The 47,263-nt window shown below is 72.7% G+C and carries 24 protein-coding genes; 18 read left to right on the forward strand and 6 right to left on the reverse strand.

Annotation, left to right across the window (positions count from 1 at the left end):
• Positions 1-101: 101 nt before the first annotated feature.
• Positions 102-764: a peptide-methionine (S)-S-oxide reductase MsrA gene (msrA, locus tag AB0B48_RS06385; RefSeq protein WP_357196751.1), complete on the reverse strand. Its 663-nt coding sequence runs from the start codon at positions 762-764 to the stop codon at positions 102-104.
• A 76-nt stretch (positions 765-840) separates the two neighbouring features.
• Complete coding sequence (locus tag AB0B48_RS06390) at positions 841-1,263, reverse strand: HIT family protein (RefSeq protein WP_357196754.1); 423 nt, start codon at positions 1,261-1,263, stop codon at positions 841-843.
• 141 nt (positions 1,264-1,404) lie between these two features.
• Between AB0B48_RS06390 and AB0B48_RS06395 the strand changes: the two genes are divergently transcribed.
• The 4 genes from AB0B48_RS06395 to ilvA all read left to right on the forward strand — a co-directional run bounded on the left by AB0B48_RS06395 (position 1,405) and on the right by ilvA (position 6,413).
• The gene (locus AB0B48_RS06395; protein ID WP_357196757.1) at positions 1,405-2,448 is read left to right on the forward strand and encodes a hypothetical protein; all 1,044 of its coding nucleotides are present in this window, start codon (positions 1,405-1,407) and stop codon (positions 2,446-2,448) included.
• 110 nt (positions 2,449-2,558) lie between these two features.
• A complete protein-coding gene (locus tag AB0B48_RS06400) occupies positions 2,559-3,701 on the forward strand; it encodes a cystathionine gamma-synthase (protein WP_355005630.1) in 1,143 nt (380 codons plus the stop codon).
• Positions 3,702-3,714: 13 nt separating this feature from the next.
• Positions 3,715-5,124, forward strand: coding sequence for an amidase family protein (locus AB0B48_RS06405; protein WP_357196760.1), 1,410 nt, complete (start codon positions 3,715-3,717; stop codon positions 5,122-5,124).
• Positions 5,125-5,192: 68 nt separating this feature from the next.
• Positions 5,193-6,413: a threonine ammonia-lyase gene (gene ilvA / locus AB0B48_RS06410; RefSeq protein ID WP_357196763.1), complete on the forward strand. Its 1,221-nt coding sequence runs from the start codon at positions 5,193-5,195 to the stop codon at positions 6,411-6,413.
• Between the two features lie 97 nt (positions 6,414-6,510).
• Here ilvA and greA read toward each other — a convergent pair whose 3' ends face one another.
• Entirely contained in the window at positions 6,511-7,008 is a 498-nt protein-coding gene (greA, locus tag AB0B48_RS06415) for a transcription elongation factor GreA (protein ID WP_357196766.1), read from the reverse strand.
• Positions 7,009-7,164: 156 nt separating this feature from the next.
• Entirely contained in the window at positions 7,165-7,605 is a 441-nt protein-coding gene (locus tag AB0B48_RS06420) for a DUF4307 domain-containing protein (protein WP_357196770.1), read from the reverse strand.
• A gap of 203 nt (positions 7,606-7,808) precedes the next feature.
• Between AB0B48_RS06420 and mca the strand changes: the two genes are divergently transcribed.
• The 6 genes from mca (at position 7,809) to purE (ending at position 15,710) form a co-directional block, all read left to right on the forward strand.
• Positions 7,809-8,690, forward strand: a complete 882-nt coding sequence (gene mca, locus AB0B48_RS06425; RefSeq protein ID WP_203126352.1) for a mycothiol conjugate amidase Mca — start codon at positions 7,809-7,811, stop codon at positions 8,688-8,690.
• Between the two features lie 48 nt (positions 8,691-8,738).
• Positions 8,739-9,032 carry a hypothetical protein gene (locus AB0B48_RS06430; RefSeq protein WP_357196773.1) on the forward strand — a complete coding sequence of 98 codons (294 nt, stop codon included), beginning with the start codon at positions 8,739-8,741 and terminating at the stop codon, positions 9,030-9,032.
• A 179-nt stretch (positions 9,033-9,211) separates the two neighbouring features.
• Positions 9,212-11,743 carry a bifunctional diguanylate cyclase/phosphodiesterase gene (locus AB0B48_RS06435; protein ID WP_357196776.1) on the forward strand — a complete coding sequence of 844 codons (2,532 nt, stop codon included), beginning with the start codon at positions 9,212-9,214 and terminating at the stop codon, positions 11,741-11,743.
• A 52-nt stretch (positions 11,744-11,795) separates the two neighbouring features.
• Entirely contained in the window at positions 11,796-13,832 is a 2,037-nt protein-coding gene (locus tag AB0B48_RS06440) for a thioredoxin domain-containing protein (protein ID WP_357196779.1), read from the forward strand.
• A 121-nt stretch (positions 13,833-13,953) separates the two neighbouring features.
• Complete coding sequence (locus AB0B48_RS06445) at positions 13,954-15,129, forward strand: 5-(carboxyamino)imidazole ribonucleotide synthase (protein ID WP_357196782.1); 1,176 nt, start codon at positions 13,954-13,956, stop codon at positions 15,127-15,129.
• A gap of 83 nt (positions 15,130-15,212) precedes the next feature.
• Positions 15,213-15,710 (forward strand): 5-(carboxyamino)imidazole ribonucleotide mutase, encoded by a 498-nt coding sequence (purE, locus tag AB0B48_RS06450; RefSeq protein ID WP_357196785.1) that lies wholly within the window; start codon positions 15,213-15,215, stop codon positions 15,708-15,710.
• Between the two features lie 442 nt (positions 15,711-16,152).
• Here purE and AB0B48_RS06455 read toward each other — a convergent pair whose 3' ends face one another.
• Together AB0B48_RS06455 and AB0B48_RS06460 are read right to left on the reverse strand one after the other, a co-directional pair.
• Entirely contained in the window at positions 16,153-21,048 is a 4,896-nt protein-coding gene (locus AB0B48_RS06455; RefSeq protein ID WP_357196787.1) for a permease, read from the reverse strand.
• A gap of 151 nt (positions 21,049-21,199) precedes the next feature.
• The gene (locus tag AB0B48_RS06460) at positions 21,200-22,627 is read right to left on the reverse strand and encodes a UDP-glucose/GDP-mannose dehydrogenase family protein (RefSeq protein ID WP_355005619.1); all 1,428 of its coding nucleotides are present in this window, start codon (positions 22,625-22,627) and stop codon (positions 21,200-21,202) included.
• A gap of 250 nt (positions 22,628-22,877) precedes the next feature.
• Here AB0B48_RS06460 and AB0B48_RS06465 point away from each other — a divergent pair, with 250 nt between their 5' ends.
• The 8 genes from AB0B48_RS06465 to AB0B48_RS06500 form a co-directional block, all read left to right on the forward strand.
• Entirely contained in the window at positions 22,878-24,041 is a 1,164-nt protein-coding gene (locus AB0B48_RS06465; RefSeq protein ID WP_357196790.1) for an acyl-CoA dehydrogenase family protein, read from the forward strand.
• A gap of 1,244 nt (positions 24,042-25,285) precedes the next feature.
• On the forward strand, positions 25,286-25,567 hold the full coding sequence (locus tag AB0B48_RS06470) for an MbtH family NRPS accessory protein (protein WP_357196794.1): 282 nt from the start codon (positions 25,286-25,288) through the stop codon (positions 25,565-25,567).
• A complete protein-coding gene (locus AB0B48_RS06475) occupies positions 25,567-33,612 on the forward strand; it encodes an amino acid adenylation domain-containing protein (RefSeq protein ID WP_357196797.1) in 8,046 nt (2,681 codons plus the stop codon). Before AB0B48_RS06470 ends, AB0B48_RS06475 begins: the two co-directional genes overlap by 1 nt.
• A 39-nt stretch (positions 33,613-33,651) precedes the next feature.
• Positions 33,652-34,623, forward strand: a complete 972-nt coding sequence (locus AB0B48_RS06480; protein WP_357196800.1) for a TauD/TfdA family dioxygenase — start codon at positions 33,652-33,654, stop codon at positions 34,621-34,623.
• Entirely contained in the window at positions 34,620-35,174 is a 555-nt protein-coding gene (locus tag AB0B48_RS06485) for a DUF6817 domain-containing protein (protein WP_357196803.1), read from the forward strand. The genes AB0B48_RS06480 and AB0B48_RS06485 overlap by 4 nt, the downstream gene beginning before the upstream one ends.
• Before the next feature lie 7 nt (positions 35,175-35,181).
• The gene (locus AB0B48_RS06490; protein ID WP_357196806.1) at positions 35,182-38,877 is read left to right on the forward strand and encodes an ATP-binding cassette domain-containing protein; all 3,696 of its coding nucleotides are present in this window, start codon (positions 35,182-35,184) and stop codon (positions 38,875-38,877) included.
• Positions 38,874-44,612 carry an amino acid adenylation domain-containing protein gene (locus AB0B48_RS06495; protein ID WP_357196809.1) on the forward strand — a complete coding sequence of 1,913 codons (5,739 nt, stop codon included), beginning with the start codon at positions 38,874-38,876 and terminating at the stop codon, positions 44,610-44,612. The genes AB0B48_RS06490 and AB0B48_RS06495 overlap by 4 nt, the downstream gene beginning before the upstream one ends.
• Positions 44,612-47,263, forward strand: a 2,652-nt coding sequence (locus AB0B48_RS06500; RefSeq protein WP_357196812.1) for a type I polyketide synthase, incomplete at its 3' end; no start/stop codon positions are given. The genes AB0B48_RS06495 and AB0B48_RS06500, both read left to right, overlap by 1 nt.

The raw sequence follows: 47,263 nt of genomic DNA on the forward strand, positions 1-47,263 counted from the left end.
AACAAACAGTCCTTGGCCTTGGGGTCCGCATGGGTTTGGCGCCCCCCCGCGGGGGGGGGGGGGCGAGCGCCGCGCCCCGACGACAGGGTGGTGCGTCGTGGTCAGCCGCCGACTCGGGCCACGCCGACCGGGCAGCTCAGCCCGTTCGGGCCGTGGTTGCAGTACCCGTTCGGGTTCTTGGTCGGCGCGAGGTACTGCTGGTGGTAGTCCTCGGCGAAGTAGTAGCTGCCGAGCGGGGCGATCTCAGTGGTGATCGCACCCTTGCCGGCCCGCGTCACGATCGGCTGGAACGCGTCGCGGGACGACTCCGCGATGGTCCGCTGTCCGTCGGTGGTCGTGTAGATCGCCGAGCGGTACTGCGTGCCCACGTCGTTGCCCTGGCGCATGCCCTGGGTCGGGTCGTGGTTCTCCCAGAAGACCTTCAGCAGATCCTCGTAGTTGATCTTGCTGGGGTCGTACACCACCTGGACGACCTCGGCGTGCCCGGTCCGGCCGGAACACGTCTCCTCGTACGTCGGGTTCTTGGTGATGCCACCCGCGTAGCCGGCGGAGGTGGTGTAGACGCCGGGAAGCGTCCAGAACAGCCGTTCGGCACCCCAGAAACAGCCCATGCCGAAGACCGCGACCTGGAGGCCCTCAGGGAACGGGCCCTGCAACGGGGTGCCCAGCACCTCGTGGCGGTCGGCGACCGGCATGGCGATCGGACGGCCCGGCAGGGCTTGGTCGGGCGAGACCATATCGGCGTTCATACGGCGCAAAAACACGGTGGGGATCTCCTCTCGTACCTCTCCCAGCGTGTAACACCGGAGGGTCCAGCTTCCTTACCCGCGTGACCGTCAGTCAGGCCCCGCCGGGCAGTGCTGCCGCGATCCGGTCCGCGTACGTCTGGGCCTCGGTGTCGTCGTCGTACCTCGTGCGCGGCCAGAAGAAGCCCCGCAACCCGTCGCCCTTGGTGCGCGGGACCACGTGGGTGTGCAGGTGGGGCACCGATTGGGACACCTTGTTGTTCATCGCCACGAACGTCCCACCGGCGCCGAGGGCGGTCTCCACCGCCACCGCCAGCCGCTGAACCATGGCGAAGTAGGCGGGCAGCAGGTCGGCCGGCAACTCCGCCAGGGTCACCAGGTGCGGCCGGGGCACCACCAGAACATGCCCCTTGAACACCGGCCGGGTGTCCAGGAACGCCACCCCGTCCGGGGTGTCGGCCACCCGGAACGCCGGCACCTCGCCCGTCACGATCCCGCAGAACACGCAACCGCTCATCGGGCCAGGTTATGCCGGCGGCCTCGCGGGTCACGGCGCCCCCCGCGCCTGAACCGGCTGTGGTAGTCATCTACGTGAATGAATGAGCGCGGGACGATCCCGGCCGTCGGCGTCCGCGTCGATGCTCTGAGAGGACGAAGCTTGCAGATCAGAAGAGGTCTCACCCTGGTGCTGGCGGCGCTGACCGCCGGGCTGCTCACCGGCGCGGCCCCGGGCCACGCCCAGGCGGCCGCCGCGCAGACCGCCACCCCACTGCCGCTGAACACGGTGGCCGACGTGGTGTCGGCCGGTGACCGGGTCTTCGTCAGCGGTGGCAGGTCCGCCACCGATGTCGTGGTGACCAGCGCGACAGGCACTGTGGTCGGCACGCTGTCGGGCCTGCCCGGCCCCACCGACCTGCTGCTCAGCGCCGACCGGCGGACCCTCTACGTGGCGCTGCCGACCGCCAACGCCATCGCCGCCTTCGACACCGGCTCGCTGGTCGAGTCGGCCCGGTACGACACCGGCGCGGGCGAGTGCCCGTCGTCGCTGGCGTTGACCGGCCGGTACCTGTGGTTCGGCTACGGCTGTGACCAGTGGGGCGGCAACATCGGCCAGATCGACCTGGGGCGCCAGCCGGCCCGGGTGACGACGGGGATGGCCACCACCCAGGACTTCTACGGCGCTCCGCTGCTGGCCGCCGCCAGTCAGAACCGATCGGTGCTGCTGGCCGGGCAGGTGTCGTTGAGCCCGGCGTCGGTCTACGCGTACGCGCTCGGAGCCGGGGGAGCGCTCACCCTGCTGCGGGTCAACGAGTGGACGGTGATCGGCAGCAACCTGCAGGACATCGCCCTCGACCCGACCGGCACCACCCTCTACACCGCGGCCGGCGCCCCGTACGTGGTGCAGGCGTTTCCGTTCGCCGACATCACCACCCCCTCGGCGATCTTCCCCACCGGCGCCTACCCGACCGCCGTCGAGCCGTCCCGCGACGGCACCAGGATCGCCGCCGCGGCGGACACCTCGTACCTGTTCGTCTATCAGCCTGACGGAACCGAACTGACCCGCTTCGTGCTGGGAGGCGGTGAGCTGACCCCGGGTGGGCTGGCCTGGTCGCCGAACGGTGCACGGCTCTACGCGCTCTCCTACGACTGGACCGGGCGGAACCAGGCCACCCTGCACGTCCTGCCCGTACCGGCCGGCTGACCGACCGTCGGCCCCTGGCTGGCACGTGGGGGCCGGGCCGGAAGGTCCGGCCCCCACCGGGAGCGCGGGTTCCGTTCCAGCCCTCGGGACGGGGCACTAGCCTCACCAGAATGAGTCACGGCTTCGAGACGCTCGCCATCCACGCCGGTCAGGACCCCGAGGCCCGCACCGGCGCGGTGATACCACCGATCTACCAGACCAGCACGTACGCCCAGGACGCCGTCGGCGCACCTCGCCTCGGCTACGAGTACAGCCGCTCCGGCAACCCGACCCGTGACGCGCTCCAGGAGTGCCTGGCGGCGTTGGAGGGCGGGCCGGTCGGTCTCGCCTTCGCCAGTGGCCTCGCGGCGGAGGACACCCTGCTGCGGGCCGTGTGCCAGCCCGGTGACCACGTGGTGATCCCGGACGACGCGTACGGCGGCACGTACCGGCTCTTCGCCCGGGTCGCGCAGCGCTGGGGCCTGGAGTTCAGCCCGGCCAAGGTCTCCGACCCGGACGCGGTCCGGGCGGCGGTGCAGCCCGGCCGCACGAAGATCGTCTGGGTGGAGACGCCGACCAATCCGCTGCTCGGCATCGCCGACATCGCCGCCCTGGCCGCCGTGGCACATGACGCGGGCGCCCTGCTGGTGGTGGACAACACCTTCGCCTCGCCGTACCTCCAGCAGCCGATCGCCTTCGGCGCGGACGTGGTGGTGCACTCGACCACCAAGTACGTCGGCGGGCACTCCGACGTGGTCGGTGGCGCCCTCGTCGTCGCCGACGCCGGACTCGGCGAGGAGTTGCGCTACCACCAGAACGCCATGGGCGCGATCAACGGGCCGTTCGACGCCTGGCTCACCCTGCGCGGCATCAAGACCCTCGGGGTACGCATGGATCGGCACTGCGACAACGCCGAGCGGCTCGCCGCGTACCTCGACGGTCACGCCAAGGTCGCCCAGGTGCTCTATCCGGGGCTGCCCTCGCACCCCGGTCACGAGGTCGCCGCCAAGCAGATGCGCCGGTTCGGCGGCATGATCTCGTTCCGCGCCGCCGGTGGTGAGGACCACGCCGTCGAGATCTGCAACCGGGCCAAGCTCTTCGTGCTCGCCGAGTCGCTGGGTGGTGTGGAATCCCTGATCGAGCACCCGGGTCGGATGACACACGCAAGTGCTGCCGGCTCGCCGCTTGAAGTTCCCGGCGATCTCGTGCGACTGTCTGTCGGCATCGAGACGGTCGACGACCTACTCGCCGATCTGGAGCAGGCGCTGGGCTGACCGCTGGGGAAGGATGGCCGTGCAGGACATCATGGCGACCTGGGTCGGAGCGACCGCCAAGCAGATCGCCCGGGGCGTACGTCGAGGTGACGTCTCGGCGACCCAGGTCGTCGCCGACCACCTCGAGTACATCTCCCGAGCCGACCGTGAGCTGGCCGCGTTCCGCGCCGTTCGCGGCGGTGAGGCGATCACCGAGGCGGAGAAGGTCGACGAGCAGGAGGACCTGGCCAACCTGCCGCTGGCCGGGGTTCCGGTGGCGGTCAAGGAGAACACACCGGTCGCCGGCCTGCCCACCTGGAACGGGTCGGCCGCCGCCCGCACCGACGTGTCGGAGGCCGACCACGAGGTGGTGCGTCGGCTGCGCGGCGCCGGCGCGGTGATCCTCGGCGTGACCCGAATGCCGGAGCTGGGGCTGTGGGCGCTCACCGACGACGACAGCGCGGTGACCCGTAACCCGTGGGACAGCACGCGTACCCCCGGTGGGTCCTCCGGTGGTGCCGCCGCAGCGGTCGCGGCCGGACTGGTGCCGATTGCGCACGCGAACGACGGTCTCGGCTCGATCCGGATTCCGGCGGCCTGCTGCGGCCTCGTCGGGCTCAAGCCGGGTCGGGGCGTGGTCCCCTGCCAGCTCGGGGCGGACGACTGGTTCGGCCTCACCGAGCACGGCATGTTGACCAGCACGGTCGCCGACGCGGCTGTCGGCTTCTCGGTGCTCGCCGGCCGGCGTCCCGAGAAGCTGGTCCCCCCGCAGCGGCTGCGGGTGGGTGTCTCGCTGCGCTCCCCGGTGCGTGGTGTCGCACCGGACGCGCCCAACCGCGACGCGGTCGCCGCCGCCGGTCGGCTCCTCGCCGCCGCCGGGCACGACACCGTGCCCGCCGATCCGGTCTACCCGACCGCTCTCGGCCTCCAGGGCATCGCCACCTGGTTCGCCGCTGCCGCAACCGACGTCCGGGCCTCCGGTCTGGACCGGCGTGGGCTGCAACGGCGTACCCGGCGACACGTCGCACTCGGCGAGTGGGCGCAGCGTCGCGGCTACGTGCGGGAGGCGGACCGGGCCGCCTGGCGGCAACGGTCGGTCGACTTCTTCACCGACCACTCGGTCGACCTGCTCCTCACCCCGGCGCTGGCCAGCGCGCCACCGGAGGCGGCCCGCTGGTCGGAGCGGTCCTGGCGGGCGAACATGACAGCCAACATCCGGTACGCCCCGTACGCCGCACCCTGGAACATCGCCGGCCTGCCGGCGGTCGTCGTGCCGGTCGGACGCCGCCCCGACGGTCTGCCGGTCGCCGTGCAGCTGGTCGGTCCGCCCGGCTCGGAGCTGCTGCTGCTCGGTGTGGCCGGGCAGTTCGAGATGGCCGCCCCGTGGACGCGCCACGCCCCCGGTTATCCCCGCGTCGAGACGGGGTCGACGGCCACCGCGTGATCGTCTCCGGCACGCCTCGCACCGGTGTCGCCGCAGGGTGCCCCGGGGGCGAATGGCACGATCGGGGCATGACGGAACTGGTCGGTCTCGACGACGTGCGGGCCGCACGGGAGTTGCTCGCTGGCGTCACCCGCACCACCCCGCTGGAGCCCTCCCGGCCGCTCAGCGCGGCTCTGGGCGGGCCGACGTGGCTCAAGTGCGAGAACGTGCAGCGCGCCGGCTCGTACAAGGTGCGGGGCGCGTACGTGCGGATCTCCCGGTTGTCGGCCGCGGAGCGGGAGCGTGGGGTGGTCGCGGCGAGCGCGGGCAACCACGCGCAGGGCGTGGCTCTCGCCGCCGGCCTGGTCGGCACGCACGCCACCGTCTTCATGCCGGTCAACGCGCCGCTGCCGAAGGTGGCCGCCACGAAGGGGTACGGCGCGCAGGTCGAGTTGGCCGGGAACACGGTCGACGAGTCGCTGGTCGCGGCGCACACGTACGCCGAGCGCACCGGAGCGGTGCTGATCCACCCGTTCGACCACCCTGATGTGATCGCCGGGCAGGGCACTGTGGCGCTGGAGATCCTCGAACAGTGCCCGGAGGTAAAGACGATCATCACCGGGGTGGGTGGCGGCGGTCTGATCTCGGGCATGGCGGTGGCCGCCAAGGCGTTGCGCCCGGACGTCCGGATCATCGGCGTGCAGGCGGCCGGAGCGGCGGCGTTCCCGCCCTCACTGGTGGCCGGGGAACCGGTCCGGCTGCCCATCTTCTCCACCATCGCCGACGGCATCGCGGTCGGCCGGCCGGGCGAGATCACCTTCAACCACGTGCGCAAGCTGGTCGACGAGATCGTCACGGTCTCCGAGGAGGACATCTCCCGGGCTCTGCTGATGCTGCTGGAGCGGGGAAAGCAGGTGGTCGAGCCGGCCGGTGCGGTCGGTGTGGCCGCGCTGCTGGCCGGTGTGGTCGAGGTGGAGACGCCGGTGGTCGCGGTGCTCTCCGGCGGCAACATCGACCCGCTGCTGATGATGCGGGTGATCGAGCACGGGTTGGCCGCGGCGGGCCGCTACCTGCGGGTGACCGTGCGCTGTTCGGACCGGCCGGGGCAGCTCGCGTCGCTGCTCAGCCAGATCGCCGAGCACCGGGCCAACGTGGTGGACGTGGAACACCAGCGGGCCAACCCGCACCTCAGCCTCGGCGAGGTGGAGGTGGCGCTGTCGGTGGAAACCCGTGGTGTCGAGCACTCGGACACCCTGATCAGCGCCCTGCGGGCCAGCGGCTACCAGGTGGTCTTCGCGGCCGAGGCGTGACACCTGTGGGTGCCACGCCTCGGATGCGCAGTGTGTCGGCAGCGGGGTGCCGGCGTCGGTCGACCCGGTCGGAAGCGGGTGACGCGATCGGCGACGGTCAGCCGGAGAACGGCTCGAAGCTGACCACTGTCACCTTGATGTCGGCGCCGCTGGGGGCCGTGTAGGTGCAGGTCTGCCCGGCGCGGCCGCCCAGGATCGCCTTGCCCAGCGCGGACTCGGGGCTGTAGACGGTCAGGTCGGTGGTGGCGGCGATCTCCCGGGAACCGAGCAGGAAGGTCTCGGTGTCGTTCGTGTCGTCGTCGAAGTAGATCGTCACCACCATGCCGGGCGACACCGCGTCCGCCGTCGGCGCCGCGCCGACCTTCGCGGTGCGCAGCAGCTCCTGGAGGTAGCGGATGCGGCCCTCGGCCTTGCCCTGCTCCTCGCGGGCGGCGTGGTAGCCGCCGTTCTCCTTCAGGTCGCCCTCCTCGCGCCGAGCGTTGATCTCGGCTGCGATCACCGGGCGGTTGGCGATGTGCTCGTCGAGCTCGGCCTGGAGGCGGTCGTACGCGTCCTGGGACAGCCAGGTGGCGGGCGCCTCGTTGCCAGTGGACACAGGCGTTCTCCTCAGTTGTGCGTGGCTGGCTGACAGGTGAACTACCAAGTTACCAGTGCGGTACGACACAGCGTGTCGGCCATCACCGCCGGTGTCCGGATCACACACCGGGGGTGAACGCCCCGTCAGCCCCAATTCTGGTGCTGTTTGGGCAGCTCAGGAGGGTGCTCGGCAGCGCAGTACCTCACCGATGAACGGCCGCGCGGTGGTCGTCAGACGGTGCCGGGTCGTGACGTGCCGATCCCCGGGGTCGGCGGTGACGGTGACCTCTTCGCGGCCGACCTCGGCGCCGGCACGGTCCCGGGCACGCAGCACGCAGACCGCTGACCCACCGGACGGGACCGTCACCCGAAAGTCGACAAGCACCTGCTTGTCCGTGATGTCGGTGTAGGTGATCACCTGGGCGTCGTAGACCGGGTCGCCGTACTGGCGGTAGAGCCGGACCGAGATCACGGTCAGCGTCGCGACGAGCGCGAACAGCGCCAGCGCGGCCATCAGCGTACGGCGGCGCTTTCCGCCCGGTGCCCGACGGCGGCCGTAGCGTCCGGCCGGGAATACCGGCGCGCCTGGTGAAATTGTGGCGTGCGTCTCGGTCACCGGCGGGTATCTCCTGGCGTTGTTGTCGGCGGCATCGGCAAGAATGACAGAGCCCCATCCTCCCACCCGGTCCAGCGGCAGGAATGGCAGGTCATGCCCGGCGCTGGTGGCCGGTGACAGGGTGCGGTGAGGAAAGACCCCGGCAGGTCAGCCGGTCGAGCCCGGTCGGGTCCACCGTCCGGCACAGACGAGGAGCGCCGAAGTTGGCAGAGCAACTGCGTCTCATGGCCGTGCACGCGCACCCGGACGACGAGTCGAGCAAGGGCGCGGCGACGACGGCGAAATATGTCGCTCAGGGGGTGGACGTCCTGGTCGTGACGTGCACCGGTGGCGAGCGCGGGAGCGTGCTCAACCCCAAGCTCGACCGACCCGACGTGTGGGCGAACATCGGCGAGATCCGGCGTGCCGAGATGGACGCCGCGCGGGCGATCCTCGGCGTCGACCAGGCCTGGCTGGGCTTCGTCGACTCGGGTCTGCCCGAGGGCGATCCGCTGCCGCCGCTGCCCGAGGGCTGTTTCGCCCTCCAGGACGTCGAGGTCGCTGCGGGCCCGCTGGTGCGGTTGATGCGCGAGTTCCGTCCGCACGTGGTGACCACGTACGACGAGGAGGGTGGCTACCCGCACCCGGACCACATCATGTGCCACAAGGTGAGCGTGGCCGCGTTCGAGGCCGCCGGTGACCCGGAGCGCTACCCGGAGCTGGGCGCGCCCTGGCAGCCACTGAAGCTCTACTACGACATCGGCTTCTCCAAGGGCAAGATCATGGCCTTGCACGAGGGCATGCTGGCCGCCGGTCTGGAGTCGCCCTACGAGGAGTGGCTCAAGCGGTGGGAGGACCGCCCCGACAAGGGCCCGCGGATCACCACCCGGGTCGAGTGCGCCGAATACTTCCCGGTCCGCGATGACGCGCTGCGCGCCCACGCCACCCAGGTCGACCCGGACGGCTTCTGGTTCCACGTGCCGATGGAGCTTCAGCGGCGCGCCTGGCCGACCGAGGATTACGAGCTGGCGCGCTCGATGGTCGACAGCCCGCTGCCAGAGTCCGACCTCTTCGCCGGGGTGCGGGAGACGGCGCACGCGCGCTGATTCCCGGCAGGGCTACCCTGGTTACCAACCGCACATCGGAGGAACGCCATGCTGACCGCTGCCCAGGTGCTCGCGGAGAACAACTTCGGGGACACCCGCACGGGTGGTCTGGCCGGGCCGATGGGCCTCTTCCTCATCCTGCTGCTGGCCACCGCGACCATTCTGCTGATCCGCAACATGAACGCTCGGCTGCGCCGTCTGCCGGACCGTTTCCCCACGCAGTCCGGGCCGACCGACCCCAGCAGGGCCGATGCGGCAGTCGCCGATCCGACAGACGGGACCGGGGGGCGTGATTCATCCACGCCCGCTCCCAACGGGCACCAGCAGCACCTGAACGGGTAGTCCGCGCGTGAATCACGCCGAACCGGGTGGTCGCCCCCTGTTGCGACCACCCGGTTTGGCTTAGCCTTCCGCCGGGGGGACCAAAAGTCTCCGAGCCGTGTGCGGGAGGGGGCGCCGATGACCAGCACAGCACCGGCCGCCCACCGCGACGTCGGTCGGTCGGCTGACGGGGGAGGTCGATGACCTCCGGTCCGGCCGACGACCCGTTCGATCGGCTCGGGGTGCGTGGCACACCGGGCCGGGTGCTCGTGCTCACCGCCGCCGTCACGCTGACCGCCCTGGCCGCCGCCGCGGTCGGGCTGACCCTCCCGGTCCGGCTGCCGGCCGACGACCCCCTCGGCGGTCCGGCCCGTTTCGGCATCGCCGTTGCCGTCCTGGCCCTCGCCCAGCTCGCCCGGCTGCGATTCCGCTCGGCCGCCGGCATGGTCAGCATCACCTGGGGCGAGGCGGCCCTGATCGTCTGCCTCTACCTGACTCCAGCCGGCTGGCTCCCGTCCGCCACGCTGCTCGGCACCGGGCTGGCCTGGACGCTGCTGTCACTGCACAGCGACCGCCGTCCGGCCCTGGAGATCGTCCGGATCGCCGCTTCGCTGGCCGCCGCGTCCGCACTGGCCGTCTCCGTGACCACCGCGCTCGGGCGGCCCCTGCTCTCGCCACCCACCCCGATCCTGGCGCTGGCCGTGATCGCCGGTTCGGTGACGTACCTCCTGGTGACCGCCTGGCTGGGCGGCGTGACGCTGGGTCTGCGGCACGGGCTGCCGATCGGGCCGCCGCTGCTCGCCGCACTGCGTGGCAAGCTGCTGATGTTCGTCGGCAACGTGGCGGTCGGCCTCGTGGTGGTCGCCCTTCTGGAACTCGACCCGCGCTGGTTGCTGTTGCTACCGCCGCTGCTGTGGCTGTTGCAGCAGACCTACCGTTACCGGCTGCGCTCCGATCAGGAGCGGCGCACCTGGCGTGCCTTCGCCGAGGCCACCGCGGCCCTCAACCAGCTCGACGAGCGGGGCGTGGCCAGCGCGGCGGTCACCGGGGCGCTGACCCTGTTCAACGCCGAGCTGGTGGACGTCGACGTGGCCCGGGCCGACGGCCGGTGGCACCGCTACCGGGGCGACGCCGGCGGTCAACTGGTCGACCGGGAGACCAGCCCGCCGGACCAGTCGGAGCCGGACGAGCACGAGCTGAGCCGGGCGCTGTCGGTCGGCGCCACGCCGGTCGGTCGGCTGCGGGTGCGGTTCCCCCGCTCGGCCCCACCCACGGCCCGGGAACGTGACGCGGTGGCCGCGTTCGGCGACGCCCTCGCCGCCGCTCTGCACGACGCCGCTACCCACCACGAGCTGCGGCTGGTGACAGCCCGTTCGTCGTACGAGGCGGTGCACGACCCGCTCACCGGGCTCGCCAACCGGGCGGCGATGCTGAGCAAGGGCGACCAGTCGCTGCGACAGCTCGGCCACGACCACCCGGTGGCGCTGTTGCTGCTGGACATCAACCAGTTCAAGGAAGTCAACGACACCCTCGGTCACGCGGCGGGTGACCAACTGCTGCGACTGACCGCGAACCGGCTCAACGCGCTGGTCCGCGCCGGTGACCTGCTCGGTCGACTCGGCGGCGACGAGTTCGCCCTGCTGCTCACGGCGGTGCCGGTGCTCGGCGATCGGGCCGCCCCGATGGCCCACGCGTTGCGTCAGGCCCGCGAGATCGCCGAACGGCTGGCCGCACCGACCGAGGTGGCCGGCGTACGGATGTCCATCGAGGTCTCGGTCGGGGTGGTGGTGGCCGCCGCGGGCACCGCGGACCTGACCGAGCTGCTGCGTCGGGCCGACATCGCGATGTACCAGGCCAAGGAGGGCGGCGGCAACGTCGCCGCGTACGACGGCGCACGCGACGCGGCCAGCACCGACCAGCTCGCCCTGCTGGCCGAGCTGCGTGAGGCGTTGACTGTCGACGATCAGCTGGTGCTGGCGTTGCAGCCGGCTGTCGACCTGGCCACGGGTGCGCCCACCGGGGTGGAGGCGCTGATCCGTTGGCAGCACCCCAGGCGTGGGTGGCTGAACCCGGCCGACTTCATCCGGCCGGTGGAGAACAGCGAGCAGCTCGGCGCCTTCACCCGCTACGTGCTGAACAAGGCGCTCAGCGTGGCCGCCGGCTGGGCCCGGGACGGGCTGGAAGTGCCGATCTCGGTCAACCTTTCGGCGCGCAGCCTGCTCGACCCCCGGTTGCCGGCGGAGATCGCCGAGGCGTTGCGCCGCCACCAGGTGCCGCCGCACCGGCTCGTTCTGGAGATCACCGAGACGGTGGTGATGAGCGAGCTGGAGGTCATCGACGAGGTGCTGGCGACGCTCCGGTCGATGGGCGTGCAACTCGCCGTTGACGACTTCGGCACCGGATTCTCGTCACTGACCTTCCTCACCCGGATCGCTGTGGACGAGTTGAAGGTGGACCGTTCCTTCGTCATCCGGATGGCCGACTCGCCGGAGGCCGCGGCGATCGTCCGGACGACAGTCGGCCTCGCTCACGAGTTGGGGTTGCGGGTGGTCGCCGAAGGGGTGGAGACCGCCGAGCAGCGAATGGCCCTGGCCGAGTTGGGCTGCACCTCCGCGCAGGGCTACCACTTCTTCAAGCCCATGCCGGCGGACAAGATCGGCGCGGTGCTGGGGTCGCTGCGCGACTCGGCGGAGTCGAACGTGTTCCGGCTCCGCGCCGACGGCGCGTCCTGACCGTCCGGGTGGAGCCCGCGCGGTCCGCGCCGGGGCTGGCTATGGTCGTCAGGTGAACCGACTCGCCGAGGCCACCAGTCCGTACCTGCTCCAGCACGCCGACAACCCGGTCGACTGGTGGCCCTGGTCGGACGAGGCGTTCGCCGAGGCGAAGCGGCGGGACGTTCCGGTGCTCATCTCGGTGGGCTACGCGGCCTGCCACTGGTGCCACGTCATGGCGCACGAGTCGTTCGAGAACGAGCAGGTCGGTGCCCTGATGAACGACAACTTCGTGTCGATCAAGGTGGATCGTGAGGAACGCCCGGACGTGGACGCGGTCTACATGACCGCCACCCAGGCGATGACCGGCCAGGGCGGTTGGCCGATGACCGTCTTCGCCACCCCGGACGGCACCCCGTTCTTCTGCGGCACCTACTTCCCCCGACCCAACTTCGTCCAGTTGCTCCAGTCGGTCGCCACCGCCTGGCGGGAGCAGCGCGAGGCGGTGCTGGGCCAGGGTGCCGCCGTGGTCGAGGCGATCGGCGGCGCGCAGGCCGTGGGCGGCCCCACCGCGCCGCTGGACGCCCCGCTGCTCGACGCGGCGGCCGCGAAGCTGGCCAGCGAGTACGACGCCACGAACGGCGGGTTCGGTGGCGCCCCGAAGTTTCCGCCGCACATGAACCTGCTCTTCCTGCTGCGCCACCACCAGCGCACCGGCGACCCGGGCAGCCTGGAGATCACCCGGCACACGGCCGAGGCGATGGCCCGGGGTGGCCTCTACGACCAGCTCGCGGGCGGCTTCGCCAGGTACTCGGTGGACGCGCACTGGACGGTGCCGCACTTCGAGAAGATGCTCTACGACAACGCGCTGCTGCTGCGGCTCTACACCCAGCTGTGGCGACTCACCGGCGACCCGCTGGCCCGCCGGGTGGCCCGCGACACCGCCCGGTTCCTCGCCGACGAGCTGCACCGGCCCGGGCAGGGGTTCGCGTCCGCACTGGACGCCGACACCGAGGGCGTCGAGGGGCTCACCTACGCCTGGACGCCCGCGCAGCTCGTGGAGGCGTTGGGCGAGGAGGACGGCCGGTTCGCCGCCGACCTGTTCACCGTCACCGACGACGGCACCTTTGAGAATGGCATGAGCGTGCTGCGGCTCGCCCGGGACGTGGACGACGCCGCGCCCGAGGTGCGCGCCCGCTGGCAGCAGGTGGTCGGGCGACTCCTCGCCGCCCGGGACACCCGCCCCCAGCCGGCCCTCGACGACAAGGTGGTGGCCGCCTGGAACGGTCTGGCGATCACCGCCATCGCCGAGTTCCAGCAGGTCGCCGCCGTGTACGCGTCCCCGCAGGATGAGGACGCCAACCTGATGGACGGCGTCACCATCGTCGCCGACGGGGCGATGCGCCAGGCCGCCGAGCACCTGGCCGCCGTACACCTGGTGGACGGCCGGCTGCGCCGGGTCTCCCGGGACGGCAAGGTCGGCGAGCCGGCCGGTGTCCTGGAGGACTACGGCTGTGTTGCCGAGGCCTTCTGCGCGCTGCACCAACTCACCGGCGAGGGCCGCTGGCTGACCCTGGCCGGCGAGCTGCTGGACACCGCCCTGGCGCACTTCGCCGCGCCCGGTGGCGCCTTCTACGACACCGCCGACGACGCGGAGCGGCTGGTCGCCCGCCCGGCCGACCCGACCGACAACGCCACGCCGTCCGGCCGGTCGGCGTTGATCGCCGGGCTGGTGGCGTACTCGGCGCTGACCGGGGAGACGCGCTACCGGGAGGCCGCCGAAGCGGCCCTCGGCACTGTCGCGCCGATCGTCGGTAAGCACCCCCGGTTCACCGGGTACGCGGCAACCGTCGGCGAGGCGTTGCTCTCCGGGCCGTACGAGATCGCCGTGGTCACCGACGACCCGGCCGGCGACCCCCTGGTGGCCGCCGCCCGCCGGCACGCGCCGCCCGGAGCGGTGGTCGTCGCCGGGCGTCCGGACCAGCCGGGTGTTCCGCTGCTCGCCGACCGTCCGCTGGTCGAGGGGCGGTCTGCCGCGTACGTCTGCCGGGGTTTCGTCTGCCAGCGGCCGGTTACCTCGGTCGAGGAGCTGGTAGCCGAGCTCGGCTGAGCGCACGGCCACGCCCGGTAGTCGCCCGCCCCGCCCGCCGGGTGGTCCCGCCAGCGCTTCCGAGGCGGGTCGCCAGCCCTCCCGGTGGGCCCGTCGACGGCCCGGATAGGCTGGCCGCGCTATGGATTCCCGTACCGGTCTGCCAGTTGTCGGCATGGTGGGTGGCGGTCAGTTGGCCCGAATGACCCACCAGGCCGCGATCGCCCTCGGCCAGTCACTGCGTGTGCTCGCGACCGCCCCTGACGACGGCGCGGCGCTGGTCGCCGCCGACGTCCAGTACGGCGACCACACCGACCTGGCCGCGCTGCGCACCTTCGCCAAGGGCTGCGACGTCGTCACCTTCGACCACGAGCACGTACCTTCCGAGCACATCCGCACGCTGGCGGCGGAAGGGGTGCCCCTATACCCGCCGGCGGACGCGCTGCTGCACGCCCAGGACAAGCAGGTCATGCGGGAACGCCTGACCGAGCTGGGTGCGCCCAACCCGGCCTGGCGGTCGGTCGCGGAGCCCGCCGACCTCGTCGGCTTCGGCGAGCAGGTCGGCTGGCCGGTGGTCCTCAAGGCGGCTCGGGGTGGGTACGACGGCCGGGGCGTCTGGATGGTCGACGACGCCGCCCAGGCCACCGAGTTGGCGACCACGCTGCTCGCTGGCGGCACCCGGCTGATCGTCGAGGAGCGGGTGCCGCTGCGGCGGGAGCTGGCCGTGCAGGTGGCCCGTTCGCCGTTCGGTCAGGTGGCTGCGTACCCCGTGGTCGAGACCGTGCAGCGCGACGGCATCAACGTGGAGGTCCTCGCCCCGGCCCCCGACCTGGACGAGGAGCTGGCGGTCTCCGCTCAGCAGCTCGCCATCGACCTGGCCACCGCGCTCGGTGTGATCGGCCTGCTGGCCGTGGAGTTGTTCGAGGTGCGCGACGACGCCGGCCGGCCTGCGATCGTGGTCAACGAGCTGGCGATGCGACCGCACAACTCCGGGCACTGGACCATCGAGGGTGCCCGGACTTCGCAGTTCGAGCAGCACCTGCGGGCCGTGCTGGACTACCCGATGGGTGACACCGCGCTGACCGCCCCGGTGGTGGTGTCGGCGAACGTGCTCGGCGGTGAGCCGGGCGGGATGTCGATCGACGAGCGGTTGCACCACCTCTTCGCCGCAGAGCCGGGCGCCAAGGTGCACCTGTACGGCAAGCAGGTGCGACCTGGCCGCAAGATCGGGCACGTCACAGTGCTCGGTGACGACCTGGACGACCTGCGGGCGCGGGCCGCACGCGCCGCGCGCTGGCTGCGCGAGGGCCACGAGTGAGCCACGGGTTCGAATGAACCACGGGTTCGGGTGAGCCAGGGTTTCGGGTGAACCACGGTTTTGGGAACGAGGAGAGGGCCGTAGTGAGCACTGTTGGCTTGATCATGGGCAGCGACTCGGACTGGCCGACCATGCGGGCCGCGGCCGAGGTGTTGGACGACTTCGGCGTGGCGTACGAGGTCCGGGTGATCTCGGCGCACCGGACTCCGGTCGCGATGATCGAGTACGGGCGCGACGCTGCCGACCGGGGCCTCAAGGTGATCATCGCGGGGGCCGGGGGTGCCGCCGCGCTGCCTGGCATGGTGGCCTCGGTGACGCCACTGCCGGTGATCGGCGTGCCGGTGCCGCTGAAGCACCTCGACGGCATGGACTCGCTGCTGTCCATCGTGCAGATGCCGGCCGGGGTCCCGGTCGCCACCGTGTCGATCGGCAACGCCCGCAACGCCGGCCTGCTCGCCGTGCGGATCCTCGGTGCCGTAGACGAGGGCCTGCGCGCCAAGATGGCGACCTACCAGCAGGACCTGGAGAAGCTGGTAGCAACAAAGGAAGCCGCCCTCCAAGCAACCCTGCCCCAGTCCTAACCCCCCAAAGGCCCGCCCTAGCTCTCGCGAGCCCCGCCCCGCCCTGCCCCTCGCGAGCCCCGCCCCGCCTTCGCGCCGCGAACCCCGCCCCGCCCCCGCGATCTTGCACTTTCGGTCGTTGTTCTGCGGCTATCGCGCCTTATGCCGCAACAGAAAGTGCAAGATCGCGCAAGGCCCACCGGCGAACCCGGCCCGCCCCGCGCCAGCCCTCGCAACCCCGGACCCCGACGGGTCGATCATGGAGTTATGGTGCCCGAAGAGAGGGCATTTACGGGTTTTGTCCCCCACCACAACTCCATGATCGGCGCCAGTGCGGGCGGGGGCGGGGGCGCGAGTGCGAGTGCGGGCGAGGGCGCGCGTGCGGGGCGGTCGCGGCCCGCGCTGTTCACGGGCCGCGTCTACTCACCCTGGCTGTCACTCACCCTGCTGTGACGCTTCGGTTTTATCTCATGCCACGCAGGGCGGTCTGTAGGCGTTCCTGGGCGCGGCGGCGGCGCTCGTTGCTTGCGCCGAGCACCAGCAGCAGGATGCCCACCGGGATCAGCGCCAACCACGGTCCCAGGCTGAACAGGGCGTGGATCGCCGTGATCGCGGTGACCGACGCGCCGACGATCACGGGGGCCTGCTGCCGGCTGGACGAGCCGAAGATAAGCACCGCGACCGCGCCGAGCAGCAGGAGCATCTGCCGCACTGTGCTGGTCTCAGTGGCCAGCACGATCGTCAGCGTCGGCACGAAGGCCGCTACCAGCGCCGGGCCGTACGCCACCCAACTGCTCATGTCGGGCCGGTGGCGCAGCTCCAGGACGCCGACGAGGAGGGCCAGCACGGCGAACGGCAGGGTGTACGCCTCGGGCAGCGCCACGTCGGCGACTCGCATCAGGATCCACCACGCGGTGATCTCACAGACCACCACCGCCCAGAACAGGATCCGGCGTTCCACTGGCCGGCGACCGGGTCGGGTCGCCGCCACCCCGAGGACAGCGCCCCAGGCGGCCAGCAGGGCGGCGATGTGACGGGGCGAGTCGAAGGCGAGGGCCAACGCGATCAGCGCGGCAGCGTACCCGGTCCACTCCACTGTGGAGGCCTCTCGCTGCGCCTCAGGGCGGCGCAGCCGGGGCACTGTCGCGGCGAGCACCTGTAGGACCGCGCCGACGGCCAGCACTCCGAACGCCGACCAGACCGCCGCCAGCCCGGCGACCAGGCCGACGGTGAGCACGAAGAGCTGCGCCATGAGTGAGGCGAAGAGCCAGCCGAGGATGCGCGCCCGCTGGGTGGTGCCGAACAGCGCCGCCACCGCGCCCACCCCGACAGCGCTGCCCAGGGTGAACAGGGTCATCTGCCGGTCGGCCAGGCTGCCGGCGAGCCCGGCGCTGCCACCGGCCAGACCGATGGCGAACACCAGCACCCGGGCCAGCCGCAGCGAGCGGGCCCGCTCGACCAGCGCCGGCGGTGGGGTCAGTGCGAGACCGAGCATCGCGATGGTGAAGACGGAGAGCGCGGCGACGGTGCTGGCGGGCCACCCCTGGCCCAGCGCGATGGGTGCGATCAGCAGCGTGACGGCCGCCCCGGGCAGCACCACCGGCACGGCCCGGGAACGCCGCCCGCCGCTGAACCCGGTGGCGGCCAGCGCGGCGGTCGCGGTGAGCAGCAACGCCGTCAGTACGTGGGTCGGATTGACCACGTCCGGTGGAGGGGTGAGCAGCTCCGGCGGCGGGCCCTGCCAGATCCGGGTGAGTGTGCGGTGCGGCTCGACCAGGGCGGTGACCAGCGCGGGTGCTATCGAGGCGAGCGCCAGGGCGGTCGGCAGCGCCGCCGCGGCCAACGCACCCGCGGCCGGGTTGACCCGCCACCGCCGTCGTTCCGCGTCGTCCGGCAGCCGCCGCAGGGCCCCGTCGAGTCGGACCGCCCAGCGCCGGACCGGCTGGGCCGCGCCGGTGGGCGGCACGGTGGCCGCGCGGATCAGTTCGGCCAGTACGCCGAGCAGGGCGGCGGCGGCCGCGTAGACGCCTGCGGCGAGGCCGGTGGGGATGGCGGCGAGGGCGCTGATGGTGGCCCCGCCGACGACCGCCACGCTGACCCAGGGCAGATATTGCGGCACCAGTCGGCGGACCGCTGCCACGGCGGCCAGGCCGAGGCTGGTCGCCGCCAGCGCGGCGGTCAGCACCACCTGCGCCGAGTGGTCGAACTCGGCGGACAGTGCCGCCACCGCACCCGGGAGGGCCAGCAGGGCGGCACCGATCGCCGCGCCGCCGATCTGCGCCAGGTGCGGCGGCATGCCCTCGGTGTCGATGTCGGCGACCTGTGGACCGGCGAGGACGCGGGCCAGTGTGGCCACCACCACGCCGATCAGCGCGATGCTGCCCAGCGCCAGGGCCGTGGTCCACGGGCGGACCAGTCCGGCGCCGGCGGCGTGCAGCGCGACGACCCCGGCCACAGTGGCCCGGGACAGCCCGGCGCGTGCCTCCTCCGTGGCCACCGCGGCCATGCCGAACACGGTGGCGACCATTCCGCCGACCAGCACCGGTGACCACCAGGCCAGATCGAATGCGGCCGGTGCGCCGATCGTGGCGAGCACCACCGCCACACCGGACACGTCCCAGCGCCACGGCGGCGGGAGCAGGATGCCGGCGGCGAGGGCCAGCAGTGCCAGCGCGACCGGCGCCTGCCAGGTGGCACCGCCGACGGGGGCGGCCGGCCAGTCGCTCAGGTCGCCCCTCCAGATCGGGCCGGGGGTGGCCAGCACGCCGACCCCGCCGCGCACCGCCGTCCAGCCGGCGAGGACGCCGATCAGGACGCCGCCGACGGTGAGGCCGAGGATCGGACCGCGTCGCCACTCCTCCGGCATGCTGCGGGCGGCCACGGCGACCACCAGGAGCAGTGCGGCGGCCACCGCCAGCTGCCCGCCGGGGGCGAGCACCGCCCCGATCCGTACCAGCGTGGCGATCAGGGCGGTGGTGACCGCCGCAGCGGCCAGGTCCGAGCCGTCGAGGGTGAGGTCGGCTCGACGGCCGGCGTCGATGGAGGGGGCCAGGAAGAGCAGCACCGCCGCGACCAGCAGGAGCGCGCCCACCCAGGCGTCGGCGACGGTCGCGCCGGGCGCCCCGAACGCGGCGGCGGTGACCATCAGCGCGCCCAGCCCGGTGCCCACCGACAGCGGAACGGGGATGTGGCGCTGGGAGACCTGCACGACGGCCGCGTAGCCCAGTGTCACGCAGACCGCCAGGAAGCTGGCCGCCAGGATCGGAACGGTCACCTCGCGCAGGCTCGCCGGGGTGAGGAGCGGGTCGTTCGGCATGGTCGCGGCCACGAACGCCGCCACCGCCCCGGGCAGCGCGAACGCGGCCCCACCGGCGGCCCAGGCGGTGACCGTCTCGGAGGCGGCCGAGGCGATCCGGATCCGGGGCGCCAGCGTGACAAGCGTGCCGGCCGCGAACAGGGTGATCAGGACCGCGGCGGTGAGGGTGGGGCTGGCCAGGCTGGCACCCGCGCTGAACAGGCCGACCACGGCCGCGCCGATGGCGTGCGCCACAGCGGCTCGGTCGGTGCGGGCGGACAGCCCGATGACCCCGATGCCGATCGCGGTGATCACCATTGGCCAGGGGGCCGTCGCCCAGCCGAGACCGAACGAGGCTGGAACGGCGAGCGCGGTCAGCGCCGCGCCGGCGACCGCGAACTCCCGGCGGATCTCGGTGGGCAGGGCTAGCACCGCCGCGATGGTGAGCAGGAACGCGGCACCCGCGAGCTGCCAGGTCGTTGGCCCGACGGCGGCGGCCAGCTCGCCCGGGTATCGGCTGAGGTCGGGGTTCCAGGCGGGCAGTGCCGCCCGGACCGGTGCCACCCCGGCGCGTAGCGCGCCGCCGGCGACCACCAGACCACTGACGGTCAGCGCCACCGCTGAGGCCAACTGTGGGCCACGTCGGGCCGCCTCCGGGACCGCGCGCACCGCCAGCCCGGTCACGGTGATGACCGCCGCGATCAGCAGCAGCGCCCGGCCGGGGAGTGCCACCGAGGCGATCCGGCTGAGCGAGCCGATCACCGCCAGGGTGACGATGCCGGCCGCGACGTCCGGCAGCGGCGGGCGCCGCAGCACCAACGCGCCGGCCAGCCCGATCACGGAGGCCAGCAGCAGCACCACCCCGGCGCCGGTAGCGGTCGGCACGGTCTGTGCCCGCAGCAGGGCGGTGACCGCGTACGCCAGCGAGACGGCGACCGCCAGGGCGTGCAGCAACCAGGTCAGCTCACGCAGGCCGGGCACCGGCCTGGTGGGCTGCGGGTCTGTCGCGCCGCCGCTGGCGTCGATCAGCTCGGCGGCCTCCTCCGGGTCGCCCTCCGGCCTGCTCTCGGCGTCTCGTTGGCGGGGCGCGGGCGGCGTGCCTGGCGATGGCAGGTCCTGCCGGACCTGGCGTTCGACGGTCACGCTGGAGCGGGCCAGGCCGAGGTCGACGAGGGCGACCAGGGCCAGCACCAGCGCCCAGCCGCCCGGGCCGGTGATCTGGTCGTACGCCAGCAGCGGCAGCACCGGCTGGGCGGCGAGCACGGTGGCGAAGCGGGGCGCGCGCAGACCGGTCCAACCGGCGTACCCGAATGCGACGCCGGCGGTGACCGCGAAGATCACCCCGGCGAAGACCGTGCCCGAGCCGCCGCCGACGCCGATCCGGTCCACCGCCCAGAGGGCGTTGCCGGCGAGCGGCACCAGCAGCAGGCCGACCGCGGCGATGGTCTCGGCGGTCGAGGTGAGCCCGCGCCGGGCCAGTGCCGGCGGGGCGAGCAGCATCAGCACGGTGGCCAGGAGCAGGATGCCGAGCCGGGCCAGCGCGTCCATCGAGCTGGTGGCCACCGCGGCGAAGACCACGGCGGCCACGCCGAGCAGCAGCGCGCCCAGCCCCAGCGGGATGTTCTGCACCTCCCGCGAGGACGCCTCCGGCGGGTGCTCCGGGTCGTCCACGTCCAGCCAGGCGGCCCGGGGCGGGGGCGGCGGCGGGTCCTCGGGGGCGGGCGGAGTGCCCTGGCGGGGCACCCGGGGCGGCGCGCCCATGGTGGCAGTCGGTGGTCGCCGGCCGGGGCGGCGGCGCAGCACCCGGCGTGGCCGGGTGGCCTGCTTGAGCCGCTCCTCGCTGGCGTGGGCGAGGATGTCCCGCTGGAAGAGCGCGGCCTGCATCTTGGCGGCGATCTGCCGCTGCTCGCGGGCGATGGCGGCGTCGCGCGCCTTCATCTCCGCGATCGAACGCTCGATGTCGGCCAGGTGCTCGGCCCACTGTGGTTGATCTGCCCCACAGTGCGGGCATCGAACGGCCGGCTTGATCTCCCGGCCGCACGAGGAGCATTGAAAGGTCGCCACGACACCCCTCCACCCGCACTGTGGACTCCCACTGTCGCAGCATGCCCAAAGCTGGCGCGGATTTCGACTCTTGTCGGCGGGTCCGGGGCAAACAACGACACCGGCCGGCCATCGAGATGCTCGATGGCCGGCCGGCGGGGCGTCCGTTGGGTCAGGGGCGACCCATGCCCCGGTACTCCCAGCCCGCCTGGGCCCAGAGTGCCGGGTCGAGGCAGTTGCGGCCGTCGACGACCTTGCGGCCCTTGACCAACTCGCCGAGGGCGACCGGGTCGGCGTTGCGGAAGTCGGCCCACTCGGTGAGGACGCAGACCAGGTCGGCCTCGTTGACCGCCTCGTTGATGCTGCTCTCGTACGTCAACTCGGGGACCGCGCGGCGGGCGTTCTCGGTGCCCTGCGGGTCGTACACGTGCACGTCGGCGCCGGCCTTGTGCAGCAGCGCGGCGACGGCGAGCGCCGGGGCGTCGCGGACGTCGTCGGTGTTGGGCTTGAAGGTGGCGCCGAGTACGGCGATCCGGGTGCCGGAGAAGTCCGGGCCGGCCGGGCCGGAGCGGCGGCCGAGCAGGTCTGCGGCGAGCTGGAGCACCCGCGTACGCCGGCGCAGGTTGATCAGGTCGACCTCGTGGAGGAAGCGCAGCGCCTCGCCGGCGCCCAGCTCCTGGGCGCGGGCCTGGAAGGCCCGGATGTCCTTGGGCAGGCAGGCGCCTCCGAAGCCGAGGCCGGCCTGGAGGAACCGGTTGCCGATCCGCGGGTCGTAGCCGATCGCGCGGGCCAGCTGGGTGACGTCGCCACCGGAGGCCTCGCAGACCTCGGCCATCGCGTTGATGAAGGAGATCTTGGTGGCCAGGAAGGCGTTCGCGGCGACCTTGACCAGCTCGGCGGTGGAGAAGTCGGTAACCACCAGGGGCACCTCGCGGTCCTCCGTGGCGGCCAGGTCGAACACGCCCTTGTGCGCGGCGTAGAGCATGCCGTTGGCCCACTCGCTCTTGACGCCGACCACGATCCGGTTGGGCCGCAGGACGTCGTCGACGGCGAAGCCCTCCTGGAGGAACTCGGGGCTCCACGCCACCTCGACGTCCAGGTCGTTCGGGGTGTGCTTGCCGACGAGTTGCTCGACCCACTCGGCGGTGCCGACCGGCACGGTGGACTTGCCGACGATCAACGCCTTGCGGGTCAGGTGCTGCGCGAGGCTGGTGACCGACGCCTCGACGTACGACAGGTCGGCGCCCATGCCGTCGGCCCGCTGCGGGGTGCCGACGCAGATGAAGTGCACGTCACCGAACTCGGCGGTCTCGGCGATGTCGGTGCTGAACCGGAGGCGACCGGCGGCGAGGTTGCGCCGGAGCAGCTCGTCCAGGCCGGGCTCGTGGATCGGCACCTGACCGGCGTTCAGCATCGCGATCTTGTCGGCGTCGACGTCGAACCCGAGAACCTCGTAGCCCAGTTCTGCGTAGCAGATGGCGTACGTCGCACCGAGGTAACCAGTCCCTAGGAACGTCACCCGCGGCCGGGGTGCGCCCGAGGGCGGGGTCACCGCGGCGATGGCGGGGGTCGGCTGGATGGTGGGGTAGGGGATCGTCACGCCTGTCTTCTCCGCTCGCGCTGGCGCCGCGTCGTCGCGTCGCATTCTGCTGCGGCGCCTGGGCGGGGCACCGGAGGGTGGCTCACTGTCTCAATCTCCATCATCGCTGAGCGCGTTAGGTGCGCCGTCCTGCCCATACCTACGCGCCGGTAACATCACCTGAACTGCAGTCGCTAGTCTTCAGTCTGCGCCGTCGGCGGTCAGGAGTCGTCACAGACTGCGCATGATAGTGGTGAAGGGGAGGGCCGAGATGGCCGCAGGGGAGTCGTTCGACGTCTACCGGTTGCCGGAAGAGCACCAGGCGATCCGGGAAGCCGTGCGAGATGTCTGCGCCGCGAAGGTGGCTCCGCACGCCGCGGAGGCCGACGAGACGGGGGAATTCCCCAAGGCGTCCTACGACGCGCTGCGAGCGGCCGACTTCCACGCACCGCACATCCCCGAGGAGTACGGCGGCGCGGGCGCGGACGCGCTGGCCACCGCCATCGTGATCGAGGAGGTGGCCCGTGCCTGCGCGTCGTCCTCGCTGATCCCGGCGGTGAACAAACTCGGCACCATGCCGCTCCTGTTGTCCGGTTCCGCCGACCTCAAGGCTCGCTACCTGACGCCGGTCGCGGCCGGTGAGGCGATGTTCTCGTACTGCCTCTCCGAGCCCGAGGCGGGCAGTGACGCGGCGTCCATGACCACCAGGGCGGTACGTGACGGGGATCACTGGGTGCTCAACGGTGTCAAGCGCTGGATCACCAACGCCGGGGTGTCCGATTTCTACACCGTATTCGCCGTCACCGACCCGTCCGCCCGGTCCCGGGGCATCTCGGCCTTCGTGGTCGAGAAGTCCGATGCCGGGGTGAGCTTCGGCGCGCCGGAGAAGAAGCTCGGCATCAAGGGCTCGCCCACCCGCGAGGTCTACCTCGACAACGTGCGGATCCCGGCCGACCGGATGATCGGCGCGGAGGGCACCGGCTTCGCGACCGCGATGAAGACCCTGGACCACACCCGGGTCACGATCGCCGCGCAGGCCGTCGGGATCGCGCAGGGCGCGCTCGACTACGCGAAGGGGTACGTGGCCGAGCGTCGCCAGTTCGGCAAGGCCGTAGCCGAGTTCCAGGGGATCCAGTTCATGCTGGCCGACATGGGCATGAAGCTCGAGGCGGCCCGGCAGCTCACGTACGCGGCTGCTGGCAAGTCGGAGCGCGGCGACGCGGATCTCACCTACTTCGGCGCGGCGGCCAAGTGCTTCGCCTCCGACGCCGCCATGGAGATCACCACCGACGCGGTGCAGTTGCTGGGTGGCTACGGCTACACGCGGGACTATCCGGTCGAGCGAATGATGCGGGACGCCAAGATCACCCAGATCTACGAGGGCACCAACCAGGTGCAGCGGATCGTGATGGCCCGGCAGCTATTGCAGGGCTGACCGAGGGGTTTCCGAACGCCGTTGCTCAAGCGTCCGGTGCCGGCGGTCGCCCGTGCCGGCGCGCGGCATCCCGGCGCTCGGGTAAAGGCGGGGCAGCGCCGCACCGGGCCTGATTCGGCACGTACGCACACTGATCCTCATCGATGGGTTCGCGCACGCGTCCGCCCGGATTCGGGTGTCGACGGCCAGCTGGGTGCCCGGCGTCGGAGGCGCCTTCGGGTGCGCCGAGCGCCTATCCCCGGCGCCATGCACGCGTGGGGGCGGGCCTGTGCGACAGAGGAATCCGGCGCTCGACGCGTTGTCTGGGCCTGATCGGATCCGGCAATCGAACGGAATCGCCCGGCGGATCACGCGTCGGCTTGTCAGCCTGGATGGTCGACGGCTTCGCGAGGGCTGTGACCCGGCGACGGTTGCGCTCTCTGTCGTGCCTCGCATTGCGCACGTTAACAACCATTACATTGACTGTTGTCCAACCATTCGGTTGCTCGGCCAATGGATGATCGGTCGTTCTTTCCGGCTGCCGTGTGAGACTCGTCTCCGTGTCGGATTGTGACCACGATTTCCGCGATGAATGATTTTCCCCGTTCCGCGCAGGTGATCCTTCCGACGCGCCTCGTCCACTGTGGGCGGCGGCGTCGTTCTTGATCGGTCCGCACGGCCCAGAGAGCCGCCGAAAATACCCTTGTACTGCACAGACGTGTTGCTGGCACCGCATTTCTGGCCGATTCCGGTCGTCCCCCCGACCGCCCGCAGGCCCGCTCGACGGAGCACCGGCGGGCCCGCCGGCGTGCTCGGTCGACCAACCACCTGCGGAGTATTTGTCATAAATACGTCCCGGTTGGGATGGTCGACTTCAGCGGCAGGCGAGGGTCTTGACACGCTCCGTGTCTGATGGTTTTCTGTGCCTCGCTTGCGTTTACATTCATGAACGCTGTTGGGTCGCAACTTCGGGGGGGAGCGCGACGTGGGCTCAGCGTGGCTTGCCAAAATTTGCTTGACATCGACTTGTTTGCGTCCGCAAAGGGCGCTCGGCCTCGGGTCGGATAGCCGATTAACGTGCAGGTGGCCGGCCGTGGCCGTGGTGGAATCCGATAGCGAGACACGCGGCGGTGAAACCCCGCACGTCCTCTGAGTGACGCATAGCAAAGTCTCCGCAAACGACAGTTGACGACGCCCGATCTGGGGACGCGCGTCCCGACTGCGACGCCGGCAGGTCTGACCGCCATGGTCCCTGCCTGGCCGCCGTGCCGGTTCAGCGCTTCCTCGTCGGGTCCTGGGACCAGGCGCAGAGTGAGGAAGACGTGAACATTCTCGACAACCCCGACGGACGCTTCTTCGTAGTGGTGAACGACGAGGGGCAGCACTCGCTGTGGCCCGAGTCGCTCAGCCTGCCGGCCGGGTGGACGGTGGCCCACGGGCCCGCCTCCCGCGCGTCCTGCCTGGACCACGTCACCACCGAGTGGACGGACATGCGGCCGCGTAGCCTCGTGACGCACCTGGAGAGCACCGCTCGGGTGGTGGCCTGATGACCACCGACGCGAGTGCCAGCCGCCCCGCGCCACACAGCGCGGCACTCTCGCCCGGCCGGTCACGCCTCGACTCGATGTCGCCCTCGAAGCGGGCCCTGTTCGAGAAGCGTCTCGGCGGCCGGCGCCCCCGGCCGGTCGAGGCGCTCACCCGGGTGCCGCGCGGTGGCGACCTGCCCGTCTCCCCGGCCCAACGCCGGCTGTGGTTCATGGACCAGCTCGTCCCCGGCTCGGCGATGTTCAACGTGCCGACCGCCCTACGCCTGACCGGTGCGCTCCGGCTCGACGTGCTCACCGACGCGGTGCGCGCCCTCGTCGACAGGCACGAGGCGCTGCGGACCGTGTTCGCGGCGAACGAGGGCGACCCGGTGCAGCGCATACTGCCCGACATCGAGGTGGACCTCACCCCGCGCCCACTGCCCGTCGACGACGCGGCGGTGCTGGCCGCCGTACGCGACGAGGCGAGTCGTCCGTTCTCGCTCTCCGACGGGCCACTGGCTCGCGCCGCGCTGTTCCGGCAGACGCCCACCGCGCACGTGCTGGTGCTGACCCTGCACCACAGCATCTGCGACGGTTGGTCGGTCAGCCTGCTCATCGACGAGCTGCTGGAGCTGTACCGCGCGGGAGCAGAGGACCGAGCTCCCACGCTCGCGCCCCTCACCGTGCAGTACGCGGACTACGCCGCCTGGGAGAGTCGTCCCGACCGCGCCACCGAGCTGGCCGAAGGGCTCGACTACTGGAAGCGCGCACTGGCGGGCGCGGTGCCCGTCATCGACCTGCCGTTGGACCGTCCCCGCCCGCCGGTGCAGTCCTTCCGGGGCGAGCGGCACCGCTTCGCCCTGCCCGACGGCCTGTGGCCGGCGGTGACCCGCCTGGCCCAGGAGGAGCGGGCCACCCCGTTCATGGTGCTGCTCGCCGGGTTCGCCGCGCTGATGTCGCGGTACGCGGCCCAGGACGAGGTTTCGGTGGTGACCCCGGTGGCGAACCGCCCCCGGGTCGAGCTGGAGACGATGGTCGGCTCCTTCGTCAACTCGATCGTCGTGCGGGTCGACACCTCCGGCACGCCCACCTTCCGGGCCCTGGTGGGACGGGTCCGCGATCTCGTGCAGCAGGGCATGGCGTACGGCGAGGTGCCCTTCGACACGGTGGTGGAGGCGGTCGACCCGGAGCGCGACCTCGGCCACACGCCCCTCGCGCAGGTGATGTTCGCCCTCGTCGAGGACCAGGCGTTGGAGGTCGAGGCGGCGGGGTTGCGGGTCACGGCCGTCGAACACCACCTGCCGATCAGCAAGCACGACCTCACGGTCGAGGTGTGGCCGGACGCCGACGGCCGGCTGCGGGGGCTGGCCGAGTACGCGACCGACATCCTCGACGAGCGCACAGTGGCGCGGATGACCGCTCACCTCGGCGTTCTGCTGGCCGGTCTGACCGCCGCGCCGGACGCCCCGGTCGGGTTGGCCCGCCTCCTGTCCGCTGAGGAGACCCGGGCGGCGGTAGTGGACGGCAACCGCACCGAGGACCCGCTTCTCGGCGACGTGCGCGCGCACGAGCTGTTCGCTCGGCAGGCCGCCCGTACCCCTGACGCGCCCGCGCTCCTGGTCGGCGACCTGACTGTCACGTTCGCAGAGTTGGACCGCAGGGCCGACGCCCTCGCCGCGCGGCTGCGCCGGCACGGGGTAGGCCCGGAGACCCGCGTCGGCCTCTTCCTGGACCGGGGTGTCGACCTCGTCACGGCCGTGCTGGCCACCCTCAAGGCCGGCGGCGCGTACGTGCCGCTGGACGTGGGCGAGCCCGCCGAGCGGGTGCGGTTCATGCTCACCGACGCCGAGGTGCGGGTGGTCGTCACCAGCGCGGGCCGGCTCGCGGACCTACCGGACACCGACGCGTCGGTGCTGCTCCCCGACGGCGACGAGGACGCAACCGCCGACCTGCCGCCGCTACCGCGTCCGCACCCGGACAGCGCCTGCTACGTGATCTACACCTCGGGCTCGACGGGGCGACCCAAGGGTGTGGTGGTCACCCACCGCGGCCTGACCAACTACCTGGCGTGGAGCCTGCGGGCGTACCGGGTGGCCGAGGGCGGGGGCGCGCCCCTGGTCTCGCCGTTGCGGTTCGACCTGTCGGTGACGACGCTGTTCTGTCCGCTGCTGGCCGGGCGCCCGGTGGTGCTCGTCGCCGACGGCACCGAGCTGGAGACCCTCACCGAGCTGCTCGGCAGCGACCTGGACCTCGGGCTGGTCAAGCTCACCCCGGCCCACCTGGAGGCGCTGGACCGGGCCGTTCCGAGCCGGACCATCGCTGCGGACGGCTATCTGATCGTCGGTGGCGAGTCGCTGCACGGCACCACCGCCGCCGCCTGGCGGCGCCGGGCTCCGGGCCTGCGGATCGTCAACGAGTACGGGCCCACCGAGACCGTCGTCGGCTGCTGCGTGCACGAGGTGCACGACGGCACCGACCTGTCCGGTGTGGTGCCGATCGGTCGTCCGATCGCCAACACGCGGCTCTACGTGCTGGACGGCAACCTGCTGCCGGTGCCGCCCGGCACTGTCGGTGAGCTGTACGTGGCGGGTGCCGGCGTGGCCCGTGGCTACCACGGTCGGCCGGACCTGACCGCCGGGCGCTTCCTGCCCGACCCGTTCGCCCCGACGCCGGGGGAGCGCATGTACCGCACCGGGGACCTCGTCCGGGTGCGACCCGACGGCGAACTGGACTGCCTGGGCCGGGTCGACACCCAGGTGAAGATCCGGGGGTACCGGGTCGAGCTGGCGGAGATCGAGGCCACCCTGACCCGGCTGCCGCAGGTCCGCGAGGCGGTGGTCCTGCTGCGTACCGACCGGCCTGGTGAGGAGCGGTTGGTCGCGTACGTCACAGCGGCCGGGGATTCCGCGGCCCACGACCCGCGTGACGCGCTGCGCGCGGAACTGCCGGACTACATGGTGCCGGAGGTCGTCGTCACGCTCGACGCGCTGCCGTTGGCCGCCAACGGCAAGGTGGACCGGGCGGCCCTGCCCGCGCCCACGGCTGCCGAGCCGGAGTCCACCCTGGCCGCTCCGCAGAGCCGGCTGGAGGAGGCCATCGCCGAGGTCTGGGCCGACGTGCTGGGACGGCCGGTCGAGTCGATCGGGCGGGACGCGAACTTCCTCGACCTGGGCGGGCACTCCCTGCTCGCGGTCCGGGCCATGGCCCGGCTGCGCAAGAAGCTCGACATCGAGCTGCCGCTGGCGGTGTTCCTGGAGTCCACCTCGCTGGCCGACCTGGGAGCCCGGATCGAGGCGCTCGGCGGGCGGGCCCCCCGGCCCGGTCTCGTTGCCGTCCCGAGGACCGGCCCGGTGCCGTTGTCGCACGCGCAGGGACGCCTGTACTTCCTCAACCGGCTCGCCGAGGACAGCGCGTTCTACAACGTGCCCCTCGCGCTGCGCTTCGACGGTGACCTGCGCGCCGACGCGCTGCGGGCGGCCTTCGGCGCGCTGTGGGCCCGGCACGAGGGGCTGCGCACCCGGTTCCCGTCCGTGGACGGCGAACCGGTGCAGGAGTTCCTGCCCGTCGACGCCGTGGCGTACACCGAGGTGGACGTGCGGGGCGACGCCGACCCGGAGGGTCGGCTGGCCGCCCTCTTCGACGCCGAGGGGCGCACTCCGTTCGACCTGGCCGCCGGGCCGCTGCTGCGCGGCACCCTGGTGCGGGTACGCCCCGACTCGCACGTGCTGCTGTTGACGCTGCACCACACCGTTTCCGACGGCTGGTCCCTGAACATCTTGTTGGACGACCTGGTGACGCTCTACCGGGAGATCGCCCAGGGGCAGCCGTCCTCGTTGCCCGAGCTGACACACACCTATGTGGACTACACGTTCTGGCAGCGGTCCTGGCTGACCGGCGCCGAGCTGGACGACCAGCTCGACTGGTGGAAGCGGCAGCTCGACGGTGTACCCACGCTGGACCTGCCGACCGACCGGCCGCGACCGGCGGTGCAGACCTTCCGTGGAGCGCGCCACGACGTCAGTTGGTCGGCCGAGCGGTCCCGGGCGGTGGCCGACCTGGCGCGGCGGGAAAAGGTCTCCCTGTTCATGGCGTTGCTGGCCGGCTTCGACGTGCTCATGGCCCAGCTCAGTGGCCAACGGGACATCACCGTCGGCACGCCCGTGGCCAACCGCACCAGCACCGAGTTGGAGAAGCTCGTCGGGTTCTTCGCCAACACCCTGGCGCTGCGGGTCGACCTCTCCGGCGACCCCACCTTCCGCGAGGTGCTGCGGCGGGTCCGCAGCACGGCGCACGGTGCGTTCGCCCACCAGGACGTCCCCTTCGAGATGGTCGTCGACGCGGTGGCGCCCACCCGCAGCCTCAGCCACTCACCGCTGTTCCAGGTGCGCTTCGCGTTGCAGAACGCCCCGGGCGGCCTGCCCGACCCGGGCCCCGGCCTCACCCTCACGTCGATCGACAACGAGCAGTGCACCGCCCGCTTCGACCTGCTGATCGACCTGTGGGAGACCGAGGACGGCATCGAGGGGCACGCCGAGTACAGCACCGACCTGTTCGACGAGGGCACCGTCGAGGCGATGATGAGCCGCCTCGGGGTGCTGATGGACCGGTTGGTCGATGACCCCGACCAGCGCGTCTTCGACGTGGATCCCCTCCTGCCGGGCGAACGGGAGCGTCTCGACGCGCTCGCGCACGGTCCGGCGCTGCCGGATGGCGCAGTGCACCGCACGCTCACCGCCCGGGTGGCCGAGCAGGCGCGACGCCGACCCGACGCTCCGGCGGTCACCAGCGGCGAGACGACCCTCTCCTACGGCGACCTGCACCGCCGCAGCGGTGACCTGGCCCGGGTGCTCGCCGAACGCGGCGCGGGCCCGGAAACGACTATCGCCCTGCACCTCGACCGGGGCGTCGACGTCGTCGTGGCGGCGTTGGCGGTCCTGGAGACGGGCGCCGCGTACGTGCCGCTGGACCCCGCGTACCCCGCGCAGCGGTTGGCCGCGATCGTGGCGGACGCCCGGCCGGCGATGACGCTCACCACCCGCGACCTGGCGGGTCGTACGCCCCAGGGCGCGGGCGAGGTGGTGACGATCGAGGACCTGCCGGCCCCGGTGGGCCCCCGGCCGACACCGGCGCTGCGACCGGAGCACCCGGCCTACGTGGTCTACACCTCCGGCACCAAGGGGCTCCCCAAGGGTGTGGTGGTGACCCACGGCGGGCTGTCCGCGTACCTGGACGGGCTGCCGGCCGCGCTGGCCCTGCCCGACGAGCCGGTGTTCCTGCACACCGCGTCGTTCGCGTTCTCGTCGTCGGTGCGGCAGTTCGCCGTACCGCTGACGCTGGGCGGCCACGTGGTCGTCGCCGGGCGCGCGCACCTGGCCGACCCGTTGGCGCTGCTCACCTTCGTCACCGCGCACGGCGTGCAGGTGCTGGACCTGGTGCCGTCGTACCTGCGGGTCCTGTTGCCGGCGCTCACCTCGCCCGGCGGGTGGCGGCCACGGGTGGTGCTCACCGCCAGCGAGCCGCTGCGCTACGAGCTTCCCGAGGCCATCCGCAACGCGCCGGGGACGGCGCCCCGGCTGGTCAACATGTACGGCCAGACCGAGACGACGGGCATCGTCGCCGTGTCGGAGGTCCGCATCGACCGGGCGGGCCGCCAGGCGGTGGTGCCGCTCGGTCGGCCGATCCCGGGCGCGCGGCTGTACGTACTCGACGAGAGGCTGCGGCCGGTGCCGACCGGCCTGCCCGGCGAAATCGTCGTCGGGGGTGCGGGCCTGGCCCGGGGCTACCTGGGGGACGCCGCGTTGACCGCCGAGCGGTTCGTGCCCGACCCGCTGGGCGCGCCGGGCGACCGGCTCTACCGCACCGGTGACCGGGGGCGGCTGCTGCCGGACGGCACCGTGGAGTTCCTGGGCCGGATCGGCGACCAGGTCAAGATCCGGGGGCACCGGGTCGAGCCGGACGAGGTCGCCTCGGCGCTGTCCGCCCTGGACGGCGTGGGCGAGTGCGTGGTGCTCTGCGACGACGACGGTGCGGACGACCGGCGGCTGGTGGCCCACGTGGCGCTGCGGCCGGGTGCCGCGCTCTCCACCGACGACCTACGTGCGGCGCTGCGGGAGCGGCTGCCGGACTACATGGTGCCGACGGTGGCGCTCGTCGACCGCCTGCCCCGGTTGCCCAACGGCAAGGTCGACCGGGCCGCGTTGACGCCGTCGACCCCCACCGCGGCTCTGGCCACCGCCGCTGCCACCGCTACCGCCGAGACCCGGCGTGGGCCGGTGGAGGGGATCCTGACCGGGATCTGGCGGGAGGTGCTGCGGGTGCCGTCGGTGGGTCCGGAGGACAACTTCTTCGCTCTGGGTGGGGACTCGCTGCACGTGATCCGGGTGGTGGACCGGGCCCGTAAGGCGGGTGTGGTGATCACGCCCGCGCAGTTCATCGCGTACCCCACCATCGCCGCGCTCGCCTCGGTCGCGACCGCCGCGCAGACGCCGGCCGACAAGGCGCGGGAGGTCCTCGCCGGGATCTGGCGGGAGGTGCTGCGGGTGCCGTCGGTGGGTCCGGAGGACAACTTCTTCGCCCTGGGTGGGGACTCGCTGCACGTGATCCGGGTGGTGGACCGGGCCCGTAAGGCAGGTGTGGTGATCACGCCCGCGCAGTTCATCGCGCACCCCACCGTCGCCGGCCTCGCGTCCGTGGCCGGTGGGCAGACGACCGCCGGTGCGGGCGGTGACGGAGGCCGGCGTACGGACCCCGGTGTGGTCCCGCTCGTCGCGTCGCACGTTGCCTTCGCCGAGCGGAACTTCGCCGACCCGCACAAGTACACGCACATCTTCATGTTCGATGCGCTGCGGGCACTCGACCCGGCGCTGGTGGAGCGGGCCGTGGCGGCGGTGATCAGCCATCACGACTCGCTGCGGATCAGCTTCCCCCGACCCGGGGGCCGGTTGTCGGTCCGGGTCAACGAGCCCTACCAGCCCACGCCGTTCACCAACGTGGACCTGTCCGCCCTCGACCCGGCGGACCAGGAGGTCGCCTTCCGGCGCCTCGACCGCACCCTGCACCGCAAGCTCGACATCGAGAACGGGCCGCTGCTCCAGGTCGCCCTGGTCCGCTTCGGGGGCGACCGTCCCGATCTGCTCGTGGTGATCGTCCACCACCAGTTGATGGACAACAGCTCCTGGGACGTCCTGATGGCGGATCTCCAGACCGCGTACCTGGCGGTGGAGGCCGGCGAGGAGCCGCGCCTGCCGCTGCCGACGGCGTCGTTCGCCGAGTGGTCGCGCAACCTGGACGCGCTCGCCCATGGCACCGAGTTGACCGAGGACATCGCGTACTGGACGGCGCTGGCCAAGGAACCCGTCCCGACCTGGCCGTTGGACCACCCCGACGGAGACGACTGCATGTCGTCGGAGGCGACGGTGGTGGTCGGGCTCGACGCGGAGGAGACCGCCGCGCTGCGCCGGCTGGTGCCGCAGGAGTACGGCCTGAGCGTCAACGACGCGCTGCTGGCCGCCACTCTCCAGGGCTTCACCGACTGGTCCGGTCAGTCGTCGATCCTGGTCGACCTCGTCGCCCGGGGTCGGGAGATGGGCGGTCAGGACCTCGACCTGTCCCGTGCCATCGGCCGCTTCTCGATGACCTCACCCCGGCTCGTCCGCCGACCCGAGAAGCCCGGCCCGAGGGCCCTGCTGGAGTCGGTCCGTGAGCAGATCGAGGCGGTGCCCCGGCGCGGCCTCGCCTTCGGCCTGCTGCGCTACCTCGGCGGGCATCCGGCGGTGGCGGACGCGCTCGCTCCGCTCGGCAAGCCGGACATCCTGCTCAACAACTGGGGCGAGTTCGCCCACGAGCCCGAGGAGTCGCCGCTGCTCGGGCCGGCCATGGACGACTCCTGGCCGATGCCGAAGCTGCAACGCATGCACCGGCTCCAGGTGTTCGCGCGGTTCGCCAACGGCGAGCTCAGCCTGCACCTGAAGTACAGCAAGAACCTCAACGAGCGGACGAGCATCGAGCGGCTCGCCGCCCTGACCCTGGCCGCCCTCCGGTCGTTCGTCCGGCCGGACGCCGACTGACCCGGACCACGACCCGACGTACGCGGAAGGACCTCCGACATGGACCACGTGAAAGAGAGCTGCCTGTTCCCGGAGCGCAACCGGGTGGCCTGCATCGAGGCCACCTCGCCCGGCATCTCGCCGGCGCAATGGGCCACCGAGCACCTCGACCTGATCAACGACCGACTGGACAGCCACGGCGCTGTCCTGCTGCGCGGGTTCGACGCCCCGGACGCGCCGGCCTTCTCCGCCTTCGTCAAGGTCTTCGGCGAGGAGATGGCCGAGTACACCTACCGGTCGACGCCGCGCAGCAAGGTCGGCGACGTGTACACCTCCACCGAGTACCCGGCCAGCGAGGTCATCCCGCTGCACAACGAGATGGCGTACACAAGCGTGTGGCCCCGGCGGTTGTTCTTCTACTCGAACATCCCGGCGCAGACCGGCGGGGAGACTCCGCTCGCCGACAGCCACGCCGTCTGGCAGCGCATCCCCGCCGAGGTGCGCGAGCGCTTCGAGCGGCACGGTGTGCGGTACGTGCGCAACTACCGGGTCGGTCTCGGGGTGTCCTGGCAAGAGACGTTCCCCGGGATGGACCGGGAGGCCGTGGAGGAATTCTGCCGCGAGCGGGGCATCACCTACGAGTGGTTCGACGACGGCGCGCTGCGGACCACCGAGACCTGCCAGGCCGTCACCGTGCACCCGGTGTCCGGGCGGACGGTCTGGATGAACCAGGCCCACCTGTTCCACGTCTCCAACCTGCCCGAGGCCACCCGGGAGGCGCTGCTGGAACTGCTCGCCGAGGAGGACCTGCCGCGTAACGCGTACCTCGGTGACGGCAGCCCGATCACCGACGCCGACCTCGCGGCCATCCGCGCCGCGTTCGACGCGGAGTCCCTGGCCTTCCCCTGGCAGCAGGGTGACCTGCTGGTCGTCGACAACATGGCGATGGCGCACGGCCGGTCCAGCTTCACCGGGCCGCGCAAGACGTTGGTGGCGATGACCGGGTCGTACGGCAGTCGGGAGGCGGCGTGAGCGGGCTCGCCGAGAAGATCGCCTTCCTGGAGTCGCACGGGGTGGCCGAGTTGGCGCACTCGGAGGCCAACCTGCTGGCGCATCTGCGCGGCGTGCACGACCTGCTGGCCCAGTGGGGGTCGCGGCAGGAGCTGTGCGACGCGGGGTTGTTCCACTCGGTGTACGGCACGGAGATCTTCCCGACCGGCGCGATCCCGCACGAGCTGCGGCCCGCCGTGCGGGAGCTGATCGGTGCCGAGGCGGAGACGCTGGCGTACCTGTTCGGCACCGTCACCCGCAGCGCCCTCTTCGACGCCGCCTTCGACGGCCCGCCGTTCCTGCTCGAGGACCGCTCGGGCGGTTGCGTCGGTGTCAGCGCCGGCCAGTACACCGACCTCGCCGCCCTGACGGTGGCGAACTGGCTGGAGCAACGTCCCCGGTTCGCCGAGTCAAGCAAGTTCAGCCGCGCCCGCGAGTTCGACGCCATGCGCCGCTATCTGCCGGACAGTGTCCGTACCGCCCTGGAGCGCGCCTACGGGTTCGCTCCGCTCGCCCTCGCTGGAAACGAGTAGACGCACCGTGTCGACAACCACCACACCGGTCCGCCCGAGTGCCGAACAGGACGCGGGAGTGCTGTCCCGACTCTTCGTCCAATGGCCCTCGATCCTGGTGAAGGCGTCCCTGCGCCGACCACTGAAGCTGTCGGACAGCCTGACGCCGCCCCGGTACGACCACCTGGAGCGGGTGACCCCGGTCTTCGAGCGTGCCTGGGCCGCCCGGCGGGACCAACCGGACGGGCTGCGGCGGGCCCTCTACCAGACCTACCGCCGGCGGTTCTGGTGGGCGGGCCTGATCTTCCTGGCCTACCAGACCTGCGCGACCGTCGGGCCGCTGCTGGTGCGGGAGCTGATCGCCTGGTTCGAGGGCGACGGCCGGGGCCCGGTGGTGGAGGGTCTGCTGATCGCCGCCGGCCTGGCCGGCTTCTACGTCCTGGACGCGTTGAGCCACAAGCACCAGTGGTCCGAGGTGTGGAAGACCGCGCACTCGATCACCGCGCTGCTGCGGACCGAGATCCTGCGCAAGTACCTGCGGATGGACCGCGGCGCCCGACTGGCCCACCCCTCCGGGGAGGTCATCACCCTCGCCTCGTCCGACGCCCGGAGGGTCGGGCGGGTCGCGTTCACGCACATGGCGTGGGCGGTGCCGCTGGGCATCGCCGGCTCCTGCGTGGTCCTGTGGGTGCTGCTGGGCTGGGCGGCGCTGGTGGGCATCGTCATCCTCATCGCCGGCCTGTGGCTGTCGCACGTGGCCAACGAGAGGGTCTTCGCGCTGGTGCCGGCGATCCGGGACGCGAACGGCGTCCGGATCGGGCTGGTCGGCGAGTACCTGGGGGCCATGCGGACGCTGCGCACCCACGGCTGGGAGGACGTCGCCGAGCGGGCTGTCGGCCGGGAACGCGCGACGCTCAACGCGTTGCTGGTCCGCCGGCAGAAGCGGCTCGCCACGCTCTACCTGGTGAACGCCGCCGCGCCGGTGCTGATGGTGATGGCCACTCTGGTCACGTACGCGGCGCTGGGCAACGAACTGAAGGCGGCCGACGTGTTCGCGGCGATCGCCGTGCTCACCGTCCTCCGGTCCCAACTGCCTGAGCTGGTGCGCTACCTGGACATGCGCAACGAGTGGCGGGTGGCGTTCGGGAAGGTGACGACCTTCCTGCGGGCCCCGGACACCGCCGAGGCGTCGACCGATGACGACGCGCCGGCCGGGGCGGTCGACCTCGACGGGGCGTCGTTCACCTGGCCCGGGGCCGACGCGGACGCCCGGCCGGTCCTGACCGGCGTCGACCTGCGGGTCGCGCCCGGTGAGTTGATCTGCGTGCTGGGCCGGGTCGGCAGCGGCAAGTCCGCGCTGCTCGCGGCGCTGGCCGGGGCGCTGCCGACGGTCGCGGGTACCGCCCAGGTCGGCGGCAGCGCCGTCTACCTGCCGCAGCGCCCCTGGATCATGCAGGGCAGCGTCGTCGACAACATCCGCTGCTTCTCGCCCGACGATCCGGACCGGTACGCGGCGGTCGTCCGCGCCACCGCCCTGGAGGCGGACCTGGCGGCGATGCCGGCCCGCGACGGCACGGCCATCGGCGAGCGGGGCGTGAACCTCTCCGGCGGGCAACGGCAGCGCATCGCGTTGGCCCGCGCCGCCTACGAGGACGCCGACGTCTACCTCTTCGACGACCCGACCAGCGCCGTCGACGACGCGGTCGCCGGCACCATCCTGGAGGCGCTGTTCGACGGGGTGCTCGCCGGGCGTACCCGGATCGTTGCCACCCACCGCCTCGACGTGGCCCGACGGGCCGACCGGGTGGTGGTCCTCGACGGCGGCCGGGTGGTCGCGGCGGGCCGGTTCGCCGACGTCGCCGCGCAGATGCCGGACCTGCTGCCGGCCATGGCCGCCGAGGCCGCGACGCCGTCCGACCCGGACGGCGCCGCGCTGGACGAGGTGGCCGAGGAAATGGCCGCCGAGGACGAGGAGGAGACGGTCCGCGCCGGCAAGGTCGGTTCCGCCACCTACCGCCGTTACCTGCAGGTGCTGACCCCCGGCCTCCTCGCTGTCGTCCTGCTCGGCCTGGCAGTCGGCGGGCAGGCCGTCCTGGGCGGCTCGTCGTTCTGGCTCGGCCACTGGACCGAGCACGCCGGACAGGACACGCTGTACTACGCGGGCGTGTTCGCCGCCATCGGTCTGCTGGCGCTCGTGCTGGATCGCGGGCTGTTCAGCTTCGCCTTCGCCCGGGGTGTGTCCGCCGGCCAGAACCTGCACGGGTCGATGCTGAACCGGGTCTTCCGGGCCCCGCTGTCGTTCTTCGACCGCAACTCCTCCGGACGCGTCCTGGCGCGGTTCTCCGGTGACATGGAGACCATCGACCTGGAGTTGCCGGAGACCACGATGGACACCCTCCGGGTCGCCGTCGGCCTGGTCGTGCCGTTGGCGGCGCTGGCCTTCACCAGTCCGCTGATGCTGGTGGCGGCCCCGCTGCTGCTGGTGGTCTACCTCCGCTGGCAGCGGCTCACCCGGGCCAGCACGGTCGAGGCGTCCCGGCTGTCGAAGCAGGCGAACGAGCCGATGCTCGCGCTGCTCAACGAGGCCGTCGACGGGGTCACCTCGATCGAGGGCCGGAACAGCCGGGTGCGCGGCTACCAGGCCGCGTTCGGTGAGCGGGTCCGCGTCGCGCACCACGCCGACTACACGGTCAACGCGCTGTCGCGGCACTTCAACCTGAAGCTCGACATGCTCGGCGCGGTCGTCCTGCTGACGTACGGGGTGCTGATCGTCGCCGTGGGCGGGATCGGCGCCGGGCTCGCCGGTGTCGGGATCAGTTTCGTGTACGCGCTGATGGAGGCGCTGGCGATGAGCCTGATGACGGTGCAGATGATGGACCTGTCGCTGGCGAGCTTCGAACGTGTCGACGACTACACCCGGCTGCCGGTCGAGCCGACCGACGGGCGACCGGCCCCGGCCGGCTGGCCCACCGCCGGCGAGGTCCACTTCGAGAACGTCACCCTGCGCTATTCCGAGGGTGGCCCGGCCGCGCTGAACGGCGTGTCGTTCGACGCCCCGGCGGGCAGCAAGATCGGCATCGTCGGCCGGACCGGCAGCGGCAAGTCCAGCCTGTTCACCGCGCTGCTGCGGTTCGTGCCAGCTGAGCAGGGGCGCATCCTCATCGACGGGGTGGACACCGCCACTCTGCGGCTGGCCGACCTGCGGGCCGCCGTCGAGGTGGTACCGCAGGATCCGGTGCTGCTGCCCGGCACCCTGCGGGACAACATCGACCCGACCGGTGCGTACCCCGACGCGGAGGTCACCGCCGTCCTCACCAAGGTGGGTCTCGCCGACCGGCTGCTCGGCGTGGACGGTGGCGGTCTCGACGCGGTCCTGTCCGCCGGCGGCGGACAGCTCAGCGCCGGTGAACGACAGCTGCTCTGCCTGGCCCGGGCGTTGCTGCGGGACGCGAAGCTGGTCCTCATCGACGAGGCCACGTCGAGCCTCGACGCCGAGACCGACGCCCGCATCCAGCGGCTGCTGGCGGTGGACCTCGCCGACGCGACGGTGCTCACCATCGCCCACCGCCGGGAGACCCTGGCCGGTGCCGACCGGGTGGTGACGCTCGACGGTGGGCTGGTGGCCCGGGTCACCGACAGCGATCCGGCCGGGGTGCTGACCGGGGCGACGAACCCGGTCGGGCAGCGCGCCGGCCAGTCGAGTCTCGGGGAGCCGGTGCAGTGACCGGGTCGCGCGCGGTGGCCGCGGAGGCGGACGCGCTCGCCCACTGGCGGGCCGGGCTGGCCGGCGTACCCACCCTGGACCTGGTCACCGACCGGGTCCGCCCGGCCCGTCGACGCCAGCACACCGACCGGGTGACGCTCACCGTCGGCCCGGACACCACCCGACGGCTGCATGCGGTGAGCGCGGCGGTGGGCGTCGCGCCCTCTGTGCCGTTGCTCGCCGTGGGGCAGGTGGTGCTGGGCCGGCACGCCGGCACCCGGGACCTGGCCACCGCGACGCCGCTGGACGACGCCCTGGTGCCGTTGCGCGGCAGGTGGGACGACGACCCGTCGGCCGCCGACCTGTTCGCGCGGGTCGACGCCGGGTTGCGGGCGGCCTCGCCGTACACCGGCGTCCCGCTGCACCGGGTGGCCGAGGCGCTCGGCCTACCCCGCGACCCGAGCCGTGCCGCGCTCTGCCCGGTCGTACTGGGGGTGGGAGCGGCCCCCGCCACCACCGGGGCGGTGCCGCCCGACCTGAGCGTGCTCTGGGACGAGCCGGGGCCCGACCTGGCGTCCGGCGTCCTCGCCTACGACCCGGACCTGTTCGACAACGCGACGATGCGCCGGTTCGCCGACCACTACCTGACGTTGCTCGACAACGCCCTGACCGACCCCGATTCGCCGATCTCCACCCTCGTGCACACGTCGGCGCAGGAGCGCGAGCTGATCGCCCGGTGGGGCACCGGCGGCGGTACGGCAGGTCCGCCGAGCGTTCCGGCGGCGTTCCTCAGCCAGGCCGAGGCGACACCGGACGCCGTCGCTCTGGAGTACGACGGCACCACCCTCACGTACGCCGAGGTGCGCGCCCAGGCGGATGCTCTGGCGACCGTCCTGACCGGACACGGGGTCACCCCGGGCAGTGTCGTCGGCCTGGCGATGGGCTCGTCCGCGCAGCTCGTCGTGGCGATGCTCGCGGTGCTCGCCACCGGGGCGGCGTACCTGCCCCTGGACCCGTCCTACCCCGAGGCGCGGCGGGAGTTCATGCTGCGTGACAGCGGGGCGCGGCTGCTGCTCGCCGACGGTCCGGTGGCCGTCGTCGACGACCTGCCGGTGCTGCGGCTCGACCGGCTGGTGCTGCCCGCGGGGCGGTCCGTGCCGACGTGGCTGCCGACGTACCCGACCCAGCGGGCCTGCGTCCTCTACACCTCCGGGTCGACAGGGCGGCCGAAGGGGGTCGAGACCACCCACGGCGGGATCGTCCGGCTGGTTCACCGCGCCGAATACTTCCCCGTCGGGCCCGCCGACGCGGTCGCCCAGGCGGCCAACGTGTCGTTCGACGCGGCGAGCTTCGAGGTGTGGGGTGCGCTGCTCAACGGCGCGCGCTTGGTGGGCGTCCCCAAGGACGACGTGCTCACGCCGTCCCGGCTGGGTCGACGACTCGCCGAGCACGGCGTCACGGTGCTGATGCTCACCACCGCCCTGTTCCACAGGTGCGTGGACGCCGACCCGGCGATGTTCGCCCCGCTGCGCGCCCTCTACTTCGGCGGCGAGCCGGCCGACGCCCGCCGGGTCGCCACGCTGGCCGCCGCCCTGCCGGGCCTGCGCCTCGTCAACGGGTACGGCCCGACCGAGTGCACCACGTTCTCCAGCACCTGGGACGTGACCGACCTGCCCGGCGACGCGGCGCGGACCCCGATCGGCCGACCGATCGGTGGGGAGCTGCTCTACGTCCTCGACGACCACGGCCGTCTGACCGGCATCGGCGCTCCGGGGGAGCTGTTCATCGGCGGTGCCGGTCTCGCACACGGGTACGTCGGCCGGCCCGACCTGACCGCCGAGCGGTTCGTGCCGAGCCCGTTCGAGCCCGGCGCCCGCGTCTACCGCACTGGTGACGTGGTGCGGTGGCGCGAGGACGGTCAACTGGAGTGCCTGGGCCGGGCCGACCAGCAGGTCAAGATCCGTGGTGTCCGGATCGAGCCGGACGAGATCGCCAGCACCCTCACCACCTGCCCGGGCGTCCGGGCGGCCGCCGTCACGGTGCACGGCGACGGCGACGAACGTCGGCTCGTCGCCTACGTCGTCCCGGACGACGCCCCGGTCCCGGCGGGTGAGCTGCGCGCCCACCTCGCCGCCCGGCTGCCCGAGGCGATGGTGCCGACCTGGTACGTGCCGCTGGCCGCGTTGCCGGTCACCCCTAACGGCAAGGTGGACCGCCGAGCGTTGCCCGCGCCCGACGCGCACCACGGCGTCCGGGCCGCCGACGGCGTGCCGCCCAGCGGCCCGATCGAGGAACTGGTCGCGCGGACGTGGCAGGACCTGCTCGGCGTGCCGGTGGTGTCCGCCGCCGACGACTTCTTCGCCCTCGGCGGCCACTCGCTGCTCGCGGCGCAGATGGTGGCGCGGATCGCCGCCACCGCCGGCGTGCGGCTGGGCGTCCGCGCCGCCTTCGAGGCGCCCACCGTCGCCGCGCTCGCGGCGCGCGTCGCCGACGCCGACCCGGACGACGCACGCCCTCCGGTGCCGGCCGCCGGCCCCGGGCCGCACCCCCTGTCGTACGCCCAGCAGCGGCTGTGGTTCCTCGACCGGCTCGACGCCGGTCAGGCGGTCTACTCGGTGCCGCTCGTGCTCACAGTGGACGGCCCGCTCGACGTCGACGCCCTCGACGCCGGCCTGCGGGGGCTGGTGACGCGGCACGCGGCGCTGCGGACCCGGCTGGTGACGATCGAGGGCGAGCCCTGGCAGGTCGTGGACGACGAGCCAGCGGCCGTCCTCACAGTGGACGACCTGCGCGACCGGGCCGACCGTGACGAGCAGGCCGACGCCCTCCTGCGCCACGCCGCCGCCCGACCCTTCGACCTCGCCACCGGGCCGCTGGCCCGTTGGCACCTGGTCCGGCTGACCGACGAGCACGCGATGCTCCTGATGACGCTGCACCACGCGGTCTGTGACGGCTGGTCGATCGGCGTGCTGATCCGTGACCTCGGCGCGTTCTACGCCGCCCGGACCATCGGCACGCCCGCACCGGCCCCGCTCACCGTCGAGTACGTCGACTACACCCTGTGGCAGCGCGCCCTGCTGGCCGGCGACGCGCGGACGACCCAGCTCGCGTACTGGGTGGACCAGCTCGCGGGTGCGCCCGCGGCACTGGACCTCCCGACCGACCGTCCCCGCCCGGCCACCGCCCGACACCGGGGAGAGACGTTCGACGTACGGCTGCCCGCCGCCCTCGTCGAACGCCTCGACGCGGTGGGACGGCGGCACGGCGTCACCCGGTTCATGGTGCTGCTCGCCGCGTTCCAGCTGGTGCTGGGCCGGTACGCGGACGTCCGCGACGTCAGTGTCGGCAGCCCGGTGTCCGGGCGCACCCGCTCCGAGTTCGACGACCTTGTGGGTTTCTTCGTCAACACCGTCGTGCTGCGGACCCGTTGGCAGGACACCGAGACCTTCGTCGACGTGCTGGCCCGGGCGCGGGACGCGGTGCTCGGCGCGTACGAGCACCAGGACGTCCCGTTCGAGCAGGTCGTCGAGGCGGTCCGGCCACCACGCGACCCCAGTCGTACCCCGCTGTTCCAGGTCATGCTGTCGGCACAGAACCTGCCCGAGCGGACCGACGCGGTACCCGGTCTGTCGGTCGGGGTGACCGAGCCACCCGGCCGGGTGGCGAAGTTCGACCTCACGGTGGCCTGGGACGAGGTGCCCAGCGCCACGGGCGAGCTGCGCGGCACCGTGGAGTACGACGTCGACCTGTTCGACAGGGACACCGCCGAGCGGCTGGCGCACAGTTACCGCACCCTGCTGGAGTCGGCGCTGAGCACCCCCGACACCCCGGTGTCCACCCTGGACCTGCTGCCCGGCCCCGAGCCGGTCCCGACGGTCGGCGGGTCGACCTACGCGCCGACCGCGTCGACTCTGCACGGCCTGGTCGCCGCCGCCGCGGCGCGCTGGCAGCAGCGCCCCGCGCTGGTGCAGGGCGACCGGCAGGTCAGCCACGCGGAGCTGGACAGCCGTGCCGCCGCGGTGCACGCCCACCTGACCGCCCGGGGTGTACGCCCCGGTGACACCGTCGCCGTCCTGCTGGAGCGCAGCCCCGACTGGCCGGCGGCGCTGCTCGGCGTCCTGCGCGCCGGGGCCGCGTACGTGCCACTGGACCCGGCGATCCCGCCGAGGCGGTTGGCGCACGTCCTCGCCGACTCGTCGGCGGTGCTGCTGCTCGGCTCCCGCGAGACCCGCCCGCCCGCCGTCGACCTGCCGTTCGTCGCGATCGAGGACGCGGTGCTCGCCGCCCCGGCCGCCGCTGGCCCGCCGGTGCACCCGTCGGCGACGGCGTACGTGCTCTACACCTCGGGCACCACCGGGCAACCCAAGGGCGTCCGCGTCAGCCACCGCAACCTGGTGCACACCCTGGAGGCGGTGGCCGGGCACTACGCGCTCACCCACACTGACCGGGTGCTCCAGTTCGCCGCGCTCGGCTTCGACGTGGCCGCCGAGGAGCTGTTCGGAACGCTGATCCGGGGCGGGACCGTGGTGTTGCCGCCGGCCGGGCCGGTGCCCGGTCTCGACGAGTTGACCGCGCTGGCCCGCCGGGAGCGACTCACAGTGCTCAACCTGCCGGCGTCGTACTGGCACGAGTGGGTGGCGGTGCTGGACCGTCACCCGCCCGCCTCCTGTCCGGACCTGCGGCTCGTCGTGGTCGGCAGCGAGCGGGTCGACGCGGGACGGCTCACCCAGTGGCGCGCCGCCGCGCCGGAGGTGCGCTGGCTCAACGCGTACGGCCCGACCGAGGCCACCATCACCGCCACAGTGCACGAGCCGGGCGGCGACCGGGAGCCGGTCACCGGCAGCGTCCCGGTGGGACTGCCGCTGCCGGGCGTGCGGGCGTACGTCCTCGATCGTGGACTGCGGCCGGTGCCGCGCGGGGTCCCGGGGGACCTGTGGCTCGGCGGACCGGGGGTGGCGCAGGGCTACGTCGGGGACCCGGCCCGCACCGCCGTCAGCTTCCTGCCCGACCCGTGGGGCCCGCCCGGCGACCGCATGTACGGCACCCGGGACCGGGTCCGCCTCGGTGTCGCTGGGGTGCTCGAGTTCCTCGGCCGGGAGGACGACCAGGTCAAGGTGCGCGGCTTCCGGATCGAGCTGGGCGAGATCGAGGCGGCGCTCGGCGCCCACCCCGCGGTCGGGGAGGCGGCGGCGGTGCTGCGCGAGGACGTGCCGGGCCGACCCACGCTGGTCGGTTACGTGACGCCCGGCGACGTGGACGTGGCGCTGCTGCGCGCGCACCTGGCCGACCGGCTGCCCGGGTACATGGTGCCGGCCACGATCGTCACGCTGGACCGCCTGCCACGCAGCGAGCGCGGCAAGGTCGACCGCGCCGCCCTCGCGCCGCCCGCCGCCCCGACCCATGCCGGGGTGGGTGTGCCCGGCAGCGAGTTGGAGCGCGCGGTGGCGGCGATCTGGCGCGACGTGCTGGTGGTCGACGAGGTGGGCGTCGACGACAACTTCTTCGACATCGGTGGGCACTCGCTGCTCGTGATGCGGGTGCAGACGCACCTGTCCGAGCGGCTGGGACGCACGGTGCCGGTGGTGGAGCTGTTCCGCCACCCCACAGTGCGGGCACTCGCCCGGCACCTGGCGTCCGGGGACCGGACGCCGGCGATGTCCGCCGCGCACCACCGCGCCGAGACACGCGCCGCCATCCAACGGGCGCGCACACAGCGACGTCGGCCGGGCCGGCATCACGACAGGGGGGACGCATGATGACCGAGGAACGTACGCTGCCCGACACCGCCATCGCCGTCGTCGGAATGGCGCTCCGGGTTCCCGGGGCCGCCACCCTCGACGCCTTCTGGAGCAACCTGCGCGACGGGGTCGAATCGCTCACCACCCTCGACGACACCGACCTGATCGCCGACGGCGTCGCACCGGAGGAGTTCAACCACCCCGACTACGTCCGTGCCCTCGGCGTCCTCGACGACCCGGCCGGCTTCGACGCCCGCTTCTTCGGGTTCTCGGCCCGTGAGGCGCAGCTGCTCGACCCGCAGCACCGGATCTTCCTGGAGTGCGCCTGGGAGGCGTTGGAGCACGCCGGTCACTCGTTCGACTCCACGACACCGGTGACAGGTGTCTACGCCGGGGTGGGGGAGAGCTCGTACCTGCTGCACAATCTGCTGCCCAACGCGGACCTGGTGGCCCGGGTCGGGGCGTTTCAGACCTCCATCGGCAACGACAAGGACTTCCTGCCGACCCGGGTGTCCTACAAGGTCAACCTGCGGGGCCCCAGCATCAGCGTGCAGACCGGCTGCTCCACCTCCCTGGTCGCCGTGCACATGGCCGCGCAGGCGCTGCTGGCCGGCGAGTGCGACGTCGCGCTGGCCGGCGGCGCGACGGTCATCGCCCGCCGCCGTGGCTACCGGCACACCCAGGGCGGCATCCTCTCCGCCGACGGCCACTGCCGGGCTTTCGACGCCGAGGCGACCGGCGCGGTTGCCGGCAGCGGCGCCGGCGTCGTCGTGCTCAAGCGGCTCGCCGATGCGATGACGGACGGCGACCTGGTGCACGCCGTGATCCGAGGCTCTGCCGTGAACAACGACGGCGACCGCAAGGTCGGCTTCACCGCCCCGAGCGTGGACGGGCAGGCTGACGTCATCGCCGAGGCGCTCGCCGTCGCCGGGGTCGACCCCGGCACGATCGGTTACGTCGAGGCGCACGGCACCGGCACCCCGCTCGGTGACCCGATCGAGGTGGCCGCGTTGACGAGCGCCTTCGGTGACCTGCCGCCGGGCCGCATCGGGCTCGGCTCGGTCAAGACGAACGTCGGGCACCTCGACACCGCCGCCGGGGTCGTCGGTCTGATCAAGACGGTGCTGGCGCTGCGGGCCGGCGAGATCCCACCGTCGCTGCACTTCCGCACCGCCAATCCCGAGCTGGGTCTTGACGCGAGTCCCTTCCACGTCGTCGCGGCCCGCACCCCGTGGCCGGGCGGGGTGCGCCGTGCCGGGGTCAGCTCGTTCGGCATCGGTGGCACCAACGCGCATGTCGTCGTGGAGGAGGCCCCGACCCGCGTGGCGGGCCAGGAGAGCCGCCGGCGGCACGTGCTGCCCCTGTCCGCCGCCACACCCACCGCCCTCGACACGGCTGCCGAGCGGCTCGCCGCACATCTGAGCGCCCACCCGGACACGCCGCTGGCCGAGGTGGCGTACACCCTGCAACGCGGCCGGCGGACCCTGCCGTACCGCCGGGCGGTCGTCGGCGGCAGCCTCGCCGAGGTGGTCGAGGTGTTGCGGCGACCGGCGACCGGGCCGGCCGAGACCGCCACCGACCGCGCGGTGCTGTTCACCTTCCCCGGGCAGGGCGCGCAGCGCACCGGCATGGCGAACGCCCTCTACGTCGCTGAGCCGGTGTTCCGCTCCGAGGTGGACCGGGCTGCGGACCTGCTGACGCCGTTGCTCGACACGGACATCCGGGACCTGCTGTTCCCCGCCGACGACCAGCGGGAGACCGCCGCGGAACAGCTCCAGCAGACCCGGTACGCGCAGCCTGCGCTGTTCGTCGTCGAGTACGCGCTGGCGAAGCTCTGGGCGCACTGGGGCGTACGACCGGCGGGGCTGCTCGGGCACAGTGTGGGTGAGCTGGTGGCCGCCTGCCTGGCCGGGGTGTTCGCACTGCCCGACGCGGTGCGCCTGGTCGCGGCACGCGGTCGGCTCATGCAGGCGGCGGAGCCGGGCGTGATGCTCGCGGTGCCGCTGGCCGAGGCGGAGCTGCTGCCGCTGCTCGACGATGTGCTGGACCTCGCCGCCGTCAACGGCTCCCGGCAGTGCACCGTCTCCGGGCCGCCCGAGGCCGTGGCGGCTCTCGAGGCCCGGCTGCGCGAGCGGGGGGTGGCCTCGACCCGGCTGGCCACCTCGCACGCGTTCCACTCGCGGGCGATGGCCGCCGCCGGGTCGGCGTTCGAGGCGGAGGTGGCCCAGGTGCCGCGCTCGACGCCGGAGATCCCCTTCGTATCGAACGTGACAGGTACCTGGATCACCGCCGAGTCGGCCACCAACCCCGCGTACTGGGCCCGGCAACTGCGGTCGACCGTCCGCTTCGGCGACGGCCTGGCGGCGCTGCGCGACGCCGACGCCGACGCCGTGGTGCTGGAGGTCGGCCCCGGGCGTGTGGTGACCCGCCTCGCCGGTGGGTCGGCCGCCCGCGCGGTGGCGTCGCTGCCGTCGGCCGGCCGGGACGCCGACGCCGAGACGGAGCTTCTCGCCGCCGCCGGTGCGCTGTGGCGGATGGGCGTCGCGATCGGGTGGGAGGCGCTGCACGGTGACGTGCCGCCCCGGCGGACGGTTCTGCCGGCCTACCCGTTCGAGCGGGAACGCTGCTGGGTCGATCCTCCCCGGGACGCGGTGACGAGCCGGGCGGGT

The sequence above is a fragment of the Micromonospora sp. NPDC049089 genome (assembly GCF_040648775.1).
Taxonomy (GTDB): Bacteria; Actinomycetota; Actinomycetes; order Mycobacteriales; family Micromonosporaceae; genus Micromonospora.

Bases quoted from the DNA above. Each gene is read 5' to 3' on its own strand.
- ilvA (WP_357196763.1), top strand. From the start codon at position 5,193: ATGACGGAACTGGTCGGTCTCGACGACGTGCGGGCCGCACGGGAGTTG.
- AB0B48_RS06435 (WP_357196776.1), top strand. From the start codon at position 9,212: ATGACCTCCGGTCCGGCCGACGACCCGTTCGATCGGCTCGGGGTGCGT.
- AB0B48_RS06405 (WP_357196760.1), top strand. From the start codon at position 3,715: ATGGCCGTGCAGGACATCATGGCGACCTGGGTCGGAGCGACCGCCAAG.
- AB0B48_RS06400 (WP_355005630.1), top strand. From the start codon at position 2,559: ATGAGTCACGGCTTCGAGACGCTCGCCATCCACGCCGGTCAGGACCCC.
- AB0B48_RS06465 (WP_357196790.1), top strand. From the start codon at position 22,878: ATGGCCGCAGGGGAGTCGTTCGACGTCTACCGGTTGCCGGAAGAGCAC.
- AB0B48_RS06445 (WP_357196782.1), top strand. From the start codon at position 13,954: ATGGATTCCCGTACCGGTCTGCCAGTTGTCGGCATGGTGGGTGGCGGT.
- AB0B48_RS06480 (WP_357196800.1), top strand. From the start codon at position 33,652: ATGGACCACGTGAAAGAGAGCTGCCTGTTCCCGGAGCGCAACCGGGTG.
- AB0B48_RS06430 (WP_357196773.1), top strand. From the start codon at position 8,739: ATGCTGACCGCTGCCCAGGTGCTCGCGGAGAACAACTTCGGGGACACC.
- AB0B48_RS06475 (WP_357196797.1), top strand. From the start codon at position 25,567: ATGACCACCGACGCGAGTGCCAGCCGCCCCGCGCCACACAGCGCGGCA.
- AB0B48_RS06390 (WP_357196754.1), bottom strand. From the start codon at position 1,263: ATGAGCGGTTGCGTGTTCTGCGGGATCGTGACGGGCGAGGTGCCGGCG.